The organism is Streptomyces sp. NPDC096040, from assembly GCF_040303265.1.
Classification (GTDB): domain Bacteria; phylum Actinomycetota; class Actinomycetes; order Streptomycetales; family Streptomycetaceae; genus Streptomyces.
This window is the reverse complement of the sequence record NZ_JBEOTA010000043.1, coordinates 1-54,889: the sequence shown is the minus strand read 5'-3', so window position 1 is coordinate 54,889 and position 54,889 is coordinate 1. Positions and strand designations below refer to the sequence as shown.

Annotated in this window: 40 protein-coding genes and 1 pseudogene; 28 read left to right on the top strand and 13 right to left on the bottom strand. The window is 70.9% G+C overall.

Annotation, left to right across the window (positions count from 1 at the left end; all coding sequences use genetic code 11):
* Positions 1 to 114 precede the first annotated feature (114 nt).
* Positions 115 to 942, top strand: a complete 828-nt coding sequence (locus ABTY98_RS37590) for a JmjC domain-containing protein (RefSeq protein WP_352225629.1) — start codon at positions 115 to 117, stop codon at positions 940 to 942.
* 1,408 nt (positions 943 to 2,350) lie between these two features.
* Here the strand turns inward: ABTY98_RS37590 and ABTY98_RS37585 are convergent.
* Together ABTY98_RS37585 and ABTY98_RS37580 are read right to left on the bottom strand one after the other, a co-directional pair.
* Positions 2,351 to 2,497, bottom strand: a pseudogene (locus ABTY98_RS37585) (IS110 family transposase); the annotation flags it as partial.
* A gap of 143 nt (positions 2,498 to 2,640) precedes the next feature.
* Positions 2,641 to 3,219, bottom strand: a complete 579-nt coding sequence (locus ABTY98_RS37580) for a hypothetical protein (protein ID WP_352225628.1) — start codon at positions 3,217 to 3,219, stop codon at positions 2,641 to 2,643.
* Between the two features lie 445 nt (positions 3,220 to 3,664).
* Between ABTY98_RS37580 and ABTY98_RS37575 the strand changes: the two genes are divergently transcribed.
* Positions 3,665 to 4,309 carry a dihydrofolate reductase family protein gene (locus tag ABTY98_RS37575; protein WP_352225627.1) on the top strand — a complete coding sequence of 215 codons (645 nt, stop codon included), beginning with the start codon at positions 3,665 to 3,667 and terminating at the stop codon, positions 4,307 to 4,309.
* Positions 4,310 to 4,869: 560 nt separating this feature from the next.
* On the opposite strand, the gene ABTY98_RS37570 is transcribed toward ABTY98_RS37575, so the two are convergent.
* Both ABTY98_RS37570 and ABTY98_RS37565 read right to left on the bottom strand, forming a co-directional pair.
* Positions 4,870 to 4,989 (bottom strand): SDR family oxidoreductase, encoded by a 120-nt coding sequence (locus ABTY98_RS37570; protein ID WP_352225626.1) that lies wholly within the window; start codon positions 4,987 to 4,989, stop codon positions 4,870 to 4,872.
* 446 nt (positions 4,990 to 5,435) lie between these two features.
* Complete coding sequence (locus tag ABTY98_RS37565) at positions 5,436 to 8,279, bottom strand: glycoside hydrolase family 3 C-terminal domain-containing protein (protein ID WP_352225625.1); 2,844 nt, start codon at positions 8,277 to 8,279, stop codon at positions 5,436 to 5,438.
* Positions 8,280 to 8,617: 338 nt separating this feature from the next.
* Here ABTY98_RS37565 and ABTY98_RS37560 point away from each other — a divergent pair, with 338 nt between their 5' ends.
* The 7 genes from ABTY98_RS37560 to ABTY98_RS37530 all read left to right on the top strand — a co-directional run bounded on the left by ABTY98_RS37560 (position 8,618) and on the right by ABTY98_RS37530 (position 19,662).
* Positions 8,618 to 10,291 (top strand): extracellular solute-binding protein, encoded by a 1,674-nt coding sequence (locus ABTY98_RS37560; RefSeq protein WP_352225624.1) that lies wholly within the window; start codon positions 8,618 to 8,620, stop codon positions 10,289 to 10,291.
* Positions 10,291 to 11,343: an ABC transporter permease gene (locus ABTY98_RS37555; RefSeq protein WP_352225623.1), complete on the top strand. Its 1,053-nt coding sequence runs from the start codon at positions 10,291 to 10,293 to the stop codon at positions 11,341 to 11,343. Before ABTY98_RS37560 ends, ABTY98_RS37555 begins: the two co-directional genes overlap by 1 nt.
* Positions 11,340 to 12,266, top strand: coding sequence for a carbohydrate ABC transporter permease (locus tag ABTY98_RS37550; RefSeq protein ID WP_352225622.1), 927 nt, complete (start codon positions 11,340 to 11,342; stop codon positions 12,264 to 12,266). The genes ABTY98_RS37555 and ABTY98_RS37550 overlap by 4 nt, the downstream gene beginning before the upstream one ends.
* 278 nt (positions 12,267 to 12,544) lie before the next feature.
* On the top strand, positions 12,545 to 14,731 hold the full coding sequence (locus ABTY98_RS37545; protein WP_352225621.1) for a 1,4-beta-glucanase: 2,187 nt from the start codon (positions 12,545 to 12,547) through the stop codon (positions 14,729 to 14,731).
* Positions 14,731 to 16,716 carry a beta-galactosidase gene (locus tag ABTY98_RS37540; protein WP_352225620.1) on the top strand — a complete coding sequence of 662 codons (1,986 nt, stop codon included), beginning with the start codon at positions 14,731 to 14,733 and terminating at the stop codon, positions 16,714 to 16,716. The genes ABTY98_RS37545 and ABTY98_RS37540 overlap by 1 nt, the downstream gene beginning before the upstream one ends.
* A complete protein-coding gene (locus ABTY98_RS37535; RefSeq protein WP_352225619.1) occupies positions 16,713 to 18,908 on the top strand; it encodes a glycosyl hydrolase family 95 catalytic domain-containing protein in 2,196 nt (731 codons plus the stop codon). The genes ABTY98_RS37540 and ABTY98_RS37535 overlap by 4 nt, the downstream gene beginning before the upstream one ends.
* A gap of 37 nt (positions 18,909 to 18,945) precedes the next feature.
* Entirely contained in the window at positions 18,946 to 19,662 is a 717-nt protein-coding gene (locus ABTY98_RS37530) for a glycoside hydrolase family 12 protein (protein WP_352225618.1), read from the top strand.
* A 50-nt stretch (positions 19,663 to 19,712) separates the two neighbouring features.
* Here ABTY98_RS37530 and ABTY98_RS37525 read toward each other — a convergent pair whose 3' ends face one another.
* The 3 genes from ABTY98_RS37525 to ABTY98_RS37515 form a co-directional block, all read right to left on the bottom strand.
* Positions 19,713 to 20,900, bottom strand: coding sequence for a sulfotransferase family protein (locus ABTY98_RS37525; protein WP_352225617.1), 1,188 nt, complete (start codon positions 20,898 to 20,900; stop codon positions 19,713 to 19,715).
* A gap of 115 nt (positions 20,901 to 21,015) precedes the next feature.
* A complete protein-coding gene (locus ABTY98_RS37520; RefSeq protein ID WP_352225616.1) occupies positions 21,016 to 23,070 on the bottom strand; it encodes a glycoside hydrolase family 31 protein in 2,055 nt (684 codons plus the stop codon).
* An 84-nt stretch (positions 23,071 to 23,154) separates the two neighbouring features.
* Entirely contained in the window at positions 23,155 to 24,168 is a 1,014-nt protein-coding gene (locus ABTY98_RS37515) for a LacI family DNA-binding transcriptional regulator (protein ID WP_352225615.1), read from the bottom strand.
* A 233-nt stretch (positions 24,169 to 24,401) separates the two neighbouring features.
* Here ABTY98_RS37515 and ABTY98_RS37510 point away from each other — a divergent pair, with 233 nt between their 5' ends.
* Positions 24,402 to 25,211 (top strand): GH12 family glycosyl hydrolase domain-containing protein, encoded by an 810-nt coding sequence (locus tag ABTY98_RS37510; RefSeq protein WP_352225614.1) that lies wholly within the window; start codon positions 24,402 to 24,404, stop codon positions 25,209 to 25,211.
* Positions 25,212 to 25,357: 146 nt separating this feature from the next.
* Positions 25,358 to 27,292, top strand: coding sequence for an acyl-CoA dehydrogenase family protein (locus ABTY98_RS37505; protein WP_352225613.1), 1,935 nt, complete (start codon positions 25,358 to 25,360; stop codon positions 27,290 to 27,292).
* A 4-nt stretch (positions 27,293 to 27,296) separates the two neighbouring features.
* Here ABTY98_RS37505 and ABTY98_RS37500 read toward each other — a convergent pair whose 3' ends face one another.
* Positions 27,297 to 27,755 (bottom strand): lamin tail domain-containing protein, encoded by a 459-nt coding sequence (locus ABTY98_RS37500; protein ID WP_352225612.1) that lies wholly within the window; start codon positions 27,753 to 27,755, stop codon positions 27,297 to 27,299.
* 188 nt (positions 27,756 to 27,943) lie between these two features.
* Between ABTY98_RS37500 and dxr the strand changes: the two genes are divergently transcribed.
* The 8 genes from dxr to ABTY98_RS37460 all read left to right on the top strand — a co-directional run bounded on the left by dxr (position 27,944) and on the right by ABTY98_RS37460 (position 36,273).
* Entirely contained in the window at positions 27,944 to 29,215 is a 1,272-nt protein-coding gene (gene dxr / locus ABTY98_RS37495) for a 1-deoxy-D-xylulose-5-phosphate reductoisomerase (protein ID WP_352225611.1), read from the top strand.
* Positions 29,212 to 30,516 carry a M50 family metallopeptidase gene (locus ABTY98_RS37490; RefSeq protein WP_502994448.1) on the top strand — a complete coding sequence of 435 codons (1,305 nt, stop codon included), beginning with the start codon at positions 29,212 to 29,214 and terminating at the stop codon, positions 30,514 to 30,516. Before dxr ends, ABTY98_RS37490 begins: the two co-directional genes overlap by 4 nt.
* A gap of 170 nt (positions 30,517 to 30,686) precedes the next feature.
* Positions 30,687 to 31,844, top strand: coding sequence for a flavodoxin-dependent (E)-4-hydroxy-3-methylbut-2-enyl-diphosphate synthase (ispG, locus tag ABTY98_RS37485; protein ID WP_352225610.1), 1,158 nt, complete (start codon positions 30,687 to 30,689; stop codon positions 31,842 to 31,844).
* 194 nt (positions 31,845 to 32,038) lie between these two features.
* A complete protein-coding gene (locus ABTY98_RS37480) occupies positions 32,039 to 32,887 on the top strand; it encodes a GNAT family N-acetyltransferase (RefSeq protein ID WP_352225609.1) in 849 nt (282 codons plus the stop codon).
* Between the two features lie 59 nt (positions 32,888 to 32,946).
* Positions 32,947 to 33,492, top strand: coding sequence for a GNAT family N-acetyltransferase (locus ABTY98_RS37475; RefSeq protein WP_352225608.1), 546 nt, complete (start codon positions 32,947 to 32,949; stop codon positions 33,490 to 33,492).
* Positions 33,493 to 33,565: 73 nt separating this feature from the next.
* On the top strand, positions 33,566 to 35,272 hold the full coding sequence (locus ABTY98_RS37470; RefSeq protein ID WP_352225607.1) for a proline--tRNA ligase: 1,707 nt from the start codon (positions 33,566 to 33,568) through the stop codon (positions 35,270 to 35,272).
* A 167-nt stretch (positions 35,273 to 35,439) separates the two neighbouring features.
* The gene (locus ABTY98_RS37465) at positions 35,440 to 35,976 is read left to right on the top strand and encodes a hypothetical protein (protein ID WP_352225606.1); all 537 of its coding nucleotides are present in this window, start codon (positions 35,440 to 35,442) and stop codon (positions 35,974 to 35,976) included.
* A gap of 96 nt (positions 35,977 to 36,072) precedes the next feature.
* Positions 36,073 to 36,273 carry a ferredoxin gene (locus ABTY98_RS37460; RefSeq protein WP_352225605.1) on the top strand — a complete coding sequence of 67 codons (201 nt, stop codon included), beginning with the start codon at positions 36,073 to 36,075 and terminating at the stop codon, positions 36,271 to 36,273.
* A 107-nt stretch (positions 36,274 to 36,380) separates the two neighbouring features.
* On the opposite strand, the gene ABTY98_RS37455 is transcribed toward ABTY98_RS37460, so the two are convergent.
* Genes ABTY98_RS37455 through ABTY98_RS37445 form a run of 3 tightly spaced genes read right to left on the bottom strand, consistent with a single transcriptional unit; the run spans position 36,381 to position 38,286 of the window.
* On the bottom strand, positions 36,381 to 37,274 hold the full coding sequence (locus ABTY98_RS37455) for an aminoglycoside phosphotransferase family protein (RefSeq protein ID WP_352225604.1): 894 nt from the start codon (positions 37,272 to 37,274) through the stop codon (positions 36,381 to 36,383).
* A 23-nt stretch (positions 37,275 to 37,297) separates the two neighbouring features.
* The gene (locus ABTY98_RS37450) at positions 37,298 to 37,780 is read right to left on the bottom strand and encodes a ferritin-like domain-containing protein (protein WP_352225603.1); all 483 of its coding nucleotides are present in this window, start codon (positions 37,778 to 37,780) and stop codon (positions 37,298 to 37,300) included.
* Positions 37,777 to 38,286: a hypothetical protein gene (locus ABTY98_RS37445; protein WP_352225602.1), complete on the bottom strand. Its 510-nt coding sequence runs from the start codon at positions 38,284 to 38,286 to the stop codon at positions 37,777 to 37,779. Before ABTY98_RS37445 ends, ABTY98_RS37450 begins: the two co-directional genes overlap by 4 nt.
* A gap of 216 nt (positions 38,287 to 38,502) precedes the next feature.
* Between ABTY98_RS37445 and rimP the strand changes: the two genes are divergently transcribed.
* From rimP to ABTY98_RS37400, 9 genes are all read left to right on the top strand, one after another.
* Entirely contained in the window at positions 38,503 to 39,012 is a 510-nt protein-coding gene (rimP, locus tag ABTY98_RS37440) for a ribosome maturation factor RimP (protein WP_352225601.1), read from the top strand.
* 2 nt (positions 39,013 to 39,014) lie between these two features.
* Positions 39,015 to 40,001 carry a transcription termination factor NusA gene (gene nusA, locus ABTY98_RS37435; RefSeq protein WP_352225600.1) on the top strand — a complete coding sequence of 329 codons (987 nt, stop codon included), beginning with the start codon at positions 39,015 to 39,017 and terminating at the stop codon, positions 39,999 to 40,001.
* Positions 40,002 to 40,158: 157 nt separating this feature from the next.
* Positions 40,159 to 40,428: a YlxR family protein gene (locus tag ABTY98_RS37430; RefSeq protein WP_352225599.1), complete on the top strand. Its 270-nt coding sequence runs from the start codon at positions 40,159 to 40,161 to the stop codon at positions 40,426 to 40,428.
* Between the two features lie 154 nt (positions 40,429 to 40,582).
* A complete protein-coding gene (infB, locus tag ABTY98_RS37425; protein WP_352225598.1) occupies positions 40,583 to 43,720 on the top strand; it encodes a translation initiation factor IF-2 in 3,138 nt (1,045 codons plus the stop codon).
* A 159-nt stretch (positions 43,721 to 43,879) separates the two neighbouring features.
* Positions 43,880 to 44,173, top strand: coding sequence for a DUF503 domain-containing protein (locus ABTY98_RS37420; protein WP_352225597.1), 294 nt, complete (start codon positions 43,880 to 43,882; stop codon positions 44,171 to 44,173).
* Positions 44,174 to 44,213: 40 nt separating this feature from the next.
* Positions 44,214 to 44,675 (top strand): 30S ribosome-binding factor RbfA, encoded by a 462-nt coding sequence (gene rbfA / locus ABTY98_RS37415; RefSeq protein WP_352225596.1) that lies wholly within the window; start codon positions 44,214 to 44,216, stop codon positions 44,673 to 44,675.
* Entirely contained in the window at positions 44,672 to 45,577 is a 906-nt protein-coding gene (gene truB / locus ABTY98_RS37410; protein WP_352225595.1) for a tRNA pseudouridine(55) synthase TruB, read from the top strand. Before rbfA ends, truB begins: the two co-directional genes overlap by 4 nt.
* 248 nt (positions 45,578 to 45,825) lie before the next feature.
* Positions 45,826 to 49,455: a trypsin-like peptidase domain-containing protein gene (locus tag ABTY98_RS37405; RefSeq protein ID WP_352225594.1), complete on the top strand. Its 3,630-nt coding sequence runs from the start codon at positions 45,826 to 45,828 to the stop codon at positions 49,453 to 49,455.
* Between the two features lie 120 nt (positions 49,456 to 49,575).
* Positions 49,576 to 50,526: a bifunctional riboflavin kinase/FAD synthetase gene (locus tag ABTY98_RS37400; RefSeq protein WP_352225593.1), complete on the top strand. Its 951-nt coding sequence runs from the start codon at positions 49,576 to 49,578 to the stop codon at positions 50,524 to 50,526.
* 83 nt (positions 50,527 to 50,609) lie between these two features.
* Here the strand turns inward: ABTY98_RS37400 and ABTY98_RS37395 are convergent, their stop codons facing one another.
* A complete protein-coding gene (locus ABTY98_RS37395) occupies positions 50,610 to 53,840 on the bottom strand; it encodes an SCO5717 family growth-regulating ATPase (RefSeq protein ID WP_352225592.1) in 3,231 nt (1,076 codons plus the stop codon).
* 726 nt (positions 53,841 to 54,566) lie between these two features.
* A partial coding sequence (locus tag ABTY98_RS37390) for a hypothetical protein (protein WP_352225591.1) occupies positions 54,567 to 54,889 on the bottom strand: 323 nt, incomplete at its 5' end.

The following is a 54,889-nucleotide window of genomic DNA, read 5'->3' as shown; positions in this document are numbered from 1 at the left end:
TACCAGGGGTTTCACGCATGTCTGACGTCAGGTCACCGTCCAGTTCACGCAAGCTCGTTACTCAACGCAACCTTCAGGTTGCCGAGAAGACCTCAGTGGCCGGATGAGCCGCGGGTGTACAACCGGGGCCGCACCGACATGGACACCATCACGGCCGATTGGCTGTGGGAGCACGTCCGGCTGTCCTGTGTGCCGGCGGAGGAGGTGCGCGCCGTCAAGGCCGACGTGCCGTCCATCACCGCGCACGCGTTCTCGACGTACGGCCGCCTGGACGGGGACCGCCTGCGCGGCCTGTACGAGCGCGGCTACACCATCCGCCTGGGCAACCTCCAGCGGTGCATGACGGCGGTCGCCCGGCTCTCGCGCGGCATCCAGCAGGAGACGGGTTACAGCAACTACGTCCACGCGTTCATGACGCCGCCCGGCCAGCAGGGCCTGCGCCACCACTGGGACCAGCAGATGGCGGTCATCGTCCAACTGGAGGGCATCAAGCGGTGGGAGCTGTGGGCGCCCGTCGTGGATGCCCCCATGCGCACCTTCAACGACTCCGGTGCGGTGTGGCGCCCGGAGTGGGTGGACGACTGGGAGCGCCGCGGCCCGGACCAAGCGGTGCTCCTGGAGCCCGGCCAGTCCCTGCTGCTGCCACGCGGCTGGATCCACAACCCGCTGGTACCCAAGGACGGCAAGGACAGCGTGCACCTGACGTTCGCCATCCGGGAGCGCACCCCGTACTGGCTGGCGGAGCAGCTCCTGGAGCAGGTCATCAAGGATCCGGAGCTGCGCCGCGTGATCCGGCCCGGCGACCTGCTCGGGGCCGCCCTGCCTAACCAACTTGCCGAGGTCCGCCAGCAGTTGCTCCACCACCTGCGCACCACGGACCTGGCCGCGCTCGCCGAGCAGATCGCCCACACCGCGCTCACTGACCTGGAGTACAGCACCTGACCGCCCACCAGCTCCCGACGCTGCCCCGGTCCTGCGCTGGCCGGGGCCGCGTGCTTGCAGGAGCCGGAACAACCCCGAGGAATCACACCGCGTCCATGCCGCGCGTTGACTTCGCCACCCTGCCCGCCGCCGTCCACCAGGCCGCCGCGCTCGGCGTCGACGCGTAGGGGTCAGGAAGGGTGCTCCCGGCTGCGCGCCCACGGGAGCACCAACCCTCTCCCGGCTCGGTTCTGTCGGGGCTGATCCGGGCTCATCCTGGTTGGAGCCCCAGGTCAGGGCGCTGACCTGCGGCGCTGCAAACGCCTCCTCCGGTTCAAGTCCGGTTCCGGGTGCCTTCCGCTATATGGCCTCTGACCAGCGAGAACATTGGCTGGTGCCGTATCTCGTCCGCGTAACTGGTGCACGCTCTTTGGTACAGGATGGTTCGGCGTCGGGGCGCGCTACCGCGCAGGCCGCCGATGGCGACTGGGCAGGAGCGGCTTCTGGTCAATCCGGTCCACCTGGTCAAGGCCGGGGTGCGCTGCGGGGAACTTGCAGGTCGGGCCGGTCGGACAGTCGTGTTCCCGTGCCGTGTTCCCACGAGAACACGGCGCCGCCTCGATCGGGCCTCAGGCGGGCTGAGACGGGCCTGTTCGGGCTGAGGCGGGAAACAAGGGTGCAGGTCACAGCGAACTGCCAGGTCAGGCAGGGTGGGCCAGTCCCACTGTGCGGGGGCTGCGGCCGTTCTGCTGTGTATGGGGGTGACCTGGGCTGATGGTCGAACCTTGGCAGCGGCTGTTGGGGCCGGCGCTATTGGGCGGGCGGAGACTGGGCCGCGGTGAGCGCCCGTCGCACGGCGTCGCGTCGGAGCCGCAGATGGGCCCGGCCGTCTCGTGGTCGGCCATGTACCGGTCGAGGTGCGTGGGGGTCACGCGCAGGCGCGCAGCAAAGGCGCCTTGGGTGGTTTGTCCTGGGCTTCGAAGCCTGGGGCCCCTTCAGCCGGCAAGGTCTGGATCGTAGATTGTGCTCATGATCGAGGAGACGTCGGCCCGAGCGATCAGAGCGGTCCACAGGACGGAGGCACGCCGCCCCAAAAAAGGCGAAAGGCAGGGGCGGACTGCTGCGTTCGTCTGCGCTGATGGCGGCTGGCACCCTGGTCTCGCGTGCGACCGGACTGATACGGCAGGTGCTGCAGGCCGCCGCGCTGGGCACCGGGCTGCTCGCCACCACCTACAACCAGGCCAACATGAACTGACCGACGTCCCGGGCAAGGACGCCACCACAGGTCACGCACGGCGAGGTGACCTTCACTCCCTGGGTGGTGATCATCGTCTCTCCCGGCGCTGTCCCGATTTGCCTGATCCTGCCGCAAGCGCTGAAGTCTGGCGACTGGGTTGTCCGCGCAGTCACCGGTGGGCACCAGGGTGCGCTATGCGGCGACTGGCTCCGGCGGCACGGTCTGGTAGCACCGTCCGTCGCGGAGGTGGGCGCAAAGGACGTTGACGCGGCGGCGGGCGAGGGCGAGGACGGCCTGGGTGTGGCGCTTGTCCTCGGCTCGTTTGCGATCGTAGATGTACTTGCTCTCCCCGCTGGTGTTGACGTAGCCCCACTCGTGAGTGACCACGTTTGTCTTCTCTGTCCACGCCCATCCGCTGCTGGGATCGAGTTCGACGGTGACGTTGCCCTGGATGTCGGTCAGCTGATGTTCGAACACCCTGCTCAGGTCTCGGGGATCCATTCCACGGGAGGGGGCGTACGGCTGTAGTGGGCGCCTCTGGTGCCGTAGTAGGCGAGGTGCAGGATCTCACCGTCGAATTGGAGCTCTGCCGGCGGAGGGTTGGGAACGAAGACCCACGGGTGAGAGTGGCCGTCGATGCGGATGGGCTCCCGGGGCTGGTTCCAGCCGTCCGCCCAGTTCTGGGCCCGCTCTCGCGTCCACGGGTTCTGCAGAGTCCGCGGGGCGGCCGGGTCGTGCTCGTGGCCGTTGAGGCTGCGCACCAGAGCTTCGCTGTAGACACCCTTGACCCGGAAGTTCTCCAGGTCATCCGCGCGCACGACCATGTTGACGTACCGGCGGCCGTTGCCTCGGTGTCGGCCCACCGCATGCCAGCGACCGTGGCCAGGGTCCCAGCGGACGGGCGGGATCCACAGCAGGGCGCCCGCGGCGAAGTGCCTTGTGCCGCGCTGGATCTCGAGGCCGCTCTCGCCGCGCGCGGTCTCTCGCGCCACGCTGGCAACCAGGCACCAACCCAGCAGCCCGTCCGGCGTCTCTTCTTCGGTAGGTCCCGTCTCTGCCACGCCGAGGATTCTGAGGCACCACATGTAGCGCGAGCCAGCTCTTATCAGCTGAGCCGACCGGGCCGAACCCCTGTGCCTCAGGAGACATCTGTCGGCCTCACTCGAACGCAAGGGAGAAAGCTGGGAAGCTGGAGCTCCTGGCCAACGCCGAATACAAGCAGTGGCGGCCCCTGCAGCGGTTCACCGGCCGCCGCGAAACCTACGCCGAGACCCCAAGACCCCATCAGGCCATCGCTGAACTGGTCTCCGACCGATCCGCCCGGCGGGCGACCCGCCGCAAGCCGGGCACCGGACTGGGACTCGCCCGCCAGCCACCTGCTGATCACCTGGGGCAGGGATGGGCCGGGTGGCTTCGAACGCTGTTTCTGGCCGGTCACGGACGCAGCGATGAGTTCTCCCGGCTCGGAGAGTCTCACCACCGTTGTCTGCAGCACAGGAGGAACACGTGGCTCAGCTACTGAGAGTGCAGAACTTCACTGTCTCGAGTGACGGCATCGGTGCCGGTGAGGACCAGAGCCTTGAGAGGCCGTTCGGCCACGTCGATCCCGGGAGGCTGTTCGCCTGGGCCGGCGCCACGGCGAGCTGGCCCAATCGCACCGACCCCGGGGGGAGCCGGGGCCTCGACGACTACTTCACCCGGGACTTCGCCCACAACATCGGTGCCGAGATCATGGGCCGCAACAAGTTCGGGCCCCAGCGCGGGCCGTGGCAGGACCATGAGTGGCTGGGCTGGTGGGGGGAGGAGCCGCCGTTCCACACCCCGGTGTTCGTCATGACGCACCACAGGCGTCCGTCCTTCTCGCTTTCCGACACCACGTTCCACTTCGTCGACGGCGACCCGGCGACTGTCCTGGAGCAGGCGCGGGCGGCGGCGCAGGGCAAGGACGTCAGACTTGGCGGCGGGGTTACGACCGTCCGGCAGTTCCTCGACGCCGACCTCGTCGACACCCTGCATGTGGTGGTCTCGCCGGTGAAGCTCGGCTCAGGACTACGACTTTGGGAGTCACCCGATGAGCTGCTCGACCGGTTCCACCTGGAGGTGGTGCCCAGCCCGAGCGGCGTGACGCACCACCTGTTCTGGCGAAAGTGACCGGTCCTGGGCTGGCCCCGGCCGGCTGTTTTGGCTCCCGGGGCTGCCCTGAGCGGGCCGTCGAGTCGCGCCTCGGACGGCGTCAGCCCTGGCTGCCGCCGTCCGGGGCACGGGAGGCATTACTGGCGTCCGACGGCCAACGACTGTGAGCTGCTTGATGCGCTGCAGCACCTCGCATTGAGGCGCACGCAGACCCTTGATCATTTCGATTTGCTCATCGAGAAGGGCGCGGCTCTCCGGAGGCACGGTCCCGCGCATGACGTACCGCCTCATGGCGAACGACAGGTCTTGCAGGAAGACGTGACTCTCTCCGGCCACATCCTCAACCGACGGGTCGCAGCCCGAAGGGCCCTTGTAGCCGGCCTCCGTCGCTTTGCCACCCACTTCGACCAGTTCGCGATCGACCGCCGACAGGTCGATCCGCACGCCGTCACAGAGCGTCTGCCGAGGCCAGAGTAGGAGATTCAGCCAGGCCCATCCGGTCTACCGCACGGTGGTCAGAGGAGGATCTCCTGCCGAGCGGCCAGTTGGGTCCGGCGCGGTCGTCCGGCGCGCCGGGGTCAGATGGCCGTGCGGCCGCCGTCGACGGCGATGGTCGCGCCGGTGATGTAGCCGGCCTTCGGCGAGACGAGGAATACCACGGTCTCGGCGATCTCGGCGGGGTCGGCGGCGCGCTTCATCGCGGTGGTCTCGGCGAGCGCGTCGAACAGGTCGCGGGCCTCGGCCCGGCGGCGTCGTCGAACATGCGGCCGGCGACTACCGGACCTGGCTGCACGAACTCTTCTTCGGCCTCGCTCAGCAGGCAGGCGCCAAGGATGCGAAGGCGCTCGCCCAGCAACTGGTCCTGCTCTACGACGGCGCCGGGATCAGCGCCTGGCTGGACCGCGACCCCAGTGCCGAAACAGCCGCCCGCACCGTGGCCGCCGCACTGGTCGACGCCGCCGTCCCGGACTGAAGCCCCGAAGCGCCCGTAGGCGGACTGCAGACGCAACGACTTCGGATCTTGCCAATGGGAACCATTTTCATATACGGTTGTCCGTGACGCTCGACGTCGTCCCGAAAGGGCCCGGCACCGATGCCTTCCGGTGCCGGGCCCCTTCTGTGTGGTGCCGACCGCTCCGGACCCTCAACCGGAGAAGCCGACGTGCGCCAGCCGCAGCGGGCCGCGCAGTCCGAGGTGGACGTCGTGCACGCCCTCGGCGACGATGCCGGCGGTGAGCGAGGTGTACGCATACGGGCCCGGCGTCGGCTCGGCGAGTGTCAGCACCGCCAGCAACGGGCCGCCGTCCAGGGAGAGTTCCAGCGACCCCGCGCCCGACACCCGCGCGGTCACCTCCGTCACCCCCTGGCCGAAGTCGCAGTCCCGGTACACGAGTTCACCCAGGCCGTCGCCCTTCGGCGTGACCGCGTCGCCCTCCGACTTCGTACGGTCCACGATCGCGATGCCCGACTGCTCGTCGAAGTCGGCCGCCGGCAGACCGCGTCGCGAGACGACATCACGCGGTGCCGCCTGCGCGCCGTCCAGGATCACCGTCGTACGCAGGCGGATGTCCTCGCTGGAGGCGCCGACCAGCACGTCGTACGGGCCCTGCTCCAGGCGCCATCCGTCCCGCGCCACGTCCCAGAGGCCGAAGGCCGAGAGCGGGGCTTCGAAGGTCAGCTCGGTCCGTTCGCCGGGGGCGAGGGTGATCCTGCGGTGGGTCAGGAGTTCGCGGCGCGGGCGCACCGACGACGGCTCGACCGCCCGGGAGTAGAGCTGGGCCACCTCGTCCGCCGTCACATCACCGGTGTTGGTGACCGTGAAGGACACCCGGAGCGTCCCGTCCGCCACCCTGGTGACCAGGTCGGCGTAGGAGAAGGACGCGTATGACAGGCCGTGGCCGAACGGGAACAGCGGGGTGCCCTCGAAGTAGAGGTACGTCTGGCGGGCGCCGAGCACGTCGTAGTCGAGCAGGTCGGGAAGGTCGGCGTCGGAGGCGTACCAGGTCTGCGGGAGGCGGCCCGCGGGGGAGACATCACCGGCCAGGACCCGGGCGAGCGCGGTACCGGCCGCCTGGCCGCCGTGGGCCGTCCACAGGACCGCGGGGAGGCGGGCCACGTCCACGGCGTAGGGATACGCCGAGGTCAGCACCAGCACCGTCCTCGGGTTCGCGGACCGGGCCGCGCGCAGCAGGCGCTCCTGGTGCGCGGGCAGGGCCAGGGTCGTACGGTCCTCGGTCTCGCGGCCGTTGATGTGCGGGTCGTTGCCCGCGACCACCAGGACCGCGTCGGCCGCGGCGGCCACCCTGGCGACGGCGTCCGCACCCCGCTCGACGATGATCAGTTCGAAGATCGACGCGTTCTCGGCGGCAACCTTCACGCCGTCGGCGGCGACAGAGACATGGCGACCCGTGCCGAGATGCCGGAGGAGGTGACCGTTCTGGTGTGGTTCCAGGCGGAATGTCTCCTGAACGACCCAGCCGCCGGGCTGGTCGGCGGAAGCGCGGACACGGCCGTCGTCGGCGACCGAGAGATAGCGGCCGTCGGGAGCGCGGAGCGTCAGGACGCCATCGCCCCAGTCGGCGAGGGCGAGTTCGGTGCCCGTCGCGTCGGTGGTCAGCGGGGGCAGGTCGGTACGGCCGGCCAGCAGCGCCGGGTCCAGAGCGCCCGCCGTGCCGCGCACCTCGTCGGCGGCCTCGGGGGCGGGCGGTACGTGCAGGAAGGTGCCGTCCGCGAGCCTCAGCCGGACCCGGTCCACGCCCTCCGCGAACTCCACACGCTCCGCGCCGAACCGTTCGTACAGGCCCTCCAGCGGGGTGGAGCGGTGGGTCAGCGTGCCGCTGTACCAGTCGAGTTTGCACTCGTCGGCGAGCAGACCGACCACCGCGATCCGGGTGTCGGGCGCGAGCGGCAGCAGGTCGTCGTCGTTCTTGAGGAGGACGACCGCCTGCTCCGCCGCCTCCTGGGCGAGGGCGCGGTGGGCGGGGGTGTCGAAGTCGGACGTCCGCGCGTACGGGTCGTCCTGCGGGTCGAACTCGCCGAGACGGAAGCGGACAGAGAGCTGGCGGCGCACCGCCGTGTCGATGTCGGCCTCGGTCAACAGGCCCTGTTGCAAGGCCCCCTTGACCCGGGAGACGATCTGCGAACCGTCCGTGCCGTGGTCGGTGAAGCTGTCCACGCCCGCAAGGAGGGCGGCCGCCGTGGCTTCCTCGTGGGTGTCGAAGTAGTGCTCGTGGTCGACGAGGTTGCTGGGCGCGCCGGCGTCCGAGCAGACCAGCAGGTCCTCGTCGGTCCAGGTGCGCAGCTGCTCGCGCAGGTACGGGGAGAGGTGGTTGGGGCGGCCGTTGACCAGGTTGTAGGCGGGCATCACGCCGGCCACCGCGCCCGCCTCCACGGTCTCCTTGAAGGCGCGCAGATCGTACTCGTGCAGCACCCGCGGTCGGACCGAGGAGGAGGAAGTGGCGCGGTCCGTCTCGTTGTTGTGGGCGAGCCAGTGCTTGAGGACGGGCGCGGTGCGCCAGTACAGCGGGTGGTCGCCGCGCAGGCCGTGCGTGTAGGCGGTGGCGATGGCGGAGGTGAGCTTCGGGTCCTCGGAGTAGCCCTCCTCGTTACGGCCCCAGAGCGGGTGGCGCAGCAGGTTCACCGTCGGCGACCAGACGTTGAGGCCCACGCGGTCGTCGCGGGCGCGCATCGCCCTGACCTCCTTGGACACGGCCTCGCCGACCCGGCGTACGAGATCGGTGTTCCAGGTCGCGCCGAGCCCCACCGCCTGCGGGAACACCGTCGCCGGGCCCATCCAGGCGACCCCGTGCAGGGCCTCCTGGCCGGTACGGAAGGCGGCGATGCCCAGGCGTTCCACGGCGGGTGCGAACTGGTGCAGGAAGGAGACCTTCTCGTCCAGGGTGAGCCGTGCCAGCAGGTCGTCGATGCGCTTCGCGAACGGCAGATGCGGGTCGCGGAAAGGCGGCGTAGGCGGCGTTTGTGCGGTCACGTGCGGTTCCCCTTGCGATGGAGCGACGAGGCGCTTTCGAAGCGCTTCGATGCTCATTCGGCGCACCGTCGAGTGTCAAGAGACGCTCACCGTAATTTCAAGCAGCGCATACGAAGAGGTCATCTCCAACGGCTCGGAGGAATCTTGGAAGCGACCCTTGTGCACCCCAACGTGTTCACTTAACCTCGCAGCAACATCGAAGCGCTTCGACTACCAGCTCGCCAGCCGAGAGCCCGTGAATCGGTCGGAGCATCGCTTCAACTCAGCCAGTTCCACTCGAGACACCGCAGCCGACGGCCACCGCCGGGTGTCCTGGTGCGCCATGAAGGGTTGACGCAATGACGCCGAACGCCGCCTCGTCCGCTCCCAGTCGGAGAAGTTTCCTCGCCTCCACGGCAGTCGCCACCGCAGCGGTGGCGGGCGGGTTGCCGCTGCTCGCCGCCTGCGGCGGCTCGGACAGTGGCTCGGGCGGGGGCACCACATCGGGCAAGGACGCCATGAAGCTGCTGCCGACGTACGTCGCCAGCACGGTCGCCAAGCCGGACATCGCATCGAAGAACGGTTCGGCGGCCGGCTACACCGGCAAGGTCGACCTCGCCAGCCTTTCCACCTCGGTCCCCAAGAAGCTCGGTACCGGCGCCCCCTTCAAAATCATGTCCCCGTTCTGGGGTTCCCCGCCCAAGGCCGGCTGCGCCTACTACACGGCGCTCGACGCCGCGGCGGGCACGAAGGTCACCTGGCAGAACCAGGACGGCAACACCTACGGCCAGAAGCTCGGCGCCGTCCTCGCCTCCAGCGACATACCAGACATGGTGGTCGTGCCGAGCTGGGAACTGGTCGGCAAGATCTCGAACGCGGTCACCGCGAAGTTCATGGACCTCGGCCCCTACCTGGCGGGCGACAAGGTCAAGAAGTACCCGAACCTGGCCGCGATCCCCTCCGACTCCTGGCGCATGGGCATCTTCGGCGGCGCGCTGCGCGGCATTCCGATGCCCGCCGCTGCCGCGACCTTCATCGTGCCCTACTACCGCAAGGACATCTTCGACAAGAGGGGCTACTCCGTACCCAAGTCGCCCGAAGAGTTCCTCAGTTGGGCCAAGGAGGCCACCAGCGCCAAGGCCAAGGTGTACGCCTGCGGCGACATGTCCTGGACCGCCGGCAACATCTTCGGCGTCCGACCCTCCGGGACGCTCGGCTGGAACATCGGGGCCGACGGCAAGCTGACGTACCGCATCGAGCAGCCCGAGTACCTCGAGGCCCTGGAGTGGACCCGCAAGCTGTTCGACGCGGGGGTCGTGCACCCCGACGACAAGGCGCGCTCGGGCGACTCGGGACAGCGGTTCACCGCCGGGCAGATCCTGGTCTTCAACAACGACACCTCCGCCTGGTACGGGAAGACCGCCGAACAGGCCGCCGCCAACCCCGACTTCGAGATCGACGGCATGGACATCTTCGGCGCCGACGGCGGCAACCCGACGCTGTACGCCTCCCAGCCCGCCACCATCTGGTCGTTGATCCGCAAGGGCGCATCGAAGACGACGGTGGAGAACGCGCTCGCCGCCGCCAACTTCTCGGCCGCGCCCTACGGCACCAAGGAGCGGATGCTCGTCGACTACGGCGTCGAGGGCACCCACTACACGGTCAAGAACGGCGTCCCGGTCAAGACCGACCAGGGCAACACCGAGGTGATCAACGCCTGGGTGATGCTGGCAGCGCCGGCCCCCTACTTCGCCCACCCCGACTACCCCGACGTCGCCCGCAAGCAGGTCGAGTGGGAGCAGCGGATGGGTGCCTTCATGAGGAAGACGTCCACGTACGGCATGAACATCGTCGAGCCGACCCGCTACGCGAACCTCTCCAGCCAGTTCGAGCAGCTGGAGATCGACTATGTGCGCGGCAACCGGAAGCTGTCGGACGTGCAGGCGGCCATCTCCACCTGGAAGTCCTCCGGGGGTGACAAGCTGCGCGACTGGTACAAGCAGCTCATCGACAAGAACGGCAGCGGCAACTGATGTCTCTCACGGCCGGGAGCAGGCCCGAGGGGACTCGCCCCGCCGCGGCCGTCGAGGAACCGACGGCCGCGGTCGCCGCCGCCGCGGCGAAGGACAGGGTGCCGCGCAAGGCGAGCAAGGCGGCCAAGGTCCCCTTGAGGGTCCGGCTGCGCCGGGACCGCGCGCTGATCCTTATGACGTTGCCCGTCATCTTCCTGCTCCTGCTCTTCAACTACATCCCACTGCTGGGTAACGTCGTCGCCTTCCAGGACTACGACCCGTATGTCTCCGGCAACGGAGTCACGGCGATCTTCCACAGCCCCTGGGTCGGGGTGGAGCAGTTCTCGCGGATGGTCGACGACCCGCTGTTCTGGAGCGCCGCGAAGAACACCCTCGTCCTGTTCGTGCTCCAACTGGTGCTGTTCTTCCCGATCCCCATCGCTCTCGCGCTGCTCATCAACAGTGTGGTCCGGCCCCGGGTCCGGGCGGTGGCACAGGCGATCATGTATCTGCCGCACTTCTTCTCGTGGGTCCTCGTGGTCACCGTGTTCCAGCAGGTCTTCGGCGGCGCGGGCATCATCGCGCAGACCCTTGAGAACCACGGGTGGAGCGGCTTCGACCTGATGACCAACGCGAGCCTCTTCAAGTACCTGGTCACCGCGCAGGCCGTGTGGAAGGACGCCGGCTGGGGGATCATCGTCTTCCTCGCCGCGCTGGCCGCCGTCAGCACCGATCTCTACGAGGCCGCCGCCATGGACGGAGCGGGGCGCTGGCGGCGCATGTGGCATGTGACGCTGCCCGCGCTGCGTCCGGTGATCGCGCTGCTGCTGGTTCTGCGCGTGGGCGACGCGCTGAGCGTCGGATTCGAGCAGTTCCTGCTCCAGCGGGACGCGGTCGGCGCGGGAGCCAGCGAGGTCCTCGACACATACGTGTGGAACATGGGTATCCAGAACGGCGACTTCAGCTATGCGGCCGCGGTCGGACTCGTCAAGGGAGCCATCGGAGTGTGTCTCGTCCTGGGCGCGAACAAGTTCGCGCACCTGCTCGGCGAGCAGGGGGTGTACCAGAAGTGAGCCTCAACACGCAGCTCGTCCGCAGCCTCAGGGCTCCCGCCCGCCCCGTGTGGGAGGAGCCGCCCGGCAAGGCCGGACTCACCGCCAAGGGCGGCCTCCTCGTGCTCTGCGCCCTGGGGGTGCTCGGTCCGCTGTGGATCGTGATCGTCACCAGCGTTTCTCCCAAGCCCGTGATCGATCGGGTCGGCGGCCTCGTCGTGATCCCCCGGGGCATCACCTTCGTCAACTACACGGAGCTGCTCAGCGGCGGCCAGGTCAGCCGGGCGATCATGGTCTCGGTCGGTGTCACGCTCGTCGGCACGCTGTTCTCGATGACGGTGTCGGTGCTCGCGGCCTACGGCCTGTCCCGGCCGGGCAGTCTGGGCCACCGGTTCTTCCTGATGACCATGATGGCAACCATGTTCTTCGGGGCCGGCCTCATCCCGACGTACCTTCTGGTGCAGTCGCTGGGCCTCACCGACACGTATCTGTCCCTGATCCTGCCGAGCGCGGTCAGCGTCTTCAACATCCTCGTCCTGCGAGCCTTCTTCATGGGGATCTCCCCCGAACTCACCGAGTCCGCCCGCATCGACGGGGCCAGTGATCTGCGCATCCTGCTGACCATCGTCATGCCGCTGTCGCGGGCGGTGCTGGCCGTCATCTCCCTGTTCTACGCGGTCGGGTACTGGAGCGCCTGGTTCAACGCCTCCATCTACCTCAGCGACCAGCAGATGATGCCGCTGCAGAACGTGCTCATCCAGCTGGTCCAGAAGAACACCGAGGCGCCGACCGGCCTCCAGCAGGCGGTCCGCACCGGTCAACTCTCCGCCCTGGGACTGCAGATGGCCGTCATGGTGCTCGCCCTGATCCCTGTCGCGATCGCATCCCCCTTCGTCCAGCGCCACTTCAAGAAGGGGATGCTGACCGGGGCGGTCAAGGGGTAGCCGACGGCCTTCTGGAGGGGGCGGTGCGGAGGGTCGGCGACTGCTGGTGGGCCGTGGCTGGTCGCGCCCACGCGGCGGTAGTCGCACATCGATACAGCCCCGCGCCCCTCATGGGGCACCGGGCTCGCGCCAGCCACTCAGCTGCGGGCAGTCGTGCCGCTGGGCCGGCTCCCGGCCCCAAGAAGGGCGGCACCCTGCTCGAGCCGGTAGGCGACACCCCCGCGCCAGCCCCCACCCCGGACCACCACAACCCAACCCACGTCCAGCGAAGGTTCCCCATGCCCACCCTGAGCCGCAGAACCGTCCTCGCCGCGACCGCAGCAACCGCCGCCCTCACCACCATCCCCGCCCTCCCCGGCACGGCCAACGCAGCCACCCCAGCCACCTACCGCTGGCGCAACACAGTGATCGGCGGCACCGGCTTCGTCACCGGCATCCTCTTCCACCCCACCACCCCCGGTCTCGCCTACGCCCGCACCGACATCGGCGGCGCCTACCGCTGGGACGACCGCGTCGCCCGCTGGACCCCCCTCATCGACCACCTGGGCTGGGACGACTGGAACCTCCTCGGTGTCGAGGCCCTCGCCGTCGACCCCGCCCACCCGGACCGGCTCTACCTCGCCCTCGGCACCTACGCCCAGTCCTGGGCCGGCAACGGCGCGATCCTGCGCTCAGAGAACCGCGGCGCCACCTGGACCCGCACCGACCTCCCCGTCAGGCTCGGGGCCAACGAGGACGGCCGCGGCATGGGCGAGCGCCTCCTCGTCGACCCGCGTGACAGCGACACCCTCTGGCTGGGGACGAGGCACGACGGACTACTGAAGTCCACGGACCGGGGCGCCGCTTGGTCAGCTGCCCCCGGGTTCCCCCCCACCCCCTCCGCCTCCGGCCAGGGCGTCACCCTCCTGGTCGCCGTCGGCCGTGCCGTCTACGCCGGCTGGGGTGACGGCGACGGCAGCGCGACCGCCGTCAATCTCTACCGCACCACCGACGGCACCACCTGGGAAGCCGTCCCCGGCCAGCCCACCGGCACCTCCGCCAAGGTCCCGGTCCGGGCCGCCTACGACCGCCACGCGCGCGAGCTGCACGTGACGTACGCCGACGCCCCCGGCCCCAACGGGCAGGCCGACGGCAGCCTGCACAAGCTGGCCGTCGCCACCGGCCGATGGACCGAGGTCACCCCGGCCGTCCCCGGCGACAGCGACACCTTCGGCTATGGCGGGGTCGCCGTCGACGCCCGTCGCCCCGGCACCGTCGTCGTCTCCACCAACAACCGGTGGTCGGCCGGCGACACCCTCTACCGGACCACCGACGGCGGCCGCACCTGGACTTCCCTGAAGGACCATGCCGTCTTCGACGTATCAGAGACTCCCTTCCTCAAGTGGGGCGGTGATCAGCCCAAGTTCGGCTGGTGGATCCAGGCCGTCGCCGTCGACCCGTACGACTCGAACCACGTCCTCTACGGCACCGGCGCCACGGTCTACGGCACCCGTGACCTCGTCCACTGGGCCCCGCGGATCCGTGGCCTGGAGGAGACGGCCGTGCGCCAGCTGATCTCGCCCCCGGTCGGAGAGGCGCACCTGATCAGCGGGCTCGGGGACATCGGCGTGATGTACCACGAGCGGCTCACCGCGTCTCCGTCCCGCGGCATGGCCACGAACCCCGTGTTCGGGTCGGCGACGGGACTCGCGCAGGCCGCGGACAGGCCGTCGTACGTCGTCCGCACCGGCTGGGGCGACAACGGCAACGGCGCCTTCTCCAACGACGGGGGCCGGACCTGGGCGCCCTTCGCCGCCCAGCCCTCCCTCGCCCATGACGCACCGGGGCCGATCGCCACCAACGCCGACGGCGGCGTGCTGCTGTGGTCCTTCGTGCACTGGGACGGGACGAAGTACCCAGCCCACCGCTCGGACGACAACGGCGCCACCTGGACCGAGATCTCCTCCTTCCCGAAGGGCGCCACGCCGGTCGCCGACCCGGCCGACCCGACGCTCTTCTACGCGTACGACACCGACACAGGAACGCTACAAGCCAGCACTGACTGTGGCCGTACCTTCACGGCGCGTGCGAGCGGGCTGCCCTCGGGTGACAGCCAGTTCCAGCTGGTCGCGGCGCCGGGCAGGTCCGGGGACCTGTGGCTGAGCGTCAAGTGGAACGGGCTCTACCGCTCCACCGACGGCGGTGCCACCTTCACCAAGGTCGGCAGCTGCTGGGCGTCGTACACCCTGGGCTTCGGCAAGGCGGCCGACGGCGCGGACTACCCGGCGATCTACCTCGTCGGCTCCACCGAGACCATCACCGCCGTCTACCGCTCCGACGACGAGGCCACGTCCTGGACCCGTATCAACGACGACCAGCACCAGTGGGGCTGGACCGGACAGGCGATCACCGGTGACCCGCGCGTGTACGGCCGGGTCTACCTCGCCACCAACGGGCGCGGCATCCAGTACGGGGAGCCCGCCTGATGGCCGCTGGGCGGGAAAGGCCCGCGCTCACCGACGCCACCCGCGGCCGCATCCTCTTCGGCGGCGACTACAACCCGGAGCAGTGGCCCGAGGAGACCTGGCACGAGGACGTCCGGCTGATGAAGGACGCCGGCGTCAACTCCGTCACCATGGGCGTCTTCTCCTGGGCCAGGATCGAACCCCGGCCGGGGGAGCGGAACTTCGGCTGGCTGGACCGGCTCATGGACCTGATGCACGACAACGGCATCGGCGTCGTCCTCGCCACCCCCACCGCCTCGCCCCCGCCCTGGCTGGGCCGGCTGCACCCGGACACCCTGCCCCGGGACGCCGACGGCCGCATCGAGTGGTGGGGCGGCCGCCAGCACTTCTCGCACTCCAGCGCCACCTACCGCCGTTACGCCGCAGCCATCACCGAAGACCTCGCCGCCCGCTACGGCGGCCACCCCGCCCTCACCCTGTGGCACATCAACAACGAGTACTGCACCTTCGACTACGGCGACGAGGCGGCCGCCGCCTTCCGCCGCTGGCTGCGCGAGCGCTACGGCACCCTCGACGCCCTCAACTCCGCCTGGGGAACAGCATTCTGGAGCCAGGGCTACGACACCTGGGACGGCATCCTGCCCCCGCGCCACGCCCACTACCTGAAGAACCCCACCCAGGTGCTGGACTTTCGCCGCTTCACCTCCGACATGCTCCTGGAGTGCTACGCAGCCGAGCGCGACATCGTCGCCCGGCACACCCCGCACATCCCGGTGACCACCAACTTCATGCCGCTGTGGATCGGCCAGGACGCCTGGCGCTGGGCCGAGGAGGAGGACATCGTCTCCGTCGACCTCTACCCCGACCCGCGCGACCCGCTCTCTCCCCAACACAGCGCCCTGGTGCATGACCTGACCCGCTCCCAGGCGCGCGGCCCCTGGATGCTCATGGAACAGGCGGCCGGGCCGGTCAACTGGCGCGGGGTGAACCACCCCAAGCCGCGCGGCCTCAACCGCCAGTGGTCCCTCCAGGCCGTGGCCCGGGGCGCGGACGCCGTCTGCTACTTCCAGTGGCGCCAGTCCCGGCAGGGCGCGGAGAAGTTCCACTCCGGGATGGTCAGTCACGCGGGGGCGGACGGCCGTACGTACCAGGAGGTCAAGCAGCTCGGCGCGGAACTCGTCCGAATAGGCGCGGAGGTGACCGACCGCCATATCGAGTCCGACGTCGCGATCCTGCACGACTGGCACTCCTGGTGGGCCGGCGCCCACGAAGGCCGGCTCTCCACCGAGGTGGACCTCCCGGACGTGCTGCACGCCTGGCACCGCGCCCTCTGGGAGTCCCACCTCACCACCGACTTCGCCCACCCCGAACACGACCTGTCCGCCTACAAGCTGGTGGTCGTACCCCAGCTCTACCTCCTCACCGACCCCGCCATCGACAACCTCCTCGCCTACGTCCGCGGCGGCGGCACCCTGGTCAGCGGCTTCCTGACCGGTATCGCCGACGAGGACGACCGCATCCGGCCCGGCGGTATGGATCCCCGGCTGCGCGAGCTGTTCGGCATCCGCACCCTGCACGAGTGGTGGCCGCTGGACGCGGGGGAGACCGTCGAATGCGAGGGCTTCCGGGGGACCCTCTGGTCGGAGGAGATCGAGGCCGCACCCGGAGTAGCCGAGACGGTGCCCTACAAGGGCGGTGAACTCGACGGGCTGCCGGCCGTGCTGCGCAACGGGGCCGCCTGGTACGTCTCCACCCTCCCGGAACCGGAGGCGCTGCGCGAACTGCTCGCCCGGATCGCCGCCGAGGTGGGCGTCCACCCGGTCCTCGACGGTCTGCCGACGGCCGTCGAGGCGGTCCGCCGGGGAGAGCTGTTGTTCCTGTTCAACCACGGGCGTGAGACGGCGACAGTCCAAGTGCCAGGCTGGCAACGCGACTTGCTGACCGACTCTACGATCACCGGCGAAATCACCCTCAGCCGATACGGAGTGGCGGTGCTCAGGCCATGACCACCACGGGACCCGTCCACGGCACCTGGGAACCCGCCCCCGCCGTCCGCTGGGAGGACGCCTTCCTGAGCGGCAACGGCCACCACGGCGCCCTTGTGTTCGGTGATCCGAACGACGACCGTGTCATCGTCACCCACCACACTCTCGTCCGCCCCAACGGTGGCGAACACGCCCGACCGCCCCGCCTCGCCGCCGAACTGCCCTCACTCCAGGACCGGCTGCTCGCCGGTGACCTCACCGCCGCCGAGACCTTCACCGACGGCCGCCCGCTCCAGTGGGTGCAGCCCTTCCACCCCGCCTTCCAGATACGGCTGCGCAGATCACCCGGCAACACCGACGGATACCGGCGTCGAGTCGACTTCACCACCGGCGAGGCCACCGCCACCGCCGCCGACTGGACCAGCCGCGTCTTCGTCTCCCGTGCCGACGACGTGATCGTGCAGCAGGTCACCACCGCCGACCTCGGCATCGCCCTCGACCATCAACTCCCCGGCACACCCGGCGGCCTGGGCATCGGCCACAGCGCGCTCCTCACCCCCGAGGGTGCCCTGCTCAGCCTCCGCGCCCGCTACCCGGACAGCGACCTCGCCTATACCGGCGTGACCGTCCTCGCGGTGACCGGCGGCAGGACACGTCTCGTCCCGCCGGGCGTCCGCGTCACCGGCGCCTCCTCCGTCCTGCTCCTCACCCGGGTCCGCCGCCACACCGGCGAACTCGACGTGACCGCCGAGGCACGCGAGCTGCGCGACCTGCTCGAAGACGGGCAGTCGTACGAGACCCTGCTCGTCCGCCACCTCGACCTGCACCGCACGGCCTACACCCGCGTCATCCTCGACCTGGCCGCCGGCCCCGCCGAACGCGCCCTACCTGGCTCCGAGTTGCTCAAACAGCCCCGAAGCGCCGCCCTGCTGGAACGGCTCTTCGCCGCCGGCCGCTACCACCTGCTCTCCGCCTCCGGCCTCAACCCGCCCCGCCTGACCGGACTGTGGACCGGCGACTGGAACACTGCCTGGTCGGGAGCGTTCACCACCAACGCCAACCTCAACCTGCAGACGGCTTCAGCGGCGACCGGCGCCCTGCCCGAAGTCACCGCCGCCCACGCAGCTCTGATCCATCGCCAGCTGCCGGACTGGCGGGAGAACGCCCGTGCTGTCTTCGGTGCCGAGGGTCTCGTCGCGCCCACGCACACCGACGGCGAGTCCGGGTACTCGTACCACTTCGACCGCGAATACCCCCACCAGCTGTGGACGGCCGGCGCCGACTGGCTGCTCAAACCGCTCGTCGACCACGACGAGATCCGCGGCGAACGCGATCCGCGTACCGCCGCCGTGCTGGCAGAAGTCGCCGAGTTCTACGAGGACTTCCTCAGCCGGTCCGACGCCGACGGCCACCTCGTGATCGTCCCCTCCTATTCGCCCGAGAACCGGCCCGCGAACGCCGGTTGGGGTGCCATCAACGCGGCGATGGATCTCTCGGCCGCCCGGCACGCCCTGCTCACGGCCGCCGACTACCACCCGGGTCCGGACGCCGACCGCTGGCGCGCCCTCGCCGACCGGCTGCCCCCGCACCGGATCAACACCGACGGCGCGCTCGCCGAGTGGGCCTGGACCGGCCTCGACGACACCTACGACCACCGCCACCTCAGCCACCTCTACGGCGTCTGGCCGCTCGACGAGATCACCCCCTACGACACCCCCGAGCTCGCGGCAGCCGCCCACCGTGCCCTGGACCTGCGCGGCGCCGAGAACGACTCCGCCCACGGCCATCTGCATCATGCGCTGATCGCGGCCCGTCTGCGGGACGGCGAACGGGTCGCCGCCGCCCTCGACCACGTCCTGGACGGCGACTTCTTCCACGCCTCCCTGATGAGCGCGCACTACCCGAACCGCGACGTCTACAACGCCGACGCCGCACACACCCTGCCCGCCGTGCTCATCGAAGCCCTCGTCCAGTCGACCCCGGACCGGCTGGTCCTGCTCCCCGCACTCCCAGCGGCCTTCGAAAGGGGCCAACTGCACGGCATCCGCACCCGTTTCGGAGCCGAACTCGACCTCTCCTGGACCCCCGGCGTTGCGCGAGCCGTCCTGAAGCCGCACCGGACGCTGCGCATCGACCTGTGGACTTCCACCGGCGCCCAGCCGCTAGACCTCGTCGCCGGAGAAGACCACGTCCTCACCCTGGGGACGTGGTAGCCCCCCTGTAATTCCCCCCACCCATGGAAGGGACACCATGGCAACACGCACGCTGAAGAAGCGGATCACCTTGGCGCTGGTGGCACCCACTCTGGCGCTCGGCGCCACGATCGGCCTCGCCTCGGCCCCCGCCTCCGCCGCCGTCTGGAGCTCCTGCGACCAGTGGGGCAGCACCACGCTGAACGGCTACACCCTGTACAACGACATCTGGGGCTCCGGCGCCGGCAGCCAGTGCATCTGGGCCAACTCCGGTACCAACTGGGGCGTCTGGGCCGACCACCCGAACACCGGCGGCATCAAGTCCTACCCCAACGCCAAGAAGGTGATCGGCAAGTCGATCACCTCCCTCGGCTCGCTCTCCAGCAGCTACAACGTCACGGTCCCGTCGTCCGGCGCGTACGAGACGACGTACGACATCTGGGACACCAACTACAAGTACGAGATCATGCTCTGGATGAACAAGACCGGAGCCGTCGGCCCGCTCGGCACCTCGCAGGGCAACGTGACGCTCGGCGGCCACACCTGGACCGTCTACAAGGGCAACAACGGCTCCAACGACGTGTTCTCGTTCGTCCGCACCTCCAACTCCAGCTCCGGCACCGTCAACGTCCTGTCGATCCTGGACTGGATCAAGGACACCAAGGGCTGGTTCGGCAACGTGACCATCGGGGACCTGCAGTTCGGCTTCGAGATCACGTCCTCGGCCGGTGGCCTGGACTTCGCCGTCAACAGTGAGAGCGTCAGCAGCAGTTGAGTTGAGCGAGCGACCGGCCCCGCGAGCCGCGCGGGGCCGGTCGCTCGTGCTCAGGCCCGCTCGACCTCCGCACGCAGCGCGTTGTAGTCCGCGAAGGCCGCGTCCACGTCCGCGCGGGTGAGGCCGTAGCGGGCCAGGTCGTAGCTGTGGACGCGGGTGCCCTTGGGGCGGGCGACCACGGCGGGGAGGCGGGCCGCGTCGTCCTCGGTCCAGCGGGCGCCGACGGCCGCGTAGAGCTTCGGGGCGCCCGCGGCCGGGTCGGCGCCCAGCCAGGTGTACGGCACGTCCACCAGTGCCTCGCGAGGGATGTGCGCGCGGGCGGCCAGGCCACGGGCGGCCGAGCGGCTGAGCAGCTCCAGCCAGGTGGCGCCGATCCAGCCCAGGTCGAGAGGGCGGGTGCTGACCGCCATACCGTGCTCGACCAGGCTGCAGAACGAGGCCACGGCGGTGGCCGGATCGCGGTGCGTCCACACGATCGTGGCGTCCGGGAAGACCGCGCGCAGCGCGTCCAGGTTCTCCAGGTGCAGCGGGGACTTCAGCACCCAGCGGCGACGCGGGCGGCCGAACTGGAGCACCTGGTAGATCTGCTTGAGATACCGGTAGTCGGCCTCGAAGTCATGACTCTCGTGCCAGGGCAGGTACTCCGGGATCACCGCCTGGGACAGCGGCATCACGGTGTGCGGCAGCGCGAAGGTGCACTCCTCCGGGCCGTCCGGGCGCAGGTTGTGGATGTGCCGGAAGCCCGGGGCGAAGAGGTTGATCCCGCCGACCAGACGGCGGGCGGTCGTGATCGCCTTCTCCCGCTCCGCGGGACCCGGTTCGAGGTCGGGGGTGAGCAACTCCCAGAGCAGCGGGCAGCGGTGGTCCGCGGAGAGGGAGAGCACGCTGTGGGTGAGCGTGGTCGCGGTGCGGGGCAGGCCCACCACGAACACCGGCCGGTCGACGGGTTCCCGCTCGATCTCGGGGTGTTCGGCGAGCAGCCGGCGGACGCGGGCCCGGTTGGCGAGATGGCGGCCGACGTGGCCGCGGGCCGACAGCCAGCCGACGGGGGTGAGGTGTTCGGCACCCGACCAACATCGCAGCAGGTGACGTAAGTCGTCGGCGAACCGTTCGTCGCCGTCCGTGCGGCCGGCCGCGTCGAGCAGGCGCTCGAAGGCCTGGTCCGGTGTGCGGCGGGCGCGGGAGGCGGGTCCGAGGAGCAGATTGGCGAGCGTGAGGGGGAGCGGGCCGGAGGACACGGCAGCGGGGCCCTTCGCGGGGGGACAGGGAAGGGATACGTACTACCCCCTCCAACTGCCCGCCCACACTGCTGAGTTGAGACATTTACCGGCTGGTAACCGCAACCGGCCGCCGCTACCCCGTGACCGGCAGTTTCGCCCCGTCCCGCAGGAACAGCGGGATACGATCCAGCGGCGCGTCCACCGTCACCGCCGTACCGCCCTCGTACGACTCACCGGTCCACGCGTCCGTCCACCAGGCGCCCGCCGGCAGATACGCCGTCCGGGCGGTGGCGCCCGCCGTCAGCACCGGCGCCACCAGGAGGTCCCGGCCGAACAGATACGCGTCGTCGACCGTCCAGGCCGTCTGGTCCTCCGGGAACTCCAGGAACAGTGGCCGCATCACCGGCAGGCCCTCCTCGTGGGCCTCCCGCATGACCTGGAGGACGTACGGCCGCAGACGCTCGCGCAGCCGCAGGTACTTCTCCAGGATCGTGCCGGTCTCCGCGCCGTACGACCACACCTCGTTCGGACCGCCGGTCATGTCGGGGCCCAGCGGCATGCCCGGGTCGCGGAAGCCGTGCAGCCGCATCAGCGGGGACAGGGCACCGAACTGGAACCAGCGGACCATCACCTCGCGGTAGGCCGGGTCGTCCGGGTCGCCGCCGTGGAAGCCGCCGATGTCGGTGTTCCACCAGGGGATGCCGGACAGGGCCGTGTTGAGGCCGGCCGCGATCTGCCGGCGCAGGGTCGCGAAGTCGGTGCCGATGTCGCCGGACCACAGCGCGGCGCCGTAGCGCTGGCTCCCCGCCCACGCCGAACGGTTGAGGGTGACGACCTCCTCGCCCTGTGCCCGCAGGCCCTCGTAGAAGGTGCGGGAGTTCTCGGCGGGGTAGCTGTTGCCGACCTCCAGGCCCGGACCCGTCCAGTAGCGCAGGTTCTCCTGGAAGCCGGGCTTCAGCTCTGGCTCGCAGGCGTCCAGCCAGAACGCCGTGATGCCGTACGGATCGAGGTAGTTCTCCTTCACCCGGGACCACACGAACGCGCGGGCCTCGGGGTTGGTGGCGTCGTAGAAGGCCACCTGGACGGTCGACGCCACCTCCTTGTCCGGCCAGTCGGCGTGCGCCATCGGGCCGTACTGGGTGCCGATGAAGTAGCCGTGCTGCTCCATGACGGAGTGGTTCTCACTCAGCGGAGACACCGACGGCCACACGCTGACCACCAGCTTGATGCCCAATTCGGCCAGTTCGCGGACCATCGCGGCCGGGTCGGGCCACTCCTTCGGGTCGAACCTCCACTCGCCGAGGTGGGTCCAGTGGAAGAAGTCGCAGACGATCGCCGAGATGGGCAGACCGCGCCGCTTGTACTCCCTGGCCACGGCGAGGAGTTCATCCTGGGTGCGGTAGCGCAGCTTGCACTGCCAGAAGCCCGCCGCCCACTCCGGCAGCATCGGCGACCGGCCGGTCACCGCACTGTAGGTGCGCTGGCCGTCGGCCGGAGTGCCGGCCGTGATCCAGTAGTCGAGCTGACGGGCCGAGTCGGCCACCCAGCGGGTGCCGTTGCCGGCGAGTTCGACACGGCCGATCGCGGGGTTGTTCCACAGGAGGGTGTAGCCGCGGCTGGAGACCAGGACCGGGACCGAGACCTCGGCGTTGCGCTGGATCAGGTCGAGGACCAGGCCCTTCTGGTCGAGGCGCCCGTGCTGGTGCTGGCCCAGGCCGAACAGCTTCTCGCCCTCGTAGGAGACGAACCGCTGCTCCAGGCGGTGGTGGCCGTTGCCGACGGCGGTGTAGAGACGCGAGCCGGGCCACCAGAAGTGGGCGCGCTCCTCGGCCAGGATCTCCGAGAGGTCGTCGGTGCGCAGGAACCGGACCAGGCCCTCGGCGGACACCTCGACGGTCAGGCTCCCGACCGTCAGCCGCCCTTCACCGTCGACGATCTTGACGGTCGACTCGGTGGCCGGCGGCTCGTCGAGCAGGGCGCCCGGCAGACCGTCGAGGACCGGACCGCCGAGCCGGGCACGCACCCGGACCGCGTCCGGCCCCCACGGCTCGATCCGCAGCGTCTCCTGACGGCCGCTCCACTCCAGGGCGCCGTCCCGCTCACGGAAGATGCCGACGGTGGGGGAGGACTGCGCGAGGCTCACCTTGGGCGGCGCCACGGCGGACTGGACTTCGGCAGGCTGATTCACGCGGCGGCCTCCTGAATGAGTGCAGGCATGGGGTGCCAAGGCAGAGTGGTGGGGCGGTGCGAAAGAGTGGGAGAGCGGGGTGGGTCAGGACCCGGCCGGTGCCGGTCCCGTGCTTGCCCGGACCGTCAACTCAGGGGCGATCAGCACGACTTCGTCGCCGCCCCGGCCCTCCAGCTTGGCGACCAGGTGCTCCACGGCGTACCGGCCCATCTCCTGGGCGGGGATGGCGACCGACGTCAGCCGTACCGAGGCCTGGACGGCGACCTGGTCCGGGCAGATCGCCACCACCGACACGTCCTCGGGCACGGCCCGGCCCTGCTGGCGCAGCAGCGCGAGCAGCGGCTCCACCGCGGACTCGTTCTGGACGACGAAGCCCGTGGTGCCCGGGCGCTCGTCGAAGATGCGGGCCAGGGTGACGGCCATCGCGTCGTATCCGCCCTCGCACGGCCGGTGCAGCACCCGCAGGCCCAACTCCCTGGCCCGGGACCGCAGTCCGTCGAGGGTGCGCTCGGCGAAGCCGGTGTGCCGCTCGTAGACCGCGGGTGCCTCGCCGATGACAGCGATGTCGTGATGGCCGAGCTTGGCGAGGTGCTCCACGCACAGCGCGCCGGTCGCCCCGAAGTCGAGATCGACACAGGTCAGCCCGGTGGTGGAGGCGGGCAGACCGATGAGCACGCAGGGCTGGTCGGTCTGCCGGAGCAGCGGCAGCCGTTCGTCCTCCAGCTCCACGTCCATCAGGATCATCGCGTCGGCCAGCCCGCTGCCGGTGACCCGGCGCACCGCGTCCGGCCCCTCCTCGCCGGTGAGCAGCAGGACGTCATAGCCGTGTGTGCGGGCCGTGGTGGCCACCGCGATCGCGATCTCCATCATCACCGGCACGTACATGTCCGTACGCAGCGGGATCATCAGCGCGATGATGTTCGACCGGCTGCTGGCCAGGGCGCGGGCGCCCGCGTTCGGGTGGTAGCCCAGCTCCCGGATGCTCTGCTCGACCCGCTGCCGGGTGGTGGTGGAGATGGACCGCTTGCCGCTGAGGACATAGCTCACCGTGCTCGCCGAGACTCCGGCGTGCTGGGCGACCTCGGCGAGGGTGACCATCCAGCTCTCCAAGCTTTGTGAAGCGCTTCGACAGTGCGCATTGCTGACAAGGGTGAGTGAGGGTGTTCCGACAGTAGCTTCCGTGGAGGTAGGTGTCCAGAGTCTGTCGAAGCGCTTCGACAGCCAATTGGCGGTGTGCCCTCGGCAACCTTTCGGAGGGGTGGCGGCCACAAAGAGGTCGTACGGCCGTCAGACGGGTCGTACCCCGAACCGTCCCCCGGAAAGACCCCTCGATGCAACACCGCAGACCGCGCCTGTCCAGGACGGCGAAGTCGCTGCTGGCCGTCTCGGTCGCACTGGCGGCCGCCGCGGGCGTCACCGTGGCGCAGGCCGGCGAGTCGAGCAGGAAGTGCACCGCCTTGGACACCGTCACGCTCGGCAAGTACTACCTGAACGACAACCTCTGGGGTCAGGACGAGGGCACCGGCAGCCAGTGCGTCTGGGACAACTCCCGGTCGGGCTCCACGATCTCCTGGGGGACGTCGTACACCTGGGCGAACAACAGCAAGGGCAGCGACTCGGACGTCAAGTCGTACGCCAGTACGGTCCTCGGCTGGCACTGGGGCTGGAAGGTCGACAAGGCGTCCACCGGACTGCCGATCCGGGTCGGCGACCGCAAGAAGGTCACCACCCGGTGGAACTTCTCGCTCAGCTCCGACCCCGGCACCCTGGACGTGGCCTACGACCTCTGGCTGCACGCCAAGAACACCGCGGACTGGCAGGACCAGCCCACCGACGAGATCATGATCTGGCTCAACCGGCAAGGCGGGGCGGGACCGCTGGGCACCAGGTACGGCAGCGTCAGCCTCGGCGGCACGATGTGGGACATCTACCGCGGCAACATCGGCTGGAACGTCTACTCCTTCGTCCGCCGCACCAACACCACCGGCGCCACCCTGGACATCGACGACTTCACCCAGGGCCTGGTCCGCCGCAAACTGCTGAGCAACGACAAGTACCTCCCCGGCATCGAGGCCGGCAGCGAGGTCTTCAAGGGCTCGGGCCGCCTGGACACCAAGTCGTACTCCGTCGACATCGGCTGAGACACCCCCGGCGACGGTCGGCCCGATGACCCGATCGGACCGCGAGGACTGGTGGGGGCGCCCCGTTTCGGGTACCAACGATCCAGTAGCACTGGTCGGTAACGAACGGTCCACAACATTCCCTTTTGTGGCGAGGTGAGCCCTCAATGTCCGCCCCCACCACCAAAAAACCCACCGTCACCGAGCGGGAGGCCCGTCAGGTGGCGGAGGCCGCCCGGGAACAGGACTGGCGCAAGCCCAGCTTCGCCAAAGAACTGTTCCTCGGGCGCTTCCGGCTCGACCTCATCCATCCGCATCCGCTCCCCGCGGACGAGGACGTGCGCCGCGGCGAGGAGTTCCTCGCCCGGCTGCGCGAGTTCTGCGAGACGAAGATCGACTCGGCCCGCATCGAACGCGAGGCGCGCATCCCCGACGAGGTCGTCACCGGCCTCAAGGAGCTCGGCGCCCTCGGGATGAAGATCGACATCAAGTACGGCGGCCTCGGCCTCACCCAGGTCTACTACAACAAGGCCCTCGCCCTGGTCGGCTCCGCGAACCCGGCGGTCGGCGCCCTGCTCTCCGCCCACCAGTCGATCGGCGTCCCGCAGCCGCTGAAGATCTTCGGCACCCAGGAGCAGAAGGACGCCTTCCTGCCCCGCTGCGCCCGCACCGACATCTCGGCGTTCCTGCTCACCGAGCCGGACGTCGGCTCGGACCCGGCGCGCCTGGCCACCACCGCCGTACCGGACGGGGACGACTACGTCCTCGACGGGGTGAAGCTCTGGACCACCAACGGCGTGGTCGCCGACCTGCTCGTGGTCATGGCGCGCGTACCCAGGTCCGAGGGGCACAAGGGCGGGATCACCGCCTTCGTGGTCGAGGCCGGCTCCGAGGGCATCACGGTCGAGAACCGCAACGCCTTCATGGGCCTGCGCGGTCTCGAGAACGGCGTCACCCGCTTCCACCAGGTCAGGGTCCCGGCCGCCAACCGCATCGGCCCCGAGGGGGCGGGCCTCAAGATCGCCCTCACCACCCTCAACACCGGCCGGCTCTCCCTCCCCGCGATGTGCGTGGGCGCCGGCAAGTGGTGTCTGAAGATCGCCCGCGAGTGGTCGGCGGTCCGTGAGCAGTGGGGCAAGCCGGTCGCGCTGCACGAGGCGGTCGGCTCCAAGATCAGCTTCATCGCGGCGACCACCTTCGCCCTGGAGGCGGTCGTCGACCTGTCCTCCCAGATGGCCGACGAGAACCGCAACGACATCCGTATCGAGGCCGCCCTCGCCAAGCTCTACGGCTCCGAGATGGCCTGCCTGATGGCGGACGAGCTGGTCCAGATCCGCGGCGGGCGCGGCTTCGAGACGGCGGAGTCCCTCGCGGCGCGCGGGGAACGCGCCGTCCCCGCCGAGCAGCTCCTGCGCGACCTGCGCATCAACCGCATCTTCGAGGGCTCCACGGAGATCATGCACCTGCTGATCGCCCGCGAGGCCGTCGACGCCCATCTGTCGGTCGCGGGTGACCTCATCGACCCCGACAAGTCCCTCCAGGACAAGGCGAAGGCGGGCGCGAACGCGGGCGTCTTCTACGCCAAGTGGCTGCCGAAGCTGGTCGCGGGTCCCGGCCAACTCCCCACTTCGTACGCCGACTTCAAGCACGGCGTGGACCTCTCCCCGCATCTGCGCTACGTCGAGCGGCATGCCCGCAAGCTCGCCCGGTCCACTTTCTACGCCATGTCCCGCTGGCAGGGCCGGATGGAGACCAAGCAGGGCTTCCTGGGTCGGGTCGTGGACATCGGCGCGGAGCTGTTCGCGATGAGCGCGGCCTGTGTCCGCGCCGAACTGCTGCGCAGCCAGGGCGACCACGGCCGCGAGGCCTACCAGCTCGCCGACGCGTTCTGCCGGCAGTCCCGCGTCCGCGTCGACGAGCTGTTCACCCGCCTCTGGTCGAACACCGACGACCTGGACCGCAAGGTCGTCAAGGGTGTTCTCGGCGGCTCCTACGAGTGGCTGGAGCGCGGCATCGTCGACCCGTCGGGCGAGGGCCCGTGGATCGCCGACGCCACCCCCGGACCGTCCGCGCGGGAGAACGTCCGCCGACCCATCGAGTAGGCGCTCAGCAGTACTTGTCGCTCGGATCCCGCGTCGTCCAGGAGCAGGAGTCGACCTTGGCGCCACTCGCCCTGGTCAGCGTCGCCGTGTCGCTGGTGTTGTTCCACACGTAGGCGCGGCGGTTCTGGAACTTGTCCGACGCGGTGTCCGTGCCCCGGCCGGTGCGCACCTTCATCGTCTTGTGGGCGCCGATCTTGATGTTCTTGAAGACGTAGCGGTGGTTGGAGGTGTCCTTGAGGACCCAGCCCTTGAGCGAGACCGCCGAGCCGCCGGTGTTCTTGATCTGCACCCACTCGGCGTTGAGGCTCGCGTTGGAGCGGTTGTCGCTGCCCGGGCTGTCGAACCACACGTGGTAGACGGTCACACCGCCGGCCGCCTCGGCCGGGGTGCTGAGCAGGGTGCCGGTGAGCAGCGCGGCGCCCGCGAGCGCGGGCAGGGCGGCGCGTATGTGCGCAGTACGCATGGAGAGATCCCCCCAGGATGTCTTCCGGGCGGGCCGGTCATCCACCGACCCGACAGAAGTGTTATCACACGATCTTCACGTGAGCCTCACAAAGGGAATTCCGCTTCATACGGCGCCAACAACTGATAAGGCACCCGCGTGAGGGACGCGCTGTCCTCCGGGCCACCGGTTGCGGCCACAATGGGGGGATGACCGACAGTCCTGCCAGTCCGGCCCCCCTCGCCGACCCGCACCTCGTGTACGACCCGCTCGCGGGCGACGGCCCCAAGGACGTGGTGATCCTCGGCTCCACCGGATCCATCGGCACCCAGGCCATCGACCTCGTCCTGCGCAACCCCGACCGCTTCCGGGTCACCGCCCTGTCCGCCAACGGCGGCCGGGTCGCCCTCCTCGCCGAGCAGGCGCACCGGCTGCGGGTACGGACCGTCGCGGTCGCCCGCGAGGATGTAGTACCGGCGCTGCGCGAGGCCCTGACCGGTCGCTACGGCGCCGGTGAGCCGCTCCCCGAGATCATCGCCGGCCCGGAGTCGGCCACCCAGCTCGCCGCCTCCGACAGCCACACCGTCCTCAACGGCATCACCGGCTCCATCGGCCTCGCCCCGACCCTCGCCGCCCTGGAGGCGGGCCGCACCCTCGCGCTCGCCAACAAGGAGTCGCTGATCGTCGGCGGCCCGCTGGTCAAGGCGCTGGCCAAGCCCGGCCAGATCATCCCGGTCGACTCCGAGCACGCGGCGCTCTTCCAGGCACTGGCGGCGGGGACGAGGGCCGACGTCCGCAAACTGGTCGTCACGGCGTCCGGAGGACCCTTCCGGGGCCGCACCAAGGCCGACCTGGCCCGGGTGACCGTCGAGGAGGCGCTCGCCCACCCCACCTGGGCGATGGGACCGGTCATCACGATCAACTCCGCGACCCTGGTCAACAAGGGCCTCGAAGTCATCGAGGCACACCTCCTCTACGACATTCCCTTCGACCGGATTGAGGTGGTCGTGCACCCGCAGTCGTATGTCCACTCGATGGTCGAGTTCACGGACGGTTCCACGATCGCGCAGGCGACGCCCCCCGACATGCGGGGGCCGATCGCCATCGGTCTCGGGTGGCCCGAACGGGTCCCCGACGCGGCCCCCGCCTTCGACTGGAGCAAGGCCTCCACCTGGGAGTTCTTCCCGCTGGACAACGAAGCCTTCCCCTCCGTGAACCTCGCCCGGCACGTCGGAGAGCTCGCAGGCACCGCCCCGGCGGTGTTCAATGCGGCCAACGAGGAGTGCGTCGAGGCCTTCCGCAGCGGTCTGCTGCCTTTCAACGGCATCATGGAGACCGTCACGCGCGTGGTCGAAGAGCACGGCACCCCTCGTACGGGAACTTCGCTGACCGTGCCGGACGTACTCGAAGCGGAGACCTGGGCGCGCGCCCGGGCCCGGGAACTGGCAGCACTGAAGGCGACCGCGGAGGCCCGTGCATGACAGCCCTGATGATGATCCTCGGCATAGTCGTCTTCGTGATCGGCCTGCTGGTCTCGATCGCCTGGCACGAGCTGGGGCATCTCTCCACCGCCAAGCTCTTCGGCATCCGCGTCCCGCAGTACATGGTCGGCTTCGGCCCGACCATCTGGTCGCGGCGCAAGGGCGACACCGAGTACGGCTTCAAGGCCATCCCGGCCGGCGGCTACATCCGCATGATCGGCATGTTCCCGCCGGGCGCCGACGGCCGGATCACCGCGCGCTCCACCTCTCCCTGGCGCAGCATGATCGAGGACGCCCGCTCGGCCGCCTTCGAGGAGCTCCAGCCCGGCGACGAGACCCGCCTCTTCTACACACGCGCCCCCTGGAAGCGGGTGATCGTGATGTTCGCGGGCCCCTTCATGAACCTCATCCTCGCGGTGGCGCTGTTCCTCACGGTCCTGATGGGCTTCGGCATCAGCCAGCAGACCACCACCGTCAGCTCGGTCTCCCAGTGCGTGATCGCCCAGAGCGAGAACCGCGACAGCTGCAAGAAGACCGACGCCGCCTCCCCGGCCGCCGCCGCGGGCCTGAAGGCCGGCGACAAGATCCTCTCCTTCAACGGGGTGCAGACCACCAGCTGGAACCAGCTCTCCGACCTGATCCGCGCCACCCCTGGCAAGGACGTCGCGATCGTCGTCGACCGCAAGGGCCAGGACGTCACCCTGCACGCGAAGATCGCCACCAACCAGGTCGCCAAGAAGGACTCCAGCGGCCAGATCGTCCAGGGCCAGTACGTCACCGCGGGCTTCCTCGGCTTCAGCGCCGCCAGCGGCATCGTCCGCCAGGACCTCGGCGAGTCGGTGACCTGGATGGGCGACCGCCTCGGCGAGGCCGTCGACTCCATCGCCGGCCTCCCCGGCAAGATCCCGGCCCTCTGGAACGCGGCCTTCGACGGCGCCCCCCGCCAGCCGGACTCCCCGATGGGCGTGGTCGGCGCGGCACGGGTCGGCGGCGAGATCTTCACCCTCGACATCCCGCCCACCCAGCAGCTGGCCATGGCCCTGATGCTGGTGGCCGGCTTCAACCTCTCCCTGTTCCTCTTCAACATGCTCCCGCTGCTCCCGCTGGACGGCGGGCACATCGCGGGCGCCCTGTGGGAGTCACTGCGCCGGAACCTGGCGAGGGTACTGCGCCGCCCGGACCCCGGCCCGTTCGACGTGGCGAAGCTGATGCCGGTGGCTTATGTGGTGGCGGGCGTGTTCATCTGCTTCACGATCCTCGTGCTGATCGCCGACGTGGTTAACCCCGTGAAAATCTCGTAGCCATACGACGTTCGAAGCGGCCCGGAACACTGTGTTCCGGGTCGCTTCCATCGAGTGGGTTTACGGGTAGGGGATGTGCCCGCGGCCTGCCCGGTGCCGTAATCTCGGAGTCTGGAACCCGCTTTCGACGGGACCTGGACCTAGATCCACGACTTGGGGTTGCACAGCAGATGACTGCGATTTCTCTCGGCATGCCGTCCGTTCCGACCAAGCTCGCCGAACGCCGGAAGAGCCGGCAGATCCAGGTCGGCTCCGTGGCGGTCGGCGGAGACGCCCCGGTCTCGGTCCAGTCGATGACCACGACCCGTACGTCGGACATCGGCGCCACCCTTCAGCAGATCGCCGAGCTCACCGCGTCCGGCTGCCAGATCGTGCGGGTGGCCTGCCCGACCCAGGACGACGCCGACGCCCTCGCCACGATCGCGAAGAAGTCCCAGCTCCCGGTCATCGCGGACATCCACTTCCAGCCGAAGTACGTCTTCGCCGCCATCGAGGCCGGCTGCGCGGCGGTCCGGGTGAACCCCGGCAACATCAAGCAGTTCGACGACAAGGTCAAGGAGATCGCGGCGGCCGCCAAGGACCACGGCACCCCGATCCGCATCGGCGTCAACGCCGGCTCCCTGGACCGCCGGCTGCTCCAGAAGTACGGCAAGGCGACCCCCGAGGCCCTGGTCGAGTCGGCCCTGTGGGAGGCGTCCCTCTTCGAGGAGCACGACTTCCGGGACATCAAGATCTCCGTCAAGCACAACGACCCGGTCGTGATGATCGAGGCGTACAAGCAGCTGGCCGCGCAGTGCGACTACCCGCTGCACCTGGGTGTGACGGAGGCGGGCCCGGCCTTCCAGGGCACCATCAAGTCGGCGGTCGCCTTCGGCGCGCTGCTCTCCCAGGGCATCGGCGACACCATCCGGGTCTCCCTGTCGGCACCTCCGGTCGAGGAGGTCAAGGTCGGCAACCAGATCCTGGAGTCCCTCAACCTCAAGCAGCGCGGCCTGGAGATCGTCTCCTGCCCGTCCTGCGGCCGCGCCCAGGTCGACGTCTACAAGCTGGCCGAGGAGGTCACGGCGGGCCTGACCGGCATGGAGGTCCCGCTGCGCGTCGCGGTCATGGGCTGCGTCGTGAACGGCCCCGGCGAGGCCCGCGAGGCCGACCTCGGCGTCGCCTCCGGCAACGGCAAGGGCCAGATCTTCGTCAAGGGCGAGGTCATCAAGACCGTCCCCGAGTCCAAGATCGTCGAGACCCTCATCGAGGAGGCCATGAAGCTGGCCGAACAGATGGAGGCGGAGGGCGTGGCTTCGGGGGAGCCTTCGATTTCGGTCGCCGGGTAACAGAACAGCCCGTCCGGCGTTTGAGGACGAGGCCGTTCAGGCCGAAGCGGGGGTCCGGGGGCGGCAGCCCCCAGCGGCGGGACCGGAGCCGAGCGCACCCGCGAGCCAACGGTCACCCACACGGGGCGGCACGGCCAAGCTTCCGCAGGTACAGTGCGGAGATCAGCAGAACCCCTCAGCGTGAGGCCCCGCACGTGTTGACGCAGACCACCTCACGGGTGCTCGAACCGAGTGACCTGGACGCCGCGCTCGCCGTACTCGACCGCGAGCCGGTCACGAACGCCTTCGTGACCTCGCGTGTCCAGGTGGCCGGCCTCGACCCCTGGCGCCTCGGCGGCGAGATGTGGGGCTGGTACGAGGACGGCATGCTCACGTCCCTCTGCTACGCCGGCGCCAACCTCGTCCCGATCTGCGCCACTCCGCGCGCGATCCGCGCCTTCGCCGACCGTGCGCGCCGGGCCGGCCGCCGCTGCTCCTCGATCGTCGGCCCCAGCGAAGCCACCGCCCCGCTGTGGCGCCTCCTTGAACCACACTGGGGGCCGGCCCGCGAAGTCCGCGCCCACCAGCCCCTGATGGTCACCGACCGGATGCCCGCCGACATCGCTCCGGATCCGTACGTCCGCCGTATCCGCAAGGACGAGATGGAGACGATCATGCCGGCGTGCGTGGCGATGTTCACCGAGGAGGTGGGCGTCTCCCCGATGGCCGGCGACGGCGGCCTCCTCTACCAAGCGAGGGTCGCCGAACTCGTCGGCTCCGGCCGCTCGTTCGCCCGGCTCGACGACAGCGGCAGGGTGGTCTTCAAGGCGGAGATCGGCGCGGCGACATCGGAGGCCTGCCAGATCCAGGGCGTGTGGGTGGCCCCCGAGTACCGGGGCATGGGCCTCGCGGCCCCCGGCATGGCGGCGGTGCTGCGCTACGCCCTGGCCGACGTGGCCCCGGTGGTCAGCCTCTATGTGAACGACTTCAACACGGCCGCGAGAAGGACATATCTGCGGGTGGGCTTCAAGGAAGTCGGCGCGTTCATGAGCGTCCTGTTCTGACGGTTCGCCCGCGACAGGCGCCAGGGGCAGCAACCGGAACCTCCCTGTACCCTCCCCACATGGACCTCGTGATCGGCCCCCTGGACCTCATCTCCCATGTGGACGAGGCCCTGGCGGTCCAAGCGATCGCCTTCGGCCTGGGACCCGACGAGGTAGCCGTACGCCGTCAGATCGTCGTGCGTCACATGCAGTACCCCGGAGCAAGGGCCTTCGGCGCGACTGCCGACGGTCTGCTCGTCGGCTTCGTCTACGGCATGCCGAACAGCCGCACCCACTGGTGGTCCACCGTCGTGGAGCCCTACCTCCGTGCCCAGGGCCACGCCGACTGGCTCGACGACTCCTTCGTGATCACCGAGCTGCATGTGCACCCCCGCCACCAGAACCGCGGCATCGGCCGTCGGCTGATCACGACGATCACCGACGGCGCCACCGAGCCCCGCTCGATCCTCTCCGCGATCGACACCGACAGCCCGGCCCGCGGCCTGTACCACTCCCTCGGCTATGTGGACCTCGCCCGCCAGGTCCACTTCCCGAGCGCGCCGAAGCCGTACGCGGTGATGGGCGCCCCGCTGCCCCTGCGCCGCGGAGGAAGCGGTCGCCGTTAACGGATTTCCACCGGCACAGCAAGCCCGGCTAACCTCCTAGCCATCAACCTTTCCCGGCAGGAGTACGAGAACCATGGCGAACGCACCGGTCCAGCGCATGTCCCAGTTGATGGCGAAGACGCTGCGCGACGACCCGGCGGACGCCGAGGTCCTCAGCCACAAGCTCCTCGTCCGCGCCGGCTATGTCCGCCGTACGGCGGCCGGTATCTGGTCCTGGCTGCCCCTCGGCCTGAAGGTGCTGTCCAACGTGGAGCGGGTCGTCCGCGAGGAGATGGACGCGATCGGCGCCCAGGAGGTGCTGCTCCCGGCCCTTCTGCCCCGGGAGCCGTACGAGGCGACCGGCCGCTGGGAGGAGTACGGCGCCGAGCTGTTCCGCCTCCAGGACCGCAAGGGCGGTGACTACCTCCTCGGCCCGACCCACGAGGAGATCTTCACCCTCCTGGTGAAGGACCAGGCGTCTTCCTACAAGGACCTGCCGGTCATCCTCTACCAGGTCCAGAACAAGTACCGGGACGAGGCGCGTCCGCGGGCCGGCATCCTGCGCGGCCGTGAGTTCCTGATGAAGGACTCCTACTCCTTCGACCTGGACGACGACGGCCTCGCCCACTCCTACGCCCTGCACCGCGCGGCCTACCAGCGGATCTTCGAGCGCCTCGGCCTCGACTACCGCATCTGCGCCGCCACCGCCGGCGCCATGGGCGGCTCGAAGTCGGAGGAGTTCCTGGCCCCGGCCGAGGCCGGCGAGGACACCTTCGCCGACTGCCCGAACTGCGACTTCGCGGCCAACACCGAGGCGATCACCTACGAGCTGAAGCCGGTCGACGCCACCGACGTGCCCGCGCTCGAGGAGATCCCGACCCCGGACACCCCGACCATCGAGACCCTCGCCGCCCACCTCGGCGTGCCCGCCTCCGCCACCCTGAAGAACCTCCTGGTGAAGGTCGACGGCGAGATCGTGGCCGTCGGCGTCCCGGGCGACCGCGAGGTCGACATGGGCAAGGTCGAGGCGCACTTCGCGCCGGCCGCCGTCGAGCTGGTCACCGAGACCGACTTCGCCGCCAGTCCCGACCTGGTCCGCGGCTACGTCGGCCCGCAGGGCCTCGGCGAGAAGGTGAAGTACATCGCCGACCCGCGCGTGGCCCCCGGCACCTCCTGGATCACCGGCGCCAACAAGGCGGGCACGCACGCCAAGAACGTGGTGTCCGGCCGTGACTTCGAGGTCGACGAGTTCGTCGACGTCGTCGTCGTGCAGGACGGCGACCCCTGCCCGAAGTGCGGCACCGGCCTCAAGCTGGACCGCGCCATCGAGATCGGTCACATCTTCCAGCTGGGCCAGAAGTACACCAACGCGCTCAAGCTCGACGTCCTCGGCCAGAACGGCAAGCCGGTCCGCGTCACCATGGGCTCCTACGGCATCGGCGTCTCGCGCGCCGTCGCCGCTCTCGCCGAGCAGACCGCCGACGAGAAGGGCCTGGTCTGGTCCCGCGAGGTCGCCCCGGCCGACGTGCACGTGGTCGCCGCCGGCAAGGCGCTGCAGACCGAACTCGCCCTGGACGTCTCCGAGAAGCTGCGGGCGGCCGGGCTGCGCGTCCTGGTCGACGACCGGGCCGGGGTCTCCCCGGGCGTGAAGTTCACGGACGCCGAGCTGATCGGCGTACCGCAGATCCTGATCGCGGGCCGCCGCTCCGCCGAGGGCGTCCTGGAGCTCAAGGACCGCAGGACGGGCGAGCGCGAGGAACTGACGGTGGACGAGGCGATCGCCCGGCTCAGCGCCGGCTGACCCCAACTCCCTTTCCGACGGCCGCCGGTGACCCACCGGTGGCCGTCGCGCCTTTTCAGGAACGTCTCAGAGAGTTCTTCCGCTCCGTATGGGAGCCTCACAGACGTCTCTCAGGCCGATACCCGAACGTAATGCGTGACAGAGAGTCACGCAGGAGGGGATCGGCCATGACCGAGAGAGTGCTGCGCAGGCAACAGGGGGAGCAGGGGGCGGCCGCGAAGGTCCGCCGGGGGACCCGGCGCACGGCGGCCCTGGCGGCGGCGGGGGTGTTCGCCCTGGTCGGCACCATGCAGTCGGACGCCGACACGACCGCCGGCAGCGGCACCGGTACGAAGACATCGAGCACCAGCTCCAACTCAAGCTCCGGCAAGGACGGTTCCTCGTCCAGCTCTTCGAGCGACTCAAGCTCCTCGAAGTCCTCCGACTCGTCCTCGAGCTCCTCCTCGGACCTCCAGTCCTCCTCCGACGGTCTCACCTCGGGCAGCGGATCGAGCTCCACCGACTCCACCTCGGGGGCGTCATGGCCGCCCTCGTCCCGCGCAGGAAGGCCGCCGCCGAGTGGCGTGCCCTCGGCACCGCCCCTGGCCGTGCCCGGCCCCCAGGGCACCGCCCGCGCCGGCATTTCCCGCTGGGCGGGCCTGGTCGAGGGCCGAGGCGCCTGCCACCACCCCGACGGCACGGTCCTCTGGTCCGCAGCGCGCTGACGACGTTCACGACCGAACTGGACGCCCACGCCCACGGGGCGTGCACCGCGACCGACCACGCACCCCTGCTGCCCGTCCCCACCGAGCGGATCTGACATGGACCAGCACATCGACATCGCCTTGACGTCCTGCCAGGGCCACGGCCTGTGCGCAGAGCTGCTCCCCGAGCACATCGCCCTTGACGAATGGGGCTACCCCGTCGTCGACGGCAAGCCCGTCCCACCCCGCGCAAGAAAACGAGCCCGGAGGGCAGCGGCGGACTGCCCGGTCCTGGCCTTGAAACTGAGGGAAGGGTGATTCCCCAGGGGCGCGGGGCTGTATTGATGTGCGGCTCCGCCGCGAGGGCGCGACCAGCCACGACGGGCCGGTAGCCCGGCGACGACCGAAGTCCCCGAACCGGCCGTCTAAAGCCACCCCGCGAATTCCAGCAACAGTTCGGCATCCTTCGGCCGCCCCACGCGAAGCGCCCGCACCCCCGACTCCACCGCCCGAAACAACGTCCACCCCCGCAACCGCTCCTGATCCACCTCGAGCGACTCCGCGAGCCGCCTGATCCGCCGCCGGGTGATCGCCGCCCCCGACGGCGAGGCGATCAGGTCCTCCACCCGATCCCGCACCAGCCGCGCCAGATCGAACGCACACTCCCCGACCACCGGATCCGGCCCCACCGCCAGCCACGGCAGCCGCTCCCCGGCCAGCACCTTGCTCTGCCGAAACGTTCCATGCAGCAACTGCCGCTCAGGCGGCGCGGTCAGCAGCTCGTCCCGGGCCACGAGCGCCGCGTCGACCAGCGGCGTCACCTCAAGGCCGGCGGACGCCCGCATCGCCGTGGCCTGTCGGCCCGTCCGTTCCGCCACCGTCTCGAAGACCGGCCCCTGGGGCGGGTCGACCCACAACCGCCGCAGCGTCGCCGCCGCCTCCAGCAACGCCTTAGCCTCGGGCAGCGACCGCACCGACACCTCCGGATGCAGCCGCTCCAGCAGCAGCACCCCGTCGGCCGCATCCGCGTCCAGCAGCCGTACGGCACCCAGGCCGCCCCAGTGCGCCAGCGCGGCGGCCTCGCTCTCCGGCCGGGCCCGCCGCGGCGCCAGCTTCAGCACCGCCGGTGTCCCGTCCGCCCGCCGCACCAGCAGGACGACGCTGCTGCGTCCGCCCGGCACCTGCACCCGCTCCACGGTCAACTCGCGTAGCGCGACGGCCTGTTCCAGCGCGCGCGGCAGCTGCTCCAGCCACTCGTCAGCGTCCGGCGCCGTCTCACCGAGCGCCTTCACCAGGCGCCGCGGCGGTTCGAAAGCCATACGCGAGTCGTTCCTTTCCTGATCTAGGGAGTCGCCGAAGGCGAGGCCGAGGCACCGGCCCGGCCCAGCGGCGCGTCCCGCTCGGCGAGCCCAGGGAAGGCTACGCTCTGCCCGCTCCACCGCACCGCCCGCACCGCGGCCTCCCGCAGCGCCCCGGCCGCCGACCCGCGCCGCTCGCCGGAGGATGCCCGGACCAGGTCGGAGTACACGTCGGCCACCCGCTCCTCCAGATCGGCGGCGAGCCGCAGGGCCGTCGCCGAATCGGTGACGGCGAACGGCAGCGCGTACGCCGCGCTCGCGGCGACGGGCGCGGCGCCCAGGTCCCGCACCTCGCGGGCCAGCGCGTCCCGGCGGGCCCGGTGCGCGTCGTACGCCGAGCGGGCCTCGGCCAGCCGCTGCGCCCCGATCCGGCCGCCGACCACGCCGTACCCGTAGACCGCCGCGTGCTCGGCCGCCAGTGCCGCCTGGAGCGCCTTGAGCACCCCGGACTCGGCCTCGTCGCTCACTTGCCACCCTCCGTCAGCAGGTACGCGTGCGCGGATCCGGCCGCCGCCACCCCGGCCAGCAGCCGCGCCAGTTCGCCGGGCACGTCCAGCAGTGCCTTGGCCCGCCGGTCGGCGAGGCCGCGCTCGGCGGCGGCGAGCGCGGCGAGCGCGGACTTCTCGTCGGCCGGGACCGTCGGGGAGGCCGACGCGGACGCCGTGGCCGAAGCCGGGGCCGCCGCGCCCTCCGTGAAGGCCGCCACATGTGCCGCCACCTGTGCCCGCAGCGGTCGCAGCCGCTCCGCGAGCCCGGGGTGGGCGGCGAGGACGGCGTCGTACTGCCCAAGCAGCCCCTCGCTGTCCCGGGCCGCACGCGCGCGTGCCCGCGCGGCTACGGACGTGCCGCCGCCGCTGCCGGCGGAGTCGGGGCCGGCGGAGCAGCCCGCCAGCATGGCGGCCGACGCCGCCGAGACGATCAGGCTCCTTCTGCGTACTCCCCTAGGGGTACGCGACGGCGGGGGGAACGGCACGGCAGACGTCCTCGGGGAGCTGGATACGAAGAAACGCGAAAGGAATGGGGCACGGGACGGACCCGCCGGTGATCACCGTACCCGCGCACCTGTCCGAAGCCACTCATCGGCACCGTCCGTACCCGGGTGGACGGCAACACTCTCTGCGACCGGATACCCTTTGACCAGACACGCGACCCATCCCACAACAGCACACGCGGCCGAGGAGTCACCCGGATGAGCACGACCCAGAGCGAGAGGCTGCGAGAGCTCCTGGAACCGCTCGTCACCGCCCAGAGCCTGGATCTCGAAGAGATCGCCGTGGACTCCGTCGGACGCAAGCGGGTACTGCGCGTGGTCGTCGACTCGGACACCGGGGCCGACCTGGACCAGATCGCCGATGTGAGCCGTGAGCTCTCGGCGAGGCTCGACGAGAGCGACGCGATGGGCGAGGGCGAGTACACCCTCGAGGTCGGCACCCCGGGCGCGGAGCGCGCCCTCACCGAACACCGGCACTACACGCGTGCCGTGGACCGCCTGGTGCGGTTCCAGCTGGCCGAGGGCGGGGAACTGGTCGCCAGAATCCTGGACGTCGACGACGAGGGCGTCGACCTCGAAGTGCCCGGCGTGAAGGGCCGCAAGGCCACCTCCCGCAGACTCGCCTTCGCCCAGATCGACAAGGCCCGCGTGCAGGTCGAGTTCAACCGCAAGGACAAGAAGGACATGAAGGAAGAGGAGGAGGCGTAGCCGTGGACATCGACATGAGCGCCCTGCGGGGCTTGGTTCGGGAGAAGGAGATCTCCTTCGACCTGCTGGTCGAGGCGATCGAGTCGGCCCTCCTCATCGCGTACCACCGCACCGAGGGAAGCCGCCGCCACGCACGCGTGGTGCTCGACCGGAACACCGGGCACGTGACCGTGTGGGCGAAGGAGGACCCCGAGGACCTGGAGGAGGGGCAGGAGCCACGCGAGTTCGACGACACCCCGTCGGACTTCGGGCGGATCGCCGCCACCACCGCCAAGCAGGTCATCCTGCAGCGGCTCCGCGACGCCGAGGACGACGCCACGCTCGGCGAGTACGCCGGCCGGGAGGGCGACATCGTCACCGGCGTGGTCCAGCAGGGCCGTGACCCGAAGAACGTGCTCGTCGACATCGGCAAGCTGGAGGCCATCCTGCCGGTGCAGGAGCAGGTCCCCGGCGAGACCTATCCGCACGGGATGCGGCTGCGCTCGTACGTCGTCAGGGTGGCCAAGGGCGTCCGCGGACCCTCCGTCACGCTGTCCCGCACACACCCGAACCTGGTGAAGAAGCTCTTCGCCCTGGAGGTGCCGGAGATCGCCGACGGCTCCGTCGAGATCGCCGCCATCGCCCGCGAGGCCGGTCACCGGACGAAGATCGCGGTCCGCTCCACCCGTTCGGGCCTGAACGCCAAGGGCGCCTGCATCGGCCCCATGGGCGGCCGTGTCCGCAACGTCATGGGCGAGCTGAACGGCGAGAAGATCGATATCGTCGACTGGTCGGACGACCCGGCCGAGATGGTGGCGAACGCGCTGTCGCCGGCCCGGGTCTCCAAGGTGGAGGTCGTGGACCTGGCGGCCCGGTCGGCCCGGGTGACCGTGCCCGACTACCAGCTGTCACTGGCGATCGGCAAAGAGGGACAGAACGCCCGTCTCGCCGCCCGGCTCACCGGCTGGCGGATCGACATCCGACCGGATACCGAACAGGTGTCCGAGTAAATCACTCTCGCCCTCGCCCCGGATCACTCTCGCGCTCGTCGGGGGTTCACCCGGGCGGGGGGAATAGTTCCAAGCCGCAGGTCGCTTGGATTACGACAACAGCCGTTCGATCTTTGCCCCGAAGGGGTGAGGTCGCTACGGGGAGGTAGACTTAGGAGTGTCTGGCCGGACGCGTGCCCGCGCATGCCCTGAGCGCACCTGTGTGGGGTGCAGGCAGCGAGCGGCCAAGACCGAACTGCTGCGGATCGTGGCGGTCGAGGACGAATGTGTCCCCGATCCTCGCGGTACGCTGCCCGGCCGGGGTGCATACGTACACCCCGTCCAGGTCTGTCTGGACCAGGCGGTGCGCCGCCGGGCACTCCCGAGGGCGCTCCGCGTCCCGGGTCCGCTGGACGTAAAGGCGTTGCGCCCCCACGTCGAGCAGTAACACCGTAAGAAGCGTCGTACGGAACGTCCGTGCGGCTCTGGTACCCCGCGAGTTGGAAGTAGGTCGAGATTGCGATGAGCACTCGATGAGCACGCGATGAGTACGCCCATGAAGTAGCGACGGTCCGGACACACCCGGACCTAAAAGGAGCGAAGTGGCTAAGGTCCGGGTATACGAACTCGCCAAGGAGTTCGGGGTTGAGAGCAAGGCCGTCATGGCCAAGCTCCAGGAACTCGGTGAATTCGTCCGTTCGGCGTCCTCGACGATCGAGGCGCCCGTTGTACGCAAGCTGACTGACGCCTTCCAGGGCGGTGGCAACGGCAAGTCCGCCGGCAAGCCCGCCCCGCGCAAGGCTGCCCCCAGGCCCGCCGCGCCCTCTCCGGCGCAGGCGGCACGTCCGGGTGCCCCCAAGCCGGGCGCCCCGCGTCCGGCCGCCCCGCAGCCGCCGGCCCCTGCGGCGCCCGCCCCCGCGGCTCCGGCCTCGGCCTCGGAGGCGCCCTCGGCTCCGGCTCCGGTCACCCCCGCGCCGGCCGCCTCCGGCCCGCGTCCGGGCCCGAAGCCCGCACCGCGTCCGGCTCCGGCCGCGCCCGAGTTCACGGCCCCGCCGGCGCCTCCGGCCGCCCCGCAGCAGCCGAGCCCGGCCGCCGCACAGGGCCCGCGTCCCGGTGGTGCACCTCGTCCGAACCAGGGCGCCCCGCGCCCCGGCGGTCGTCCCGCCCCCGGTCAGGGCCAGGCCCGTCCGGGTCAGGGCGGCCAGCGTCCCGAGCGCGCCCCCCGTCCGGGCGGTGCCCGTCCGGCCGGTCCGCGTCCGGGCAACAACCCCTTCACCTCCGGTGGCTCCACCGGCATGGCCCGCCCGCAGGCCCCGCGCCCGCAGGGCGGCGGCGCGCGTCCCGGCCCCGGCGGTCCCGGCGGTGCCCCCCGTCCGCAGGCGTCCGGCGCCCAGGGCGGCGGTCCGCGTCCCCAGGCTCCCGGCGGTTCCCGTCCGAGCCCGTCCGGCATGCCCCGTCCGCAGGGCGGTCCGCGTCCCGGCGGCGGTTCGGCGGGTCCGCGTCCCAACCCCGGCATGATGCCGCAGCGTCCCGCTGCCGGCCCGCGTCCCGGCCCCGGTGGGGGCGGCGGCGGTCGCGGTCCCGGCGGTGCGGGTCGTCCCGGCGGCGGCGCCGGTCGTCCCGGAGGCGGCGGCTTCGCCGGTCGTCCCGGAGGCGGCGGCGGTGGCGCCCGTCCGGGCGGTGGCGGCGGCTTCGCCGGTCGTCCGGCCGGTCCCGGCGGTGGCGGCGGCTTCGGCGGCGGTCCCGGTGCTGGTGGCGGCGGCGGTCGTCCCGGCTTCGGCGGTCGTCCGGGCGGTCCCGGCGGCCGTGGTGGCACGCAGGGTGCCTTCGGCCGTCCCGGCGGTCCGGCGCGCCGTGGTCGCAAGTCGAAGCGGCAGCGTCGCCAGGAGTACGAGGCCATGCAGGCCCCGAGCGTCGGCGGCGTGATGCTGCCGCGCGGCAACGGCGAGACCATCCGTCTCTCCCGCGGCGCGTCGCTCACCGACTTCGCGGAGAAGATCAACGCCAACCCGGCGTCCCTCGTCGCGGTCATGATGAACCTCGGCGAGATGGTCACGGCCACGCAGTCCGTCTCCGACGCGACCCTTGAGGTCCTCGCCGGCGAGATGAACTACACGGTCCAGATCGTCAGCCCCGAGGAGGAGGACCGCGAGCTGCTCGAGTCCTTCGACATCGAGTTCGGCGAGGACGAGGGCGACGAGGACGACCTGGTGGTCCGTCCGCCGGTCGTCACCGTCATGGGTCACGTCGACCACGGTAAGACCCGACTGCTCGACGCCATCCGCAAGACGAACGTCATCGCGGGCGAGGCCGGCGGCATCACCCAGCACATCGGTGCCTACCAGGTCTCCACCGAGGTCAACGACGAAGAGCGCAAGATCACCTTCATCGACACCCCGGGTCACGAGGCGTTCACCGCCATGCGTGCCCGTGGTGCGAAGTCGACCGACATCGCGATCCTGGTCGTCGCGGCCAACGACGGTGTCATGCCGCAGACGGTCGAGGCGCTCAACCACGCCAAGGCGGCCGATGTCCCGATCGTCGTCGCGGTCAACAAGATCGACGTCGAGGGCGCCGACCCGACCAAGGTGCGCGGTCAGCTCACCGAGTACGGGCTGGTGGCCGAGGAGTACGGCGGCGACACGATGTTCGTCGACATCTCCGCCAAGCAGGGTCTGCACATCGACTCCCTGCTGGAGGCCGTGATCCTGACGGCCGACGCCTCGCTCGACCTGCGGGCCAACCCGAACCAGGACGCGCAGGGCATCTCGATCGAGTCCCGCCTCGACCGCGGCCGCGGTGCCGTGGCGACGGTCCTCGTGCAGCGAGGCACCCTGCGGGTCGGCGACACGATGGTCGTGGGCGATGCCTACGGTCGCGTCCGCGCCATGCTCGACGACAACGGCAACAACGTCGCCGAGGCCGGACCCGCGACGCCGGTCCAGGTCCTGGGTCTGACCAACGTCCCGGGGGCGGGCGACAACTTCCTGGTGGTCGACGAGGACCGTACGGCCCGTCAGATCGCCGAGAAGCGTGCCGCCCGTGAGCGCAACGCCGCGTTCGCCAAGCGCACGCGCCGCGTCTCCCTCGAGGACCTGGACAAGGTGCTCAAGGCCGGCGAGGTCCAGCAGCTCAACCTCATCATCAAGGGTGACGCTTCTGGTTCCGTCGAGGCTCTCGAGTCCTCCCTGCTCCAGCTGGACGTCGGCGAAGAGGTCGACATCCGCGTCCTGCACCGCGGCGTCGGTGCGGTCACGGAGTCGGACATCGACCTGGCGATGGGCTCGGACGCCATCGTGATCGGCTTCAACGTCCGCGCGGCAGGCCGCGCGGCGCAGATGGCCGAGCGCGAGGGCGTGGACGTCCGCTACTACTCGGTCATCTACCAGGCGATCGAGGAGATCGAGGCGGCCCTCAAGGGCATGCTCAAGCCGGAGTACGAAGAGGTCGAGCTCGGTACGGCGGAGATCCGCGAGGTCTTCAAGTCGTCCAAGCTGGGCAACATCGCGGGTGTTCTCATCCGCTCCGGCGAGGTCAAGCGCAACACCAAGGCGCGCCTGGTCCGCGATGGCAAGGTCATCGCGGAGAACCTCAACATCGATGGTCTGCGCCGCTTCAAGGACGACGTCACCGAGATCCGCGAAGGCTTCGAGGGCGGTATCAACCTCGGAAACTTCAACGACATCAAGATCGACGACGTCATCGCGACGTACGAGATGCGCGAGAAGCCGCGGGTGTAAGCCAACGGTTGGTGCTGGCCGACGGGACTTCGGTTCCGTCGGCCAGCACTTTTCCCGCCCGTCCGCGGCCGGGAAAGTCGGTCGAGCCCCCGGCGGGGACGGGGTACCGTTCCTGACAGGGCCATCGATCCCGTACCGGCGGGTGAACCGGTTACATACATGTACGTGGGGACTCTGTCCTTCGACCTCCTCCTGGGCGACATCCACTCGCTGAAGGAGAAACGCTCCGTCGTCCGCCCGATCGTCGCCGAACTCCAGCGGAAGTTCGCCGTGAGCGCGGCCGAGGTGGACCACATGGACCTCCACCGCAGGGCCGGTATCGGCCTTGCCCTGGTCTCCGGCGACGCCGCGCACCTGACCGACGTACTCGATCGGTGCGAACGGCTGGTCGCCGCCCGCCCCGAGGTGGAGCTGCTGTCCGTCCGACGGCGCTTCCACGGCGACGACGACTAGACCTGAGAACGACAAAGAAGAAAGAACGGGAGACGGACCAGTGGCCGACAACGCGCGTGCCAAGAGGCTGGCGGACCTCATCCGAGAGGTGGTGGCCCAGAAGCTGCAGCGCGGGATCAAGGACCCGCGGCTCGGCACCCACGTCACCATCACGGACACCCGGGTCACGGGTGACCTCAGGGAGGCGACCGTCTTCTACACGGTGTACGGCGACGACGAGGAGCGGGCCGCGGCCGCCGCGGGCCTGGAGAGCGCCAAGGGCGTGCTCCGCTCGGCGGTCGGCGCGGCGGCGGGCGTGAAGTTCACGCCGACCCTGACCTTCGTCGCGGACGCCCTCCCCGACACCGCCAAGACCATCGAGGACCTCCTCGACAAGGCACGGCAGTCCGACGCGAAGGTCCGCGAGGTCTCCGCGGGCGCCGCCTTCGCCGGTGACGCGGACCCGTACAGGAAGCCGGGTTCCGAGGACGAGGCCGACGAGACGGACGACGCCACCGAATGACCAGCAAGCCCACCCCGCCCGACGGCCTTGTCATCGTCGACAAGCCGTCGGGCTTCACCTCGCACGACGTCGTCGCCAAGATGCGGGGCATCGCCCGCACCAGGCGCGTCGGGCACGCCGGCACCCTCGACCCGATGGCCACGGGCGTCCTCGTCCTCGGCATCGAGCGGGCGACCAAGCTCCTCGGGCATCTCGCCCTCACCGAGAAGGAGTACCTGGGGACCGTCCGCCTCGGGCAGAACACGCTCACGGACGACGCCGAGGGCGAGATCACCTCGTCCACCGACGCCTCCAAGGTCACCCGCGAGGCCGTCGACACCGGCATCGCCAAGCTGACCGGCTCCATCATGCAGGTGCCGTCCAAGGTCAGCGCCATCAAGATCGACGGCGTACGGTCGTACAAGCGTGCCCGGTCGGGCGAGGACTTCGAGATCCCGGCCCGGCCGGTGACCGTCTCGTCGTTCACGGTGTACGACGTCCGGGACGCCGTCGCCGAGGACGGCACCGCCGTGCTCGACCTGGTCGTCTCGGTCGTCTGCTCCTCCGGCACCTACATCCGCGCCCTCGCCCGCGACCTGGGCGCCGACCTGGGCGTCGGCGGCCATCTCACCGCGCTGCGCCGGACCCGCGTCGGACCGTACAAGCTGGACTCGGCGCGCACCCTCGACCAGCTCCAGCAGGAGCTGACCGTGATGCCGATCGCCGAGGCGGCCGGAGCCGCGTTCCCGCGCTGGGACGTCGACGCCAGACGGGCCGGGCTGCTCACCAACGGGGTGCGGATCGACATGCCCGAGCAGTACGCCGGCGCCGGTCCCGTCGCCGTGTTCGATCCCGGCGGGCGCTTCCTCGTGCTCGTCGAGGAGCAGAAGGGCAAGGCCAAGAGCCTCGCCGTGTTCGGCTGAGCCACCCGGTGTGCCCGTGGAGCGGCGACCACGGGGTCTGTCGCCGCCACCGCTCCACGGTCCCCCCTCGGTTCCCCCACCCCTAGGGTGTATCCACCCGTCCCTGGCTATTCACCCGACCGAGCAGGCGCTCGGAGTGAACCGGGGGAGCGGAGGGGGGCGCGTTCGCCACCCGCTCTGTCCCGCTGATCATTTCGCGCCTAGCGTCTCAGACAAGGGCACGGATGTACGGTCAGGGAGGTTCGATCATGGCGGGACGGGGCCCGCGGACCGGGAGCGGTCGCCGCACGGCGGACGGTACGCGGGAGACGCGGCAGGACACCTGGCCGGTACTCGACGACCGGCTGGTCCGGGTACGCGACCTCGCCGGCCGCCCACGCGGCACCGGCTTCCTCGCCGACCACCACGGCACGCTCGTCACCAGCCACGAGGCCGTCGACGGGCTCGCCCGGATCGCGCTGCACGCCGCCGGGGACCGCACCTGCGTGGTCGACGCGGACGCGGTCACCCCGCTGCCCGCCCACGACCTGGCCCTGATCCGCACCGAGGGCCTCTGCGTGGACCCGCTGCCGATCACGGTACGGGAGCGGATCCCGACCGGAACCTACGTCCGGATCGCCGCCGACCGCTGGCGCGAGGCCCGGGTGCTGGCCGCGACCCCGGTGACGTACACCGCCACCGACCGCTTCCATCTCCTCGACGACGCCCTGGAGTTGGCGATCGGCACGGCCGGCCGGGACGCCCTGCGCCTCGGCGGCGGGGCGGCCGGCGGCCCGGTCCTTGACGCGGAGACCGGCGCGGTCCTCGGCGTCCTGGGCACAGCCCTTCAGTCCGGCCAACGAGACGTGGGCTTCGCCGTCTCTCTCCACCATCCGGACAGCGCCCCCCTGGCCGACCTGCTCACCCGCAACGCCGCGACCGTCCCGGCGTACGGCACCGACCTCAACCTCGCGGGCATCCTGGAACTGACAGCCACATCGGTAGGCCAGGACGGCCCCCCGGGCGCCCTGGCCGGCTACATCGGCCGCAAAGCCCCCCGCACTGGGGCGCCCCAAAGGGGCGCGGGGAACTGCGCGACCAGCCCCCACGCACCCGCAGCCCCACTCTCACCTGCCGCGGCACTCTCCGCGGAATCCACCGACCCCGTGCAACCGGTCGAACGATCGGCAACCTCAAACGAGCTGTCGACCTTCGCCGAAGGCACCGGCACCGGCACCGTCCTGGCCCTCGTCGGCGCACCCGGCACCGGCCGCACCACCGAACTCGCCGCCCTCGCCGCCCGCCGCAACCGCGAGGCGCACCCCGCCCCCACCCTCTGGCTCCGCGGCGCCGACCTCAAGGACGCCGACGACTCGCTGGCCGACGCGGCCCGCCGCTCCCTGGAGCGCGCGGTCCGGATCGTCGCCGCCTCCCGCTCCCAACTCCCGGGCGACCTGGGCGAACTCACCGTGGAACGACTGGCCCGGCTGGCCACCCGGGCCGGGCGCCCCCTCCTCCTCCTGCTGGACGGCCCGGAGGAGATGCCACCGGTCCTCGCCCACCGGCTCTCCGCCTGGACCGCGGGTACCGCCGAGTGGCTGCGTGACACCGGCGCCCGGCTTCTCGTCGCCTGCCGCGATGAGTACTGGGAGCGGGCCGGCACCGAGTTCCCGCCCGAACTGCTGCACCGGGGCACCGGTGACCCCTCCTGCGTCCGGCTGACCGACCTCACCCCCGACGAGGCGCGCCGCGCTCGCTCCCGTTACGGCGTGCCCGACGGCGCCCTCACCGACCGCGACGCCCGCCACCCCCTCGCCCTGCGCCTGCTCTCCGAGGTCCGCGCCGCCCTCCCGGACGCCCCCGCCGACGGCCCGATCGACCGGCACGACGTCTTCGCCGCCTACCTGGACCTGATGTGCCTGCGTATCGCGGTCCGGCTGGCCGCCGAGAACGGCCTGCGCGGTACGGCCGTACGACGGCTCGCCGCCCGCGTCTCCGGCCAGGTGCACGAGGCCGCCCGGCGCAGCCTGGGGCCCGGCCAGGGGGACCTGGACCGGGAGTCGTTCGAGGCGGTGTTCCCCTGGGGGCCCGTCCCGGCCCACCTCGGCGGCGGCTCGGGCTGGGCCTCCGCCGTGCTCACCGAGGGCCTGCTGGTCCCGGCGGGCGATGGCTACCGCTTCGCCCACGAGGAGCTGGCCGACTGGATCCAGGGCATGCACCTGGACCTGGACGAGGCTCTGCATGCCCTCGTCCACCGCGCCCGGACCCCCGAGACCGCCCACCCCCTGCCCGTCCCGCACCACCGGGTCGGCCCCGTCGTCCAGGCCCTGCTGCTCCTCGACCGTCAGTACGGACCACCCCAACTCGCCCCACGGTTGAACGAGTTGGCGCATGCCCTCGACCTCGACCCCGCCTCCTGGTGGGCCGCGCGGCTGCTCACCCAGACCCTGCTCCGGCTGCCCGACGCCACGCCGTACACCGGGGTGCTGCGGCTGCTCGCCGACCGTGTGGTGGGCAGGCAACGCACCGCGCCCACCGAGTTCGGGCCGGACTTCTGGACCGCGCTCGCCCTGCCCGACGCCGAACGGTTCGAACTGCTGCGGAGGCTCGTGCTCGCGGACGAGCCGCTGCCGGAGACCGCGGGCGTCGGGCGGTTCGGGGCCCGGCCCACGGCGGAGGAGGCCGAGGGCACGGTCCCGCGCCACCTGGACGCCGTCGCCCGGCTGCTCGCCGCCGACCCCACCGCCGTACAGCCGTATCTCACCCGGTGGTTCGACGACGAGCGGCCGTTGCCTGCGATGCCGCACGCCACCGTGGCGACCGCGGCGCAGGCGCTGCTGCACACCCACCGGCACCGGGCGCTGGACGATCTGACCGAGGTACTGGTCGACGCCGCGCACCGGCGGGGCGACGAACTGCTCGCCGTGCTCGCCGAGGACGAGCCGTCCGCGGTGTGCCGGGCCGTCGACCGCTGGGCGCACGACGAGCGCCCGGCCCGCCGGGTGGCCGCCGTGGCCTATGGGCTGCGCGCCGCCCCGCACGTACGCAGCGAGCCCGACCGGGAACTGCTCCGCTACGCCGCGCTCGCCCTGCTCGCCCGCCCCGCCGACTGCACCCTGCACGGCGGCGCCCTCGCCCTGCTGGTCCGCGACCCGCGGACCCGGGCCCGCCATCTCCCTCAGGCCCTAAGCCACTTCGCCACCGGTGACCCACAGCTCCCGCCGAGCGCCCTGGTCCCCGCCCTGGCCACCCACCCCGACGACGTCCTGGAGGCCTTCCGTGCCCGGCTGCGCGGGCCGGGCGCCGGGCAGGTGCTGCGCGCCCTCGCCGACGTCACCACCCCGGCCCTCGCCCACCGGGTCACCGAGCTGGTCCTTGAGGCCGTCGAACTGCGGCCGGAAACGGCGGGTCAGGTGGCCGGGTTCGTCGAGCGCCGTCTCGACCAGGGCGCCGGGGCCCGTGCCGTCCTGCTGCCGCTGGTCACCGGACTGCTCCACGGCGGCCCCGAGCCGGTACGGGCGGCCCTCGCGACCGTACTGGGCGCGGTCGGCACCCCCGCCTCGCGACCGCTGCGCCGGGAACTCCTGGAGTTCCTGCTCGCCCACGAGCGGGACCCGGGCGTCCTCGACGCGCTGCTGCACGCGGCCGCCGTGCAGCGCGAGGACGACGGTGACCAGATGCGTGAGCTGGTCAGGCGCACCGGGTTGCTGCTGGTCCGCACCCCGGACGGGGCGACCCGATTCGACCGCGGACTGGTCGACCTGGGCCGGCACGTGCCCGGATTCGCCGCCCTGATGGCCCGCTGGCTCAGCGACACCCCGGAGGAATGGGCCGCGGTGGTGGGGCCGAGCACCCGGCGGATGCTCGGGAACCTGGCCGGTGTCCGGGTGCCCGCATGAGGCGATGGAGGCGTGCGCCAGATCACAGCGACCGTGCCGGTGTGAGACGGGTCCGGCAAACATGGCACCCTTAGACCTGCGTAAGACGGACAACGGACACAGGTTCGAGGAGCGGTCACAGTGCAGCGCTGGCGTGGCTTGGAGGACATCCCCGAGGACTGGGGGCGCAGCGTCGTCACCATCGGTTCTTACGACGGGGTGCACCGCGGTCACCAGCTGATCATCCGGCATGCCGTGGACCGAGCCCGTGAGCTGGGCATTCCGGCCGTCGTCGTCACCTTCGACCCGCACCCCAGCGAGGTCGTCCGCCCCGGCAGCCACCCGCCGCTGCTCGCCCCGCACCACACCCGCGCCGAGCTGATGGCGGAGCTGGGCGTGGACGCGGTGCTGATCCTGCCCTTCACCACCGAGTTCTCGCGGCTGTCGCCGGCCGAGTTCGTGGTCAAGGTGCTGGTCGACAAGCTGCACGCCAAGGCCGTCGTCGAGGGCCCCAACTTCCGCTTCGGCCACAAGGCCGCGGGCAACGTCGAGTTCCTCGCCGAGCAGGGCAAGGTCTACGACTTCGAGGTCGAGGTCGTCGACCTGTTCGTGCGCGGCGAGGCGGGCGGCGGCGAGCCGTTCTCCTCGACCCTGACCCGGCGTCTGGTCGCCGCGGGCGACATGGCGGGCGCCCGCGAGATCCTGGGCCGCCCGCACCGGGTGGAGGGCGTGGTCGTACGCGGCGCCCAGCGCGGCCGTGAGCTGGGCTTCCCCACCGCCAACGTGGAGACCCTGCCGCACACCGCCATCCCCGCCGACGGCGTCTACGCCGGCTATCTGCACGCCCAGGGCGAGGTGATGCCGGCGGCGATCTCCGTCGGCACCAACCCGCAGTTCGACGGCACCGAGCGCACGGTGGAGGCGTACGCCATCGACCGCGTCGGCCTTGACCTGTACGGCCTGCATGTCGCCGTCGACTTCCTGGCCTACGTCCGTGGCCAGGCCAAGTTCGAGTCGCTCGACGCGCTGCTGGAGCAGATGGCCGACGACGTCAAACGCTGCCGGGAACTGGTGGCGGCCGAGAACGCCTGACCAGAGGGTTCAGCCAGAGGATTCGTCCAAACGCCGAAGGGCGGCCGGTGCGGTGAGGCACCGGCCGCCCTTCGGCGTTTCGGCTACTGCTGCGGCTGCTGGGGCGGCTGCGGCGGTTCCTGGGGCCGGGGCGGCTGCTGCGGGAAGCCATAGCCGCCGGGCTGCTGGGCCGGGGGAGCGGGGGGCTGGGCGCCGGGCTGCGGGTAGCCGTAGCCCGGCTGAGGCTGCGCCTGCGGGGGATACGGCTGTCCTGGCTGCTGCGGGTACGGCTGCTGCGGGTACGGCTGTCCCGGTGCGTACGGCTGCTGCTGGCCCGGAGCCGGCGGCGGGGCGTACTGCCGGCCCGGCAGCGGCTGACCCGGCATCGGCGGGGCGGCGACCGGCGGCGGGTTGCCGTCGCTGGTCCACAGACCGTGCATCTGCTGGTGTCGTACGAAGTCCTCGGCGACCATCGCCGCGAGGTTGAAGTACGCCTCGCGCACCTTCGGCCGCATCATGTCGAGGTCGACCTCGGCACCGGCGGAGAGATGCTCGTCGAAGGGGACGACCACGACACCCCGGCAGCGCGTCTCGAAGTGCGCCACGATGTCCTCGACCTTGATCATCTTTCCGGTCTCCCGGACTCCGGAGATCACGGTGATCGACCTCGACACGAGGTCGGCGTACCCGTGCGCGGACAGCCAGTCCAGCGTCGTACTGGCGCTGCTCGCACCGTCCACCGACGGCGTCGAGATGATGATCAGCTGGTCGGCGAGGTCGAGCACACCGCGCATGGCGCTGTAGAGCAGACCGGTGCCGGAGTCGGTGAGGATGACCGGGTACTGCTTGCCCAGCACGTCGATCGCGCGCCGGTAGTCCTCGTCGTTGAACGTGGTCGAGACGGCCGGGTCGACGTCGTTGGCGATGATCTCCAGGCCGGACGGGGCCTGCGAGGTGAACCGCCGGATGTCCATGTAGGAGTTGAGGTACGGGATCGCCTGGACCAGGTCACGGATGGTGGCGCCGGTCTCGCGGCGGACCCGGCGGCCGAGCGTGCCGGCGTCCGGGTTGGCGTCGATGGCGAGGATCTTGTCCTGGCGTTCGGTGGCGAGGGTGGAGCCGAGCGCGGTGGTCGTGGTGGTCTTGCCGACACCGCCCTTGAGGCTGATCACCGCTATCCGGTAGCAGGACAGCACGGGCGTGCGGATCAGCTCCAACTTCCGCTGCCGCTCGGCCTCCTCCTTCTTCCCGCCGATCTTGAACCGGGAGGACGCGGCGGTGGGCCGGCCGCTCTTCGCCTTCTGCCTCTTGTTGTTGAGCAGCCGGTCGGACGACAGCTCCACGGCCGCGGTGTAACCCAGCGGCGCGGCACCGGGGTTGGTCATCTGCCGCTGGTCGTGCTGCATGGGCTGCGGCCAGGCGGCACCGACACGCGGGTCGACCGGGGGCTGGGGGGCCTGCGGCGCACGCGGGTCCTGCTGCTCGGGGTGCGGGGCCGGAACGGGGGGCCGGGCGGGCTGGGCTGCGCGCGGGTCCTGGGGAGCCTGCGGGAAGCCGTAACCGCCCGGCGCGGGCGCCTGGGGCACGGGGGCGCCGGGGTAGCCGTAACCGCCCTGGGCGTCGGGGGCGGCGGGCTGTGGCTGTGCGGTGGGGGGAGCCGGGGGTGCCGGGGGCTGGGGGAAGCCGTAGGCGCCCGGTGCCGGCTGCGGCGGGACGGGGGCGCCAGGCTGCTGGGCCGGAGGCTGGTTCCAGGCGGCCGGCGCGGGCTGCGGTGCCTGCGGATGGAACGTCGGCTGTTGCCCGGGCACGTCGGCGGGCCCCTGCGGGGGCGCCGGCTGGGGCTGCGGCTGACCGGGCGCCGGCTGGGCCGGCCACTGGGCGGCTGGTGCGGGGGCCGCGGGCTGGTAGGACGGCGGCAACGGGGGCACTGCGGCCGGTGGCGTCGGCGGGGGAGCCCAGGCGGTGGGCACGGCGGCCTCGGGAGCCGGGGGCGCGTCCTCGGGCTCGACGGTGCCCTCGGGGGCTACGGCGTCATCGGGGCCGCCGCTCTCGCCGTCGTCGTCGCCGTCGTCGGTGTCGGGGAAAGCGTCCTGGGGCTCGTCCTCCTCGGTGTCGTCCACCGGGTCGGCTTCCTGGGCAGGTTCGTCCGTCTCGGCCGTACCGCTGGAATCGGCGTCGTCGAGGGGGGCCTCGTCCTCGTGGTCCGAGTCGTCCTTGGCACCGGAGTCAACCAGCAGCGCGACGACGTCGGCCGCCTTCTGCTTCTCCTCGTCGGCTTCGTAGGCTTCGCCCTCGCCCTCGTCCGCGTCCGCGTCCTCGTCCTCGTCCTCGGTAAGGCTCTGCTCGGCGGCCTCGGCCATGTCACGCTTCAGCGCGACGGCGGAGAACCGCATCGTCGCCCCGCTCTCCAGGTCACCGTTCTCCGGCTCGGCCTCCGGCGCCGGTTCTTCGGCGGCAGGCCGCTGCGGCTCGAATCCGACCGGCAGCTTCGGCACGGCGGCCGCACTGTCGGCAGGCGGTGCGGCAGGGGTGAACGGCACGGCGGCCGGCGCCGGCGGTGCGGCCGGTGCCCCCGCGTCCGCGCTCGGCGCCGGTGGCGTGAACGGCGCACCCGGCGTGGTGGTGGGCGGCGGAGTGAAGGGCGCACCCGGAGTCGAGGTGGGCGGCGGCGTGAAGGGCGCCCCGGGCGTCGCCGTCGGCGGCGGCGTGAAAGGCGCTCCCGGCGTCGCCGTGGGCGCGGGAGTGAACGGCGCTCCGGGCGTTGACGTGGGCGGCGGCGTGAACGGCGCCCCGGGCGTCGCAGCAGGCGCGGACGCGGACGGGGCACCCGGCGTCGAAGCAGGCGGCGTGAAGGGTGCACCCGCCGTGGTGGTGGGCGGCGTGAAGGGGGCACCCGGCGTGGTGGTGGGCGGCGGCGTGAAAGGCGCCCCGGGAGACGAGGTGGGCGGCGGTGTGAACGCGACCCCGGGACCCGGCGTCCCGCTCCCCTGCTGGGCATGCGGAGGGGGAGTCAGCCCAGGAATCGGCGTCCCCGGTGGAAACGGTGAACGGGGCTGCGCGGCAGGCGTCGTACCGGAACCGGAGCCCGGAGTCCCCGTCCCACCGGCCGCGCCGGACTGGTCGCCGGCACCCGGGGCACCCGAACCCGGAGCCGTCCCCGGCCCGCCGGGTCCGTCGGCCGGTCCCGCGCCGCCCGCCGCGTTCTGCGTGTACCAGGCGGGCGGCGCGTAGTCGATGGTGAACTCGCCCGTCATCTCGTTGACGGACTCCGCATCGGGCTGGTCTTCGCCGGGTGTGGCCCAGCCCCCGCGGATCCCGTCCCGATCGCTGCTCACAGTTCCTCCTGGTGTGGTCGAGCACCCTCATGCCGTGCCGGCGCGACGACCATGTCGTGTCGTTCTCAGCATCCGTATTCGTTTGAGGTAGTCCGATCCACCGGCTCTCCCCCTCGGGACACCGACGCCTTGTTCACGGTCCTGACGTCGCGCCCCCCTCCCAGCCTAATCACCAGGAGCCGGACCTCGGCAGGCCCGTCGGTCTCAATACGGAAGTCCACCTGGTCACACCCTGCCCGGAACTCCCGTGCAGAGCTTTCGTATTGCCTAACAATCGATGAACAAAACGGGCAAGAACCGTCAGTTCGGGCACCAGTTGACCGATGCGGGACCGTGAACCATGTCCATGATGCCCTGGTGACGGCCGGATAGGGCGAGCGTGTGTTCGCGAGAGCACAGTTGAACCGGCCCTGGAAACGGGGACATTGCGCGCGGGTACCACAGGGGGCGGCTTCGGCCCACCTTCATCCATCTACACCCAGTCCACGCTGACCGCCGACGGTGAGCGCAGAAAGCGGCGCGGACGTCTTTCCGGCGCGGTCGCGGCCGCCGTGGCCGTCGTGCTGGTCGTGGGCGGCGCGCTGGTGATGTCCTCGTCCGGGCCGGGGACTGCGGTCTGGACGACGTGTCGTCGACGCCGGGTACTACTTTGGCGCCGACGATCCTGGTGCCGGCGCCCTTGGCCAGGACCTTGCCGGTGGCCCAGGTGCCCCTCCGACTGGACGGTCACCTCTGCGCCCCCAGCGGACACGTCACCGTCGACGGCCGTACCGCGGTCTTGGTGCAGCCGAGCGAACGCAAGGGCACCAAGGACGCCGGCATCTGCGACTCTTCGCCGGCGGAGGCGCGCTGCTCGCGCTGGAGAGCTGCGGAGCGGCACCCGACACCACCCAGCTCGGCGACCCGACGCACTCGGACCTCGTGGTGGAACAGGGCAGGGTCTTCTTCGCGAAGCAGGAAGCGCAGGGGAGAGCTGAGCCCGGTTGTGGGCTCCTGCACTGCCGTGTCGGCCCGCTGCTGGCCCAGTTCACCGACGAGAAGAGGTTCAC

Bases quoted from the DNA above. Each gene is read 5' to 3' on its own strand.
- ABTY98_RS37510 (WP_352225614.1), top strand. From the start codon at position 24,402: ATGCAACACCGCAGACCGCGCCTGTCCAGGACGGCGAAGTCGCTGCTG.
- ABTY98_RS37460 (WP_352225605.1), top strand. From the start codon at position 36,073: ATGGACCAGCACATCGACATCGCCTTGACGTCCTGCCAGGGCCACGGC.
- ABTY98_RS37555 (WP_352225623.1), top strand. From the start codon at position 10,291: ATGTCTCTCACGGCCGGGAGCAGGCCCGAGGGGACTCGCCCCGCCGCG.
- ABTY98_RS37500 (WP_352225612.1), bottom strand. From the start codon at position 27,755: ATGCGTACTGCGCACATACGCGCCGCCCTGCCCGCGCTCGCGGGCGCC.
- ABTY98_RS37545 (WP_352225621.1), top strand. From the start codon at position 12,545: ATGCCCACCCTGAGCCGCAGAACCGTCCTCGCCGCGACCGCAGCAACC.
- ABTY98_RS37560 (WP_352225624.1), top strand. From the start codon at position 8,618: ATGACGCCGAACGCCGCCTCGTCCGCTCCCAGTCGGAGAAGTTTCCTC.
- ABTY98_RS37490 (WP_502994448.1), top strand. From the start codon at position 29,212: ATGACAGCCCTGATGATGATCCTCGGCATAGTCGTCTTCGTGATCGGC.
- ABTY98_RS37455 (WP_352225604.1), bottom strand. From the start codon at position 37,274: ATGGCTTTCGAACCGCCGCGGCGCCTGGTGAAGGCGCTCGGTGAGACG.
- ispG (WP_352225610.1), top strand. From the start codon at position 30,687: ATGACTGCGATTTCTCTCGGCATGCCGTCCGTTCCGACCAAGCTCGCC.
- ABTY98_RS37530 (WP_352225618.1), top strand. From the start codon at position 18,946: ATGGCAACACGCACGCTGAAGAAGCGGATCACCTTGGCGCTGGTGGCA.
- ABTY98_RS37405 (WP_352225594.1), top strand. From the start codon at position 45,826: ATGGCGGGACGGGGCCCGCGGACCGGGAGCGGTCGCCGCACGGCGGAC.
- truB (WP_352225595.1), top strand. From the start codon at position 44,672: ATGACCAGCAAGCCCACCCCGCCCGACGGCCTTGTCATCGTCGACAAG.
- ABTY98_RS37470 (WP_352225607.1), top strand. From the start codon at position 33,566: ATGGCGAACGCACCGGTCCAGCGCATGTCCCAGTTGATGGCGAAGACG.
- ABTY98_RS37535 (WP_352225619.1), top strand. From the start codon at position 16,713: ATGACCACCACGGGACCCGTCCACGGCACCTGGGAACCCGCCCCCGCC.
- ABTY98_RS37570 (WP_352225626.1), bottom strand. From the start codon at position 4,989: ATGAAGCGCGCCGCCGACCCCGCCGAGATCGCCGAGACCGTGGTATTC.
- ABTY98_RS37420 (WP_352225597.1), top strand. From the start codon at position 43,880: ATGTACGTGGGGACTCTGTCCTTCGACCTCCTCCTGGGCGACATCCAC.
- ABTY98_RS37475 (WP_352225608.1), top strand. From the start codon at position 32,947: ATGGACCTCGTGATCGGCCCCCTGGACCTCATCTCCCATGTGGACGAG.
- dxr (WP_352225611.1), top strand. From the start codon at position 27,944: ATGACCGACAGTCCTGCCAGTCCGGCCCCCCTCGCCGACCCGCACCTC.
- ABTY98_RS37465 (WP_352225606.1), top strand. From the start codon at position 35,440: ATGACCGAGAGAGTGCTGCGCAGGCAACAGGGGGAGCAGGGGGCGGCC.
- ABTY98_RS37505 (WP_352225613.1), top strand. From the start codon at position 25,358: ATGTCCGCCCCCACCACCAAAAAACCCACCGTCACCGAGCGGGAGGCC.
- rimP (WP_352225601.1), top strand. From the start codon at position 38,503: ATGAGCACGACCCAGAGCGAGAGGCTGCGAGAGCTCCTGGAACCGCTC.
- ABTY98_RS37515 (WP_352225615.1), bottom strand. From the start codon at position 24,168: ATGGTCACCCTCGCCGAGGTCGCCCAGCACGCCGGAGTCTCGGCGAGC.
- ABTY98_RS37540 (WP_352225620.1), top strand. From the start codon at position 14,731: ATGGCCGCTGGGCGGGAAAGGCCCGCGCTCACCGACGCCACCCGCGGC.